Genomic DNA, 57,324 nt, shown 5'->3' on the forward strand with positions numbered 1-57,324 from the left:
GAACTGGATTTCAAGGCGTTTATGAACGACCTGACGAACCTCGCCCCTCCCGAAGCCCTGCCCGAAGGTCCCCGGCAGGAGGCGCAGACGCAGCTGGCCGAGATGGCCCGCGCCAAGTCGGCGGCCGCGAAACGGGCCGCGCTGGTCGGTCAGGGCAACCTCTTCGGCGACCCGGTCGTGGAGATGCCTGCGGCGTCGGACGTTCCCGCCGCCGAATTGCAGGCCGAAGCGATGCAGTTCAAGACGGCGCAGACCACGCCTCACGACTACAGACTCGTGGAGGACGCCGCGCAGCTGCGCGACGTGGTGGACGAAGTCGGGAAATACGAAGAGTTCTGCTTCGACACCGAGACGACGGGATTCGACATCTTCAACGACCGCATCGTCGGCATGTCGCTGGCTGTGAAGCCTTTCGAAGCGTGGTACATTCCTTTCAAGGAGGAGAATACGGCGGAATACGCCGAAATCGTGCGGCCGCTTTTCGAAAACGACCGGATCGCCAAGATCGGCCAGAATATCAAGTTCGACCTGATGGTCCTGCGGCAGCTGGGACTCGAAATCCGGGGCCGCAAGTACGATACGATGATCCTGCACTACCTGCTCGATCCCGAATCGCGCCACAACATGAACGCCCTTGCGGAGAAATACCTCAACTACAAGCCGATCGAGATCGAAACCCTGATCGGCAAAGGCTCCAAGCAGCTGACGATGGATCTGGTGAACGTCGAGCGCGTCAAGGAGTACGCCGCCGAGGACGCCGACGTCACGCTGCGGCTCAAGCATGCGCTCTATCCGCAGATCGAAGAGCTTGGCCTGCAACACCTCTATTTCGAAATCGAGGAGCCGATGATCGCCGTGCTGGCCGACATCGAGATGGCGGGCGTGCGGATCGACTCCGAGGCGCTGGCCGTCTATTCCGTGGAGCTGAGCCGCAGGCTGGCCGAGCTGGAGGCCGCGATTCGCGAGGAGGCCGGCGAATCGCAGCTCAACATCAACTCGGCGCGTCAGCTGGGCGAGGTGCTGTTCGGCAAAATGCGCATCGCCGAGAAGCCCAAGATGACCAAAACCAAGCAGTTCTGCACCGATGAGGATTACCTGCAGTCTTTTGCGCACAAACACCGCATCGTCGATCTGATCCTCGAATACCGGGGTGTCAAGAAACTCCTTTCGACCTATGTCGAGGCGCTGCCCCAGCTGGTCAACCGCCGTACGGGACGCATACACACCTCTTTCAATCAGGCTGTTACCGCTACGGGGCGCCTTTCGTCCACGAATCCCAACCTGCAGAATATCCCCGTGCGCGAAGAGATGGGCCGCCGCATCCGCAGGGCGTTCATCCCCTCCGACGAGGAGCATCTGCTGCTCTCGGCCGACTACAGTCAGGTCGAACTGCGGCTGATGGCGCATCTTTCGGGCGACGAATCGCTGATCGCGGCCTTTGCGCACGGCGAGGACATCCACGCCGCGACGGCCGCCAAACTGTTCAACAAAACCCTCGGCGAAGTGACCTCCGAGGAGCGCCGCCGCGCCAAGACCGCTAATTTCGGCATCATCTACGGCATTTCGGCCTTCGGCCTGAGCCAGCGGCTGGAGATTCCCCGCAAGGAGGCCAAAGAGATTATCGACGGCTACTTCGCATCCTATCCCAAGGTGCAGGAGTATATGGACAACGTGGTTGCCAAGGCCAAGGAAGAGGGCTTCGTCTCGACGATTTTCGGCCGGCGCCGCTACCTCAACGACATCGCTTCGCACAACGCCATCGCCCGCGGCCTTGCCGAGCGAAACGCCGTGAACGCTCCGATTCAAGGCTCTGCGGCCGACATCATGAAGATCGCCATGATCAACGTACACCGCCGTTTCGCCGCTGAAGGCATCCGCTCGAAGGTGATCCTGCAGGTGCATGACGAACTGGTCGTCGATATGCTCCGCTCCGAGCAGGAGCGCGTCGTGGCCATCGTCACCGAAGCCATGGAGTCCGCCGCCGCGCTCAAAGTCCGTCTGGTGGTGGATTACGGCGTGGGCGGCAACTGGCTCGAAGCGCATTGATCGGAATATCTGATTCCAAGCGTTTTGCGCATTTATATCGAATCCCCCTTTCCAAAGGGGGATTTTTATTGTGGCATCTCTTTATGTGTTTCTCTGCAAAACGACAGGCCGGACCCGTCGGGTCCGGCCTGCTCGCGTCGTGTTCCGGAGGCGTCAGAACGATATACCGACGCGTATGCCGAAGTTGTTGAGGTTGTTTACCGAGTAGGTCAGGATATCGCCGCTGTTGGTGGCGTAGCTGTAGTAGAGCGCCACGTGGAAACCGAAGCGGTAGTCCGGACGCGGGAAGATGCTAACGCCGATTTCGGGCGAGAGGTAGAATCCCCACGTGTCGGTGTACTGCTTGATTACGTAGTAATAGGACGAGAATTCTGCATAGTTGGCGCCCAGCTTCAGACCCGCATAGGGCTGGAATACGCTGTCCGGAAGCCATGTGTAGCGTCCCGTGACGCCGAACGGCAGCTGGAACGAGCCGTGTTTCTGATTGACGGTCAGGGCCGAGCCGTCGCCCAGATCGAGCGTCTGGCGCGGAATGCTCGAAAGGTTGGTCTGGTAGGAGATGAAGGGACCTACGGAGACCGACGGCGTGATGAAGTAGCCGCCTTCGAAGTTCATGCCCCATCCCGACGCCTTGTCGGCATAGGCGCTGCCCAGCGGCACGCCTACCTGCCAGTCGACGTTGATGTAGGAGTTGGGGAAAATCTGCGCCTTGCCCGTACGCGCGGCTGCGAGCAGCACGACACAGAGTGCGATGGTTTTGAGAACCTGATATTTCGATGTTTTCATAATCGGACGTGTTTTGCGGTTAAATTATTTTTTCAGATAAGGCGACTGATCGAAAGCCTGTTGCACGGCGTCCACCGTGCGCTGCTGGTTCAGCTCCTCCGACGAGGTCAGCAGCCCGCCGATGAAGCTGTCCCAGATCACGGGCAGCTTCTTGCCGCTCTCTTGATCGGCTTCGAGATTCATCATCTCCACGAGCAGCGAACCGGCCGTATATCCGTAGTAAACGCTGTAGGGATAGTGCCAGCCGGCCCAGTCGCCCCAGTAACCGGGCGTCCAGTAATAGGGATAGTACCACCACCAGTAGGGATAGTCGTAACCCACGAAATAGGTCACTTTCTGCACATAGCTGAGCTGCAGGCCGAGATTGGCCGCATCTTTGTCGTCGGTACGGGTGTAGCCTGCGGCGTTCATGCGTCCTACGACGGTATTGACGATCTCCAGCGCATTGGCGTCTTTCCAGTATTCCGTCTTGTCGGCGGAGCCGATCAGCAGGATGCTGTCGGGAATGTAGTAGGTGTCGAAGGCGGCGAAATCGGCGTCGGTGTCGTGAGCGGTGTAGACCAGATAATCTTTGTGGAGACTCGATGTCGAGGGCTCTTTCTGGCACGCGCAAAACGCAACTGCTGTGAGTGCGAATGCAAGGTAGCGTAATTTTTTCACGGTCATGATTTTGAATTTTTAGTTTGCTGTCAGATACCGTGTTCAAAATTCGTTCCGCAACCTCCGTTTTGCGCCGTGTTGTCCGATCTGGCTATAAAGAAGCGGATTTGCGGTATGAAAATCGGACGTTCCCTGCTTTTGAAGTGCACCCCAAATATTGGACGGATTAGTATTTGTTTAGATGGCATGAGTTCGGTATTGTACCGGGCTCATGTTGTTTAAGTATTTCTTTATCCGCTTGTTATTGTAGTAGTCGATATATTCTTCCAATTCTTTTCGGAAATGGTCTATGGATGAGAATTTTTGCAAATATAATAATTCGGACTTCAATAATCCAAAGAAACTTTCCATAGCAGCGTTATCCAGACAGTTACCCTTGCGCGACATGCTCTGTGTAATACCTTTCTGTCTTAAACGGAGCTGATACTGCTTCATCTGATACTGCCAGCCCTGGTCGGAATGCAAGACAATACCCGGAGAATCCGGTATTCTGGCAAACGCATCGTCCAGCATCTTCATGATCTGCATAAAGTTAGGGCGTTCAGCTATTTTATAGCTAATAATCTCCCGGTTATATAAGTCCATAATCGGCGATAGATATAACTTTACGCCGCAAACCGAAAATTCCGTAAGGTCAGTAACCCACTTCTGATTCGGTTTTTCGGCTGCAAAGTCGCGTTGCAGAAGATTGGGCGCTATCCGTCCGATCTGTCCTTTGTATGAACAGTATTTACGGAGCCTGACCTGACTTTTTATCCCGCAAATATTCATCAGCTTAAGTACGGTTTTGTGATTTATCGCATATCCGATCTTATTCATTTCAACGGTAATGCGCCGATAACCATAACGCCCCTTATGTTCGTGATATAACCTTATAATACTCTCTTTTTCGCGAGCATATTTATCGGGTTGTTTTGATTTTCTGAAGTGATAATAAAATGTGCTTCGCGCCATCCCTGCGGCTTTGAGCAATACTGAAAGCCGGCACTGCGGCCTTAGTCCTTCGATGGCTTGGGCTCTTTCCCGCTCTCGCGGACAATGCGCTCCTCGACTAAGGCCTGCAATTTTTTTAAGTAAGCATTCTCGGCACGAAGATACTCCAGTTCCTTAAGCAACTCTTCGTGCGGAGTCGTTTTGAGTTTGACTTTTTTAGTCTTCGATTTACTCATGGCCGGCCTCCTTCTTTGCGGTTTACGCCGCAGGCCTTCAGCACCTTGGTTTTGATAGAGCCGCTCCCATTGACGAATAACAAAAGGGCCCGGAATGCCGAAATGCACTGCTGTCTCCAGCAAAGATAGATGATTTTGGTGCATATGCTTCAAAACTGACAACTTAAATTCTGCACTGTAGCTACCGTGGCGCAGCTTAAGGCCGGCAAGGCCATGGCGCTCGAATAATGTTACCCACAAGTGAACTTGCGAGCGGCCACAGCCCAAGTGACATCCGGCTTCCCTAACCGAAAGTCCGCCTTCGAGTACCAGTTTTACGGCCTTTAAACGAATCTCATAATTATATTTCATAAAAAACACCCCAAAAGTGTCCAACTTTTGGGGTGCAGTACACTTTCCCGTCCGATTTTCACCCTTGAAGGGACTGGCAGTCAGCGGAACAGCCCCTGCCGCCGCGGATGCCGCCTTACACCCGCAAGTGCGCCTTCGTGCAAAATCCCCGCAGGCGTTTCATAATGCCTTCGGTTGATTTCAACACTGATCGCCGTATCGGCAATGCCTTTGATCTGTCGCTGTTAGCCGGCGAATTTCTCCGCAAATGGCTGTTCCGGCGCTGTTTTGGACTTTGATATTCCCGATAAACGAATGAATTCGAGTCCCGCCTCGGTATTCCATCGCCGAGTGAGGAGCGGATTGTACGGCCGACTGCGGGGATGTGCAATGACAAGCAAATGAATGTCTTATGCAATATGCAGCAAACAGTAGAGGTTACGGTTGGAGAACCGTAACCTCTACTGTCGTTGCTTTTTTCGTTAGTGCCGCCCGATGCCGCGGGGATTTTTATTCCATCCGGTGCTGAATCCTACCGGTATTTGTGCGATATGAGGGTCATGAACTCCTCGCGCGTGCGGTGGTCCGAGAGGAAAATGCCCGTGAACGCCGACGTGGTCGTCGCCGACTGCTGTTTTTCGATGCCGCGCATCTGCATGCACATGTGGCTGGCCTCGATCACCACGGCCACGCCCATCGGGTTGAGCGCCTCCTGTATGCAGTCGCGGATCTGCACCGTCAGCCGCTCCTGCACCTGCAGGCGGCGGGCGTAGCACTCCACGACGCGGGCGATTTTGGAAAGTCCCGTGATGTGTCCGTTGGGGATGTAGGCGACGTGCGCCTTGCCGTAAAACGGCAGCATATGGTGTTCGCAGAGCGAGTACAGCTCGATGTCCTTCACGAGCACCATCTGTTTGTACTCTTCGCGGAACGTCGCGGAGCGGATGATTTCGAGCGGATTCTCTTCGTATCCCTTCGTCAGGAACGCCATCGCCTTGGCGACGCGTTCGGGGGTTTTCAGAAGTCCTTCGCGCGAAGGGTCCTCCCCCAGCAGCCGCAGGATTTCGGCGTAATGGAGCTTCAGCGCCTCGATGGTCCGGGCGTCGAAACGTTCCTCTTTGTTGTAAGTTCTCTCTTCCATTGGAGGGCAAAGATAGATAAAGTAGCGTGCAAAAGCAAGCGTGCATTTTTTCGGACCGCGTCCGTGTGCCGTAAAGAGGCCCTATTTCCCGGCGGAATGCAAATAGGCCGCGAGTTTGCGTACGGCGCGGGCGCGGTGCGAAACCTCGTTTTTCTCTTCGGTGGACATCTGGGCGAAGGTCTTGTCGTATCCGTCGGGTATGAACAGCGGATCGTACCCGAAGCCTTCGTGCCCCTCTTCGCGGTCGATGATGCGCCCTTCGACCACACCTTCGAAAAGGTGTTCTTCGCCGTTGAGGATCAGCGAAATGACCGTTCTGAACTGCGCCCGGCGGTCGGTCGCTCCTTCGAGGTTTTTCAGCAGCAGGCGGTTGTTGGCCGCGAAATCGTGTCCGTCGGTGGCGTAACGGGCCGAATGCACGCCCGGAGCGCCGCCCAGCGCCTTCACTTCGAGTCCGGTATCGTCGGCGAAGCAGTCGAGTCCCGTGCGGTCGTTGAGGTAATGCGCCTTCTGCGAAGCGTTGCCTTCGAGGGTCTGCTGCTCTTCGGGAATCTCCTCCGTGACGCCGCATTCGCGGGGCGTCACCAGCCGGAAGCCGGGACCCAGCACGGCCTGCACCTCCATGAGTTTATGCGCGTTATTCGTAGCGAAGAGGATATTCACTGCGTCTGTTTCGGATTGTGACATATTTGTTGTGTCGGATGGTTGTATCTGCGTTCGCTTCCCGGTCATTTTACGACCTCCAGCTTTTCGAGTTTGTCGTCGAGGTCGATCTTGTCGATGATGGTTTTGACCAGCACGTCCATGTCCGACCCTTCGGAGTAGTCGGCCGGGCAGACGTGGCTCACGCGGTTGTCGTGAATCAGCGAGGCCATCTCGCGCCGCGCCCCCTTCTGGTCGGGGTTGTAGACGGCGATGGAGTGGCCGCCGGAGTTCTTCACCAGCCGCATGCAGGGAATGTCGGTCGTTCCGTCGCCTACGTAAATCATGTGTTTGAACGGTATGGGGCGCTCGTTTTCGGGGATGTAGCGGTTCACCAGCTTGCTGTCGAAAACCGACTCGACGCCTTTGTTTATCTTGAAGATGAACTGCGTCTTGTTGGTGTAGTTGACCGCCACGGCGGGCCAGTAGGCGATGCCGTCCACGTCGTAGAGAAACGAGCAGGCGTATATTTTCCGGAATTCGTGGGCGATCTCCGTGCCTTCGATGATCTCCTTCATGCCCGACGAATTGATGTAGTGCAGAATCCGGATGCCGCGTGCGGCCCCGTAGGCGTTTATCCGCTCGAACCACTCCCTGACGCCTTTGTAAAGCGTCACGCGGCGGCCCGACTCCTGAAAGGCTTCGCGCCGCAGTGACAGTCCTTTCGATTTGGCCTCCTGAAGCATGCGCGCCATGTAGGTCAGGACCATGTCGGCGTCCTGCTCCTCGGCCAGCGTGTTGGCTTCGGTCCAGAACTCCTTGTTGCTTTTGCCTACGGCGGGGATGAAGTCGTACTCCTGCATGTTGCCGGGGGCGAGCGTGCCGTCGAAATCGTAAATCAGGGCGATGTTGAATCGGTAATCCATTCTTCGGGGTGTTTTGAATTTCAAATATACCTATTTTTCACTACTTTTGCAAAAGCGAGACCGAAAAGACAAAACAAATGGAATTCAAAGAGTTGATCGAAAAACGCCGCAGCATCCGAAAATTCTCGGACCGGGCGGTGCCGCGCGAGACGGTGGACCGCATCCTGCGCGAGACCCTTACGGCGCCTTCGGCGCGCAACACCCGGACCACGCGTCTCATGGTGGTGGACGATCCGGCCTTGGTGGCCCGCATGGCCGAAATGCGCGATTACGGGTCGGCGTTCATGAAGGGTGCGCCGCTGGCTTTCGTCGTGCTGGGCGATACTTCGAAAAGCGATCTCTGGCGCGAAAACGCCGCGATTTCGGCCACGCTGCTGCAGCTCGCCTGCGTGGACGAGGGACTCGGCTCCTGCTGGGTGCATATCAACGGCCGGCCGCGCCGCAAGGATGAACCCGACGGGCAGAGCGCGGCCGATTACCTGCGCAGTTTCCTGCCCGTCCCGGCGGACTGCGAACCCCTCTGCGCCATTGCGGCCGGCTACTCCGACTTCACGCCCGCTCCCCTGCCCGACGCGGACGACGCGGCGCGGATCATCCGCCTTTAAACAGTTTTTCCGGCTACAGCAGAACCACGTGTTTGCGCAGCATGTCGACGATCTGCGTCCGCAACTGCAGGGCGTTGATCGGCTTGGCCATGTAGCCGTCGAATCCGCTCTGGAGCACCTTCTGTTCGTCGGAAGCGAATGCGAACGCCGTCACGGCGATGATCGGGACGCTCTCTGACAGTTTGCGTATTTCGGCCGTGGCCTCGTAACCATTCATCACGGGCATGTTGATATCCATCAATACGAGATGCGGACGGCGCTGCCGGTATATTTCGACCGTTTCCAACCCGTTCCATGCGTGCAGAAGCGTGTATTCTTTGCGCAGGATCGATTCGAACAGCCGGTAGTTGCTGTCATTGTCCTCGGCGATCAGAATCACCAGTTTGTCCTTTTCGACCGAGATGACGGGATATTGCTCCTCCGTCCTTTGCGCCGCGGCCTTTCCCGGAACATAGGGCAGGATAAACCAGAATTTTGATCCTTTGCCCTCTTCGGATTCCACGCCGATACGTCCGCCCAGATGTTCGACGATCATCTTGCAGATCGACAGACCGAGTCCCGTGCCCTGCTTGAAGGTGTTGAGTTTGACGAAGCGTTCGAAAACCTGTTCCGTTTTGTCTGCGGGGATTCCGCTACCGGTGTCCGAGACCCAGAAATAGAGTTCTCTGCCGCGCATTTCGTATCCGAACCGGATGCTGCCCGTCTGCGTGAACTTCGCGGCGTTGGTCAGCAGGTTGATGATCACCTGCGAGAGCCGGTTGCGGTCGGTGCAGACGGAGCATTGTTCGTATTTCTGCTCGAAGAGCAGTTCGACGCCCTCCCGGACCTTCATGCGGATGACATTCTCCTTCTCCCGCATCAGTTCGTTCAGGTCGAAGTCCGTGTGGATGAAGTCGAGCGTCCCCGCCTCGATTTTCGAGAGGTCGAGGATGTCGCCGATGAGCTGCAGCAGCAGGGCGTTGTTGTTTTCGATGATCGAGACGTATTCCTGCTTCTCCTGCTCCTCTTCGGTCGAGGCCAGAATGCCCGAAAATCCGACGATGGCGTTGAGCGGCGTGCGTATCTCGTGGCTCATGTTGGCCAGAAACGCCGTTTTCAGGCGGTTCGACTCTTCGGCGCGGTCGCGGGCCGAGAGGAGTTCCTGCTCCATGCGTTTGCGTTCGGTGATGACCTGCGACGTTCCGACGAGCGTCTTGGGCCGTCCCTGCGCGTCGAACGACTCCACGGCGGCCAGCGCTTCGACCCATTCCATGTGCCAGTGTCCGCTTTCGTTGGAGATCACGCGGTACTCTTCGCAGACCTTGTCCGTACGGCCGGCTATCAGGTCGTCGTAGGCCTGCCGTATGCGGTCGCGGTCCTCCTTGTGTATCTTCGAGAAATAGCATTCGTCGCTTACCGAAAGCGAAGCTTCGTTCTGCAGGATCGCCTCTCCGGAGGCGGCTTTGACCGGTTTGTTGATGTCGCAGAGGATGGTGCGGTTGTTCAGGTCGCATTTCCACGGAACGATGTTGGCCACGTCGAGCGCCAGCGAGAGCTTGTGGTTGATCGAGTCCAGTTTCTGCTGCGCCTTGTGCAGCGCGGTGCCGTCCAGACAGAAGATGTCGATGTGGTCGGTCAGGTACGAGCGGCTCAGAATCACTTCGAAAAAGATGTCCAGCGGTTTGTAGTAGAAGGGATAGGTGACGGTCCGGTTTTCCGTCAGGACGATGTTCACGAGCCGCAGGAACTCGGAGAACGAATCGGCGAAAAGTTCGCTCCCCCGTTTGCCGACGACCTGATTCCGGGGCAGGAACGTCCGTTCGAAGTAGGCGTTTATGTCGCTGAATTCCGTATCGGCGGGATAGTGTTTCTCGTCGAATATGACCCGTTCCTGAATGTAGATGATCGGCATCCGGTTGAACAGGTTCGCATATTTTATCTGGCTTTCCGATTCCCGTCGGCGGGCCGCTTCGACCTTTCGCATGACGCGGATGCGCCATTGCTGGAAGAGGATGAACAGCAGGAAGAAACCGCCGCATAGGATGATCGCCGTTCTGTTCCGCTCCGCGAATGTCTCCGGTTTGTCGATGAATACCGAATCCGGGGGACATATTTCGGGTGAAATCTTGTTGCGCAGCATCGCCGGATAGTTGAACGTCGGGTGTGCGTCGGTCGGGGTGTAGAACGGAATGTCGCGCGGCTGGCGTCCCTCCAGAATGGTGTTGAACGTCTTGATGATCTGCCGGTTGTATACGCTCACGTCGTATGTGAATCCGCCTACCACGCCGCTGTTTTTCACCGAAGAGGGCCATAGTGCGAACAGCGGAGCCGTCGAACTTGCGATGATCTTGAAGGGATTGGCCGTTATCTCGGTATTGCCGGCGATATTTCTTGTGTAGTGCCACGAGGAAAAGAGCACGCCGGTATGCCGGGTGTCGGTGACGTTCAGCGAGTCGAGCAGCTGGTCCACGCTCATGTTCGAAGCCTTGTAGGAGGTGAACCGCATTCCCGGATAATCGGTGTCGAGCAGTTTCCTCAGCTCGTCTTCGTATTGCTGGTTGATATAACGGCCGTCGCGGACGAATACGAGGCGGTTCATCTCCGGAATCATGCGGCGCATCAGCTCGATGGTCTGTTCGAGGTAGATCGGGGCGTAGAGCAGTGTCAGATTGTATTCCCCGCTCAGCTCCCGGAGCGGAATGCGCTCGGAGTGCGGGATGGCCCGCTTGCTGACATAGTACTTGTCGGGGCCGATGAAATCCTCCTCGGCGCAGATGATCGACGGGATGCCTTTCCCCCACTCCTTTTCGGCGAAGTCCCGCATGATGAAGGCCGGGGCGCCGATGTATATCAGCATCCGGGGCGGATTCTTGCCGTATTCACGGGAGAGATTCGTCCGGAAATTGTCCAGATCCGACTGCTGGTCCATCAGGAGCGTGTTCATATGCTCGACGTATACTTCGAGGTTTTCGATCTGCTCTATCCGGGCGGTGATGTCGGTGATTATCTCCCATCCCCACGAGGAAGATTCGTTGTAGCTGTTGATTATCAGTACGTAATCACGTTTGTCTCCCGGAGGGCTGCTGGTGGCGTTGGTGAAAGGATGAGCCAGCAGGCATCCGAAAATCATGACCCATAGCAACGCCTGAAGCGTCAGTCCGAACGGTTTTTTCAGTAAGTTCATGGTGTGGGACGGGTTCCGTGTGCCGAGCGCGGGGACCGGATGCGGAGATTAGGGGTGAGACGACGCAGGTTTTTAGTGAAAAGAGACGCAAAAAAAGAGGATCGGAGCCGTAAAGACCCGCCGTGCGGCGGGTCTTTACGGCTCTCCGAATCATCTATTTGTTTAAAACGGGTTTAATGTCCTTGATACGCAACTGGGTGGTTACCGTACCGCGGTAGTGGTTTTCGACGATCTGGTAGCATACGTCGATCGGGCGTCCCGAACGCACCCATTCGTAGTGCGTGGGCTGCTGGAAGGCGATCGACTGGATCTTGGTGTTGGGCTTCTGCCGCTGGATGAGGTCCATGCGCAGGTGCTCGCACTCCACGCCGACCAGTTTGGCGTCGCCGTGGTTGCTGACCCCGTACGTTGCGAAGACCGGCGCCGTATTGCCCGGCCCGAAGGGCTGGAAACGGTTGAGGTCCTTGCGGAATGCGGGCGTGATGTCCGAGAAGAGCAGTTCGCTGTCGATGTCCACTTGTGGCATCAGCATCTGCGGGTCGATATTCTCCTCGACATAGGCGTTGAAGCGCCGGGTGAACTCGTCCACGTTTTCGGGCCGCATCGTCAGTCCTGCGGCGTACATGTGCCCGCCGAAGTTCTCCAGCAGGTCCGAGCACGATTCGACGGCCTGATAGAGGTCGAAGCCCGGCACCGAACGGGCCGATCCGGTCACGAATCCGTTGCTCATCGTCAGCACCACCGTGGGCCGGTAGTAGGTTTCGATCAGACGCGACGCGACGATGCCCACGATGCCCTTCATCCACTTGGGATTGTAGATCACGGTGCTCTTCAGCTGCTTCATTTCGGGGTTGCGCTCGATGAAGTCGTGCGCTTCCTGCGTGACGGAGCGGTCGATCGACTTGCGGTCCTGATTGTAGGCGTCGATGACGTTGCCGAACTCCGCGGCGATGCTTTCGTTACCCTCGATCAGCAGCTCGACGGCGGCGTGGCCGCCCGAAGGCGACGCATTCTCGTCGTTCTCGTCCATGCGCATGCGCCCGGCGGCGTTGATGCGGGGACCGATCTTGAAGACGATGTCGTCGATGGTGATGTTGTGTTTGTCCAGACCGCAGATCTTGATGATCGACAGCAGGCCCTTCGACGGCTCGCGGTTGAGGTCTTTGAGGCCGAAATGCGCCAGAATGCGGTTTTCGTCCACCAGCGGCACGATGTCCGAGGCGATGCTCACTACCAGCAGGTCCAGCAGCGGGCTGATCTGCTCGAAGGGAATCCGGTTTTTCTGGGCGTAGGCCTGCACGAGTTTGAATCCCACGCCGCAGCCCGACAGTTCGTCGAACGGGTAGGAACAATCGACCCGCTTGGGGTCCAGAACGGCTACGGCGCGGGGAATTTCCTCGGCCGGGAGGTGATGGTCGCAGATGATGAAATCCACGCCCTTGCTCTTTGCATAGACAATCTTTTCCGTGGCTTTGATACCGCAGTCCAGAGCGATGATAAGCCCCACGCCCTTGCGGGCCGCGAGGTCGATACCTTTGACCGAAATGCCGTAACCTTCGGTATAACGGTCGGGAATGTAGAACATCAGGTTTTTATGCCCGATCTGGCGCAGGAACTTGTACACCAGCGCAACGGCCGTGCAGCCGTCCACGTCGTAGTCGCCGTAAACCATGATCTTCTCATTGTTACGAACGGCCTGTTCGACCCGCTCGACCGCCTTGTCCATATCCTTCATCAGGAACGGATCGTGGAGGTCGGCGAGGCTCGGTTTAAAGAACTTGTCCGCCTTTTCTACAGTGTCTATGCCTCTCTGTACGAGCAGATTCGCCAGCACGGGGGATATCCTGAGCACGGAGGCGAGCTTCGCCACCGCCTCGGAATCGCCCTGCGGTTTCACTACCCATCGTTTTTCTATAGGCATACGATTTACTATTTATATATTCTAACATTTAATATCTCACTTAAAAATTTCACGACGAGTCTTTTGACATCGTCCATCGGGACTTTGGCGCCCGTTTCCCTTTCGATCGAGGTCGCGCCCCGGTCGGTGAATCCGCAGGGGTTGATGCGCGAAAACCACTCCAGATCGGTCGTTACGTTCAGCGCGAACCCGTGCATGGTAATATAACGCGACGAACGGACTCCTATTGCGCATATCTTGCGCGGAGCGCCCGCCGGCGTGCATTTTCCGCCGCCGTCCGCGGTCCGGTGATCGCCTTCTTGCGCGATTCCCGCTCCCACCCAGACGCCCGAAGCGCCTGCGATGCGTTCCGCCCGGATGCCGTATTCGGCCACGGTGCGAATGACGGACTCTTCCAGCGCGTCGATGTATGCCCTCAGCCCGATGCCTAACCTTTCGAGGTCCAGAATCGGATAGCAGACCAGCTGTCCGGGTCCGTGGAAGGTGATGTCGCCCCCTCGGTCTATGTGAAAGAACTGCGCGCCCATCGCTTCGAGCGCTTCGCGGCCCACGAGCAGGTTCTCGGCGTGGCCGCTTTTGCCGAGCGTGTACACCGGCGGATGCTCCACCAGCAGGATCGTGCCCGCCTCTTCCGAGGACGGCGTTGCGCTCTCCGGCGCTGCCGTCCGGTTCGTTTTTCCGGCTGTCAGGGCGTCGAACAGGGTCTGCTGCAAATCCCAGCAGGCTTTGTAGTCCATCTGTCCGAGGTCCCGGCAGTAAACGTTCATCGCTGCAAACTTTTAACGCTTTTCAGGGCCTCTTCCGCCAAATACGACGAGCGGACCAGCGGCGCGCTCGCGCAGTAGGCGAAGCCCATTTCCAGCGCTTTGAGTCTGTACCATTCGAATTTTTCAGGAGTGATATACGCCGCCACGGGGTAATGCTCCAAAGTTGGACGAAGGTACTGACCGAGCGTTACGATCCCGACGCCCGCTTCGCGCAGGTCGTGCAGGGTTTGTAATACTTCGTCATCGCTCTCGCCAAGTCCGACCATCAGTCCGCTTTTCGTTGCGACGCCCTGCCGGCTCATGTGGCGCAGGGTCTCCAGACTCGTGCGATATTTCGCTCTGGAACGGACCACGGGGGTCAGCCGCTCGACGGTTTCGATGTTGTGCCCGATTATATCGGGCTTCGACGCGATGACCGTGTCCAAGAGGTCGGGCCGTGCGTCGAGATCGGGAATAAGGAGCTCAATTGCGGCGTCGGGATTCTGTTTGCGGATGGCGCGGACGGTTTCGGCCCAATGTGCGGCGCCGCCGTCCGGCAGGTCGTCACGCGTTACAGAAGTTACGACGACATACCTCAGTTTCATCAGCGAGACGCTTTCGGCTACCCGCCGGGGTTCCTCGGCGTCCGGGGCAAGGGGATGTCCTGTTCTGGTGGCACAGAAGCGGCAGCCCCGTGTGCAGATATCGCCCAGAATCATGAAGGTCGCGGTTCTGCGGCTCCAGCATTCGGCCTTGTTGGGACACATGCCGCTGCTGCAAATCGTGTGCAGCGCATGTTTTCGGACTATCTGCTGAACCTCGGCGTATTCCGGGGTTCGGTGGAGCCGGATCTTCAGCCATCCGGGTTTTTTCAGTACGTCTACCTTGTCATAAAACTTCGGCATTTAAGATCATTATTTTCCAATTGATGCAAAAATACGAAAAAATAATTGATATTCCCTAAGAATGGTTCATTTTCTTTGACAGCCCTGCGCCGGACGCTTCTGCGCCGGCATCCGTCCGTTTTCGGGCTTTTCGGGGCGGATCTTCGAAGGGGGAACCGCTTTCCGCCCTCCCGTCGTCGCCGCGGGGAGAAAGCATATTAAAAAATAAAAAAACGCACCTGCCGAAACTGCAATAATTCATTATCGGAGCCTTCTCTCCGCCGCTTCCGGACACGAGAAAGGGGTTCGGTACCTGGCAGTAGCGAACCCCTCTGGTTAGGTTAGTTAGGTTAATGAGAGTGGGAGAATCCCACGTTTTGTTATACAAAGATAAACTGAAATTCACAATTCACCAAATCTTTTATAACATTTTTTCAAACTAACCTGAAGAAATCTGTTAAATTATAATTAAAAAATTTAAAATAATAGCCGATTTATAAGTTTTTGATTAAAGCGCTTCGCGTATTTCCGCGTTCTGCACCGTTTCGGGCTGCTTCTCCGGGGTGAGCGAAGTGATGTGGCGGTTGCGGTAAGCGGCCGGCGTCATCTGGTATTCCTTTTTGAAAAGTTTAATAAAATGCGACGTATTGGGGAACGTGCAGGCGTTGCCGATCTCCGAAATGGATTTCGAGGTCGAGATCAGCAGCAGACGCGAGTGCATCAGCCGCTGGCGGATGTACCACTTGTGGGGCGGCATCTGGAAATGACGGCGGAACTCCTTCTTGAACGAAGTGAGCGAACGGTTCGTCAGTTTCGAAAGCTCCTCGATGGAGATGTCTTTGAAGATATGGTCGTAGACGATCTGTTCGAAATTCTCTTTCGCGGCGTCCACGTTGCTCAGCAGCTTGCTTTTGATGCAGCAGTCCTCGTGCGAGGCGATCAGATAGATCAATTCGGTCATCTTGATGTTCTCGGCCGTCTCGTCGCGGTGGAAATCTTCGTCGCGCAGGTCGTTGTTGGTATTGACGAAAAAGTTGCGGATCGAATTCCATGCGGGCATGGCGACGTGCGTGCGGTTGCGGCAGTTTTCACACGAATGTTCGTTCGAAATGTTCAGGCCGTAGGTGATGTTCAGATGCATCAGGATACGCTGGAGGTCCGCCGGCGTATAATAAAAGAGCACTTGTTCGAAGGGCTGGCCGTTTTCCGGGAAGTTCTCGATATAGTGATGCCCGATGCCGAGGTAGAATACGTCTCCGCGTGTGAGCGTCTGGCGCTTATCGCCTTCGTAGATGTACTTCGTACCACGAAGAATGTAACCGATTGCATAGCGCGAAAGCGCCTGAGACTGGATTCCGTTGTGAAGTGCTTCGACATACTTCACGATCATCGGCTGCTGAGCCGACGAATTCAATGAATTCTTCATACTAAATCGTATTTTAAGTTTCTATGAACAATAAGTTGCGTCACTTTTGTTCAACTCCAAATATACAATTTAATATTTGTTTTATAAAAGAATTAATACGCTAAAAAGGCGCATTAAGGCAAATAGGACTGTTTGTATTACCTTTGTGACTAAATAGATTATTGTAATGTTGCAATGTAGACCGACGCGGCCAGCAGAATCAGGTAAACGGGCAGTGCGATTCTGCGGTCTATCCGCACGAAAAACACCGGGAAAAGCAGGGCGGCGGGAACCGCCGTCAGGGTGAATGCTTCGGGGGTGACCGACGGGGTGCAGAGCAGGGCGAGAGTCATCGCCAGTATACCTGTATTGAAAATAAGGATGAAGCGGGGTTTGGTTCCGGCGGCATAAATGTCCGAGAGAAAGAAAAGGAGCGCCGTCAGGGCAAGCGCCGCGATGACGCACAACATGACGAGCGACGGGAGCGGAAGGCCCTTAAAGATCCACAGCGGAACGCCCGATACGAGCGCATCGGCCAGCGTCATGACCGGAGCCGTAAATTCGTCACCCATGCCCCAGCTGACATAGCAGGCGGTCAGGAGGGGCAGTATCAGCCCTGCGGCGGCGACTACCGCTTCGCGGAAGGTACGCTTGAAAAGCAGTATCGCCAGCGGAAGGATCAGCACCAGCGGCGTCGCGGGAGCATAGACCAGCGGCAGCAATCCCAGATACAGGGACGCGCGGAAAATGGCGTCGAATCCGTAGCCGTTGCAGTACGAACGGCAGTAGTTCTTGGCGGCGAGCGCCAGCAGCATCGAAGCGGCGAATGCCGTCAGGTAGTTCCCGCCGGAGAAGATTCCGCAGGCGACGACGGCGTAGAGCGGAATCGGCAGGCATGTGCTGACGCCATAGAGGTTGTAGCGGATGGCGATCCGCCCCGTGCACATTCCCGTGAAGAGGATCATGAATCCGGCGGCCAGACGTGCCCACACCGGATATGCTGCCTGAAACCGGGTCAGCGCTCCGCCCAGCAGGGGCATTGTCTCCGGCGCATCGGCGGACACGCCGTCTCCCGCCCCGCCCCACATGGCCGTGACTGCGAGTGCGAAGAGAGTGACGAAGGCCGGAACCAGCGGTTGTCGGGCGATATCTATCTTCATGCGGCGATTTCTGCTTTCGGCAAAAATACGGAAAAAAGCTGTACGGGACTAAATAATTGCTAACTTTGTTGTAGCCGGAATCCTGCGGAGGGTGTTTCTTTTCCAGTCTTGCGTATGGTTGCGGCCCGTTCGCAGGAGCAACACGGCATGTTTCGGCTGTCCGGCTGTTCGGTTGTTCGGTTGCTCGGCTGCTCGGCTGTTCAGTTGCTCGGCCGCTGGGCGGAATTGGTGGGGCGGCCGCTGGGCGGATCGACGTCTCCGGAGATGCCGGTTGCATTCCGGCGGTTCTGTCCGGAATTGGGTTCCGACTCGCTTTTCGGACCAGCTTTCCGGGCCTGTTTCGGGATTTGCTTTTCCGGTCGCAGGATTCGTCTGTGCAATTTTTGCCGCAGCAGCTTCCGGCGGCGGGCGTGTAATAGTTTGTTGCCGGTTTTCCTTGATTTGTGTCGGGTGCCGATGATTTAATGTTTTTGGCTATGCTTGAAAATTGCTTTCAATACGATCTTCCCGAAGCGGGATGCGACGAGGCCGGGCGGGGGTGTCTCGCCGGGCCGGTCTTTGCAGCGGCCGTGATGCTGCCGCCCGATTTCCACGACCCCTTGCTCAACGATTCGAAGCAGATGACCGAGCGCAACCGCGAGAAGCTTCGGACGATTATCGAACGCGAAGCCGTGGCATGGGCCGTCGAAGCGGTCTCCGCCGAGCGGATCGACGAGATCAACATTCTGAATGCGTCGTTCGAGGGAATGTCGCTGGCCGCGGCGCGGCTCGATCCCGCTCCCGGCTTTCTGGCCATCGACGGCAACCGCTTCCGGACCCGGCTCGAACTGCCTTACCGCTGCATCGTCAAAGGCGACGGCAAGTATGCCGACATCGCCGCCGCTTCGGTGTTGGCCAAAACGCACCGCGACGAGTACATGCTGCGTCTGGCCGAGGAGTTTCCCCAGTACGGCTGGCGGAAGAACAAAGGTTATCCGACGCGCGAACACCGCCTTGCAATCCGCGAGTACGGTCTCACTCCACACCACCGGCTGACCTTCAACCACGAAATCGGCCAGCTGGAATTGGCGTTCTGATCCGGCGGCGTATCATTCGTATTCGAAACGCCGAAATCCCTCTTCATACGGCAAAACAAAAAGAGCTGAAGTCTTGACTTCAGCTCTTTTTCAAACAATTTTCCTCGGATTTTAGTATCCCAGCGACTTGGAAGCGGCGTAGGAGACTTTCAGTGCGTTGGCACGGCGAAGCTCCTGCTTCACGTCGGTTACGATACCCATTTTCGTGGTCTGGTCTGCCTTGAGACAGATCGTCATCGAAGCACGGTCGGCCTCGCTGAGGTTATCGCGCTCTGCGGCGACGAAATCCAGAATATCCTTGGTCGTTTTGTACGAGTCGTTCAGCTGGATACGGGGTGCAGTGCCGAATTTGGCCTGCATCGCCAGCGAAGGCTGTCCGATGTGGATGTAGCTGACGAGCGATTTCTTCTCCAGCTTCTGCACCTCGGTAGCCTCAGGGAGTTTGTATCTCACGAGCAGTTCCTGATCGCGCATGGTCGTCGATACCATAAAGAAGAAGAGGATCATGAAGATCACGTCAGGAAGCGATGCGGTCGAGATAGGGGGCAAACCTTTGTTGCCCTTCTTTTTCATTACTGCCATAGCTTACTTCTTTATATTACGCGGTTCTGCCTCCGAGATCTTCAGCGGAACGGCTTTTGATACTGCGTTGCGGTTCTCTTCGGGAAGGTCGGCGAATTTCGAGCCGAATTTCCGCATGGCGACCTCGTCGCGTACTTCGTTGAATGCGCGGGTGAGTTCGTTCTGCACCATGATGTACGACTGATAGCCGGTATCACGGGTGGTCTGAAGCGAAACGACGCCCTGACTTTCGGGATATACCCACTTGCTGCCGTCAGCCAATTCGATTTCCTTATCGGCTTTTTCAGGAAGGTTTTCATCATCCATCGGATTGAGGATGAATTCCTTCGTTCTGTCCTTGAGCTGGTGCAGGTCGATGATCTCCTGCTTGCCCGCGGGGCCTGCCATGATGTTGCCGCTGCCCGAAATAAGCACGAGGAAGAGGTTGCGTTCCTTGACCTTGATGTCCTCCTGCTGTTTCTCATCGGGGGGCATAGGCGGGAGCATACGCACCAGACCTGTATCGACATTCATCGTAGTGGCCACAAGGAAGAAAATCAGCAGCAGGAAGGCGATGTCGGCCATCGAGCCGGCATTGATTTCCTGTATTTTCCTTTTATCTGTTGCCATTGTTGTTCACTCCATTATTTGAAAGCGCCCCAGATTTCGGTTACTACGGCCGTCAGGAAAGCGGCGACGAAAGCAACGTACGTCACGAGAATGCTCGTTTCGGTAATTACGGTTTCACCGTGGCCGAAGAAACCATTGGTCTGGAGATCGACGATGTTCACCGTGTGGCCGGCAGCGTAGAAGTACGACACGCCGACGACGATGATTATCAGCGCCAGAGAGAGGATGGTTCCCTTGATGCCTGCCGGGTTCTGAATCATTCCGAAGATGGCGCAGAACAGGGCTGCGGCGACAGCGAACACGAAGAGGAAGTATCCCCATACGAGGTTCAGGCTGATCGCAGCATCCGAGCCGCCCGTAGCGATCGCGTATACCAGAAGTACCACGGTGATCGCCATCAGAATGCCCAGCAATATGTTCAATATCTTTTTCATAATTGCTTTTTAACTCTTTAAATCGTTGGGATTATTTCTTGCTGTATGCCGTCAGGATATCCATCAGCGTGATGGACGAATCCTCCATATCGTTCACGAGCGAATCGATCTTCGAAACGATATAGTTGTAGAACAGCTGAAGAATAACCGCAGCGATAAGACCCATGAGGGTGGTCAGAAGGGCGACCTTGATACCGCCTGCAACGAGGGTCGGGCTGATATCGCCGGCAGCCTGAATGGCGTCGAACGCCGCGATCATGCCGACAACGGTACCCATGAAGCCCAACATCGGCGACAGAGCGATGAACAGACCGATCCACGAAAGACCCGACTCCATCTGGCCGGTCTGAACCGAACCGTAGGAAACGACAGCCTTCTCGACCGAATCCAGACCCTGATCGTAGCGGTCGAGACCCTGATAGTAGATCGAAGCGATAGGACCGCGGGTGTTGCGGCAAACTTCTTTGGCAGCTTCGATGCCGCCGTTCTTCAGTGCGTCCTCAACGGCAGCGATGAGCTTCTTCGAGTTGATCGTTGCCAGCGACAGGTAGAGGATACGCTCGATAGCGACAGCCAGACCGATCACCAAGCAGAGAAGAACCGGGAGCATCCATTCCCAACCGCCTTCGAGGAATTTCTGCATCATGATGTGGTGCATGCTGTCGCCTGCGAGTGCGGTTTCGGCAGCGACTGCAGTCTCTTCGGCAGCGGCAGCGGCTTCCTGCGCGAAAGCGTTAACAGTACCCAGTGCGAACAGGGCCACTGACAGAATCAAAAAAAGTTTTTTCATAGTTGTGTTGGATAAAATTAAATTTGATTAGTTGTTTATTTGTTTGTGTCTTTTTTGGTTTATTCCATATCTCGGTTTCCCGACTTCTTCAATTTCTTATTTTTCCCTAAAAAAATCCTAAAAAAATCTTTTTTTTCACGCTTCCGGAATTTATCCGGCGTTTTTTGGTCGCTGTCCGCATATTTTCCGTACCGGTTTCACGCAGGCAGCCGAATCCCGAATCTTTCATTCTGAACTCATGCAATTTCCTGCCGATCAACTTGTTGCGATGTTCGCATCTTTCCGTCCGCCGTCACCGGGGGCCTTCTAAGGATACATTAGCAGTGCGAAATATAGAAAAAAAAATCGTTCCGTGCAATGGCTTAGGCCGTAAATTCTCCGCGCAGGGGGCGGCGCAGCAGCGCGCGCGTCCGGTCGTCCGGCAGGTCGAGTCCCAGCACGTACATCAGTTTGGTCACGGCGGCTTCGGTGGTCATGTCGTGGCCGCACAGGACGCCGATTTCCTGCAGGCGAAGCCCCGTTTCGTAAAGTTCCATCGAGACTTTGCCGCCGCCGCACTGCGTGATGTTGAGAATGATGATCCCGCGGCCGATCGCCTCCTTCAGTACGCGGATGAACCACTCGTTGGTCGGGGCGTTGCCCGCGCCGAAGGTTTCGAGCACCACGGCTCTCAGTCCGGGCGCCGAGAGCATGGCCCGGAGGATGTTTTCGCCCAGTCCCGGAAAGAGTTTGACCACCTCGATTCCGTCGGCCAGCCGCGTGGCGATGCGCAGCTGGGGCGAAACCTCCGTCGGATGCAGGATGGCCGGGAGGTTGTAGGCGATGTTGACCCCGACCTCCGCCAGCGGCGGATAATTGTAGGAGCGGAAGGCGCTCAGCGCTTCGGCGCTGCGCTTGGTGGTGCGGTTGGCGCGGAACAGCCGGTTCTGGAAATAGAGCGACACTTCGGGCACTTCGGGGCGTCCGCCGATGTGCGCGCCCGCGATTTCGATGGCCGTGATGAGGTTCTCGCGGCCGTCGGTCCGCAGTACGCCGATCGGAATCTGGCTTCCGGTGAAGACGACCGGCTTTGCGAGGTTTTCGAGCATGAAACTCATGGCCGACGCGGTATACGACATGGTGTCGGTGCCGTGCAGCACGACGAATCCGTCGTAGCGCGCGTAGTTGTCGCGGATCAGTTCGGCAAGTGCGGCCCAGTTGGCGGGCGTGACGTTCGACGAGTCGATCACGGGGTCCATCGTCAGTACGTCGATGTCCACGTTGAGCCGCTTGAGCGACGGGAATTCGTCGTATATGGCGCTGAAGTCGAACGGCACCAAGGCTCCGGTTTCGGCGTCGTTCTTCATGCCGATCGTGCCGCCCGTGTAGATAATCAGGATAGAGGATTTCATCGTGTATGCTTGTGTTTTTTTATTTTCCGAAAATGCGTTCGGCGTTGGCCGTCGTCGCTTCGGCCGTCTCGCCGGGCGTCAGTCCTTTCAGCTCCGCGACTTTTTCGCAGACGTACCGCACATAGGCCGATTCGTTGCGTTCGCCGCGGTGGGGTGCGGGCGTCAGGTAGGGACAGTCGGTTTCGAGGACGATGTCGCGCAGCTCCATCTCCCGCACCGCGTCGGCCAGCTTGCTCTTTTTGAACGTCACCACCCCGCCGATGCCGAAGACGAAGTCGCCGTACTCCTTCAGTTCCCGGTAGGTGTCGGCCGTGTCCGAAAAGGCGTGGAAAACGCCCCGGACGCCTCTGCCCTTGTATTCGCGCATCAGCTCCACGGTTTCGGGCCATGCGTCGCGCGTGTGGACCGCGATCGGAAGACCGTACTCCAGCGACAGGTCGATCTGGCGGCGGAAGGCTTCGAGCTGTTCGGCCCTGAAATCACGGCTCCAGTAGAGGTCCAGCCCGATTTCGCCCACGGCGCAGAAGCGGATCCCTGCGGGCGGCGTTTCGAGATAACGCTCTACGAGCGCCAGCTCCTCGCGCCAGCGTGGATTGTCGTTCACCGACGTCGGGTGCAGGCCCATCATCGGGGCGCACCGCTCCGGATGGCTGCGGCACAACCCGAACAGCCGTTCATGGCTTTCGGAGTCGATCGCCGGGAGCAGCGCTCTCTCCACTCCGGCGTCGGCCGCACGTGCGAGGGCCTCCTCGCGGTCCGCGTCGAATTCGGGGGCGTACAGATGCGAATGTGTATCGGTAAGTCTCATATCAGTTTCATGTATCTGTTGCCGGGCAGCTGGCGTACGGCGCCTGCCAGTTCCAGCCCCACGAGCAGCGTCGCCAGCTCGCCGGGATCGAGTCCGCTCAGTTCTGAAAGCGTTTCGTGCGACAGCGGATCGTCCGTGCGGAAACAACCCAGCAGTCCCGTTTCGTCGGGCGTGAGCTGCGGTGTGGCGGGTTTCGGCCGGAGCGTCGCCGGTTCCGCGCCGAGATCCCACATCAATTCGCGGACAATGTCGTCGGCCGTCAGCACCAGCTGCGCTTTACGGTTGCGGATCAGGTGGTTGGTCCCTGCCGACATGCGGTCCGTGGCGCGGCCCGGCACGGCCATCACCGAACGGTCGTAATCGTCGGCGCAGTGCGCCGTGACGAGCGATCCGCCGCTGTCAGGCGATTCGACGACGATACATCCGGCGCTAAGCCCGGCGATGATGCGGTTGCGGGCGATATAAGCCGTGCCGTTCTGCCGGGTCTGCGAATGAAGTTCCGTGACCAGTGCGCCGCCGTGATCGAGGATGTCGCGGGCTACGGCCGTATGCTGCGCCGGCGTCACTTCCGGCAGCGGGTTGGCCAGCACGGCGACGGTCGGCACTCCCGCCGCCAATGCCGCGCGGTGCGCCGCGACGTCGATCCCGAAAGCCAGTCCGCTGACGATGCAGAGTCCCGGCACCTGCGCCGCGAGTCCCTCCACGAGCCGGTTGCACATGGTCTGTCCGTAGGGCGTCGCATTGCGCGTGCCGACCATCGACAGACAGCGTGCCGAAAGGGCTGCCGTATCACCTTTTATGTATAGGACATGGGGATAGTCGGGGATTTCCCGCAGGAGCGGCGGGTATTCCGGATCGGTCGAGGCGATGGCCGCGATTCCGTTGCGGCGGCAATGCTCCAGCTCCTTTTCCGCGGCGGCGAATCCTCTGCGGCGGACGATTTCGCGGGCGATCTCTTCGCGCAGGCCCGCTTCGCCCGCCAGTTCGTCCGGAGCCGCGGCGAAAATGTCCCGTGCGCTGCCGAACACTCCGAGCAGATGCACGGCGCCCTTCACCCCGATACCCGGAGTCATCTGAAGGGCGATATCCTCGATTGTCATAGCCGCAAAAGTCGTTTAACGTGTCGTAAAAGTAAATATTTTTGGGAAATAACGCAAAGTTGAGCCGAAGTTTTGCAGATTTTAGAAATGTTTGTATATTTGCACTCCGATACGCCTGAGCGTAACCCGGAAAACACCTGAGACGGTGGAGCCGGGGGCTGAATGAAATCAGCGGCCGCGGCCCGAACAGCGGTTTGCGCAGGACGGATCGGAAACGAAAAATGGTCTGATGGCCGAGTGGCTAGGCAAAGGTCTGCAAAACCTTGTACAGCGGTTCGAATCCGCTTCAGACCTCACCAAAACACCGTTGTAGATTACTACAACGGTGTTTTATTTTTAGCTTGTCATACATCTTCTGACATTCGCATTATCCGAGTCTTAATTGAAGCCGTCGCGGAGATGCATTCATGTATAAATAACTATCGCAATCTGATTCATTCAATTCTAATTTTGGGCTAGTTCTGATTTTGTATAATTTAATTCATTTATATGCATTTTAACCATTTGGCGCAATAAAGTTGGTTTATCGGCGGAATTCATCCGGGCGTTGGGAAATCATGCACGCGCATTGGTCTTTCGTGTCGCCTGAGTAGTGAACGGGATGCTATGTGAAAATCGGCGTTCGGAATTACCCGGACGCCGATTTTGTCAGCCGTTCTTGCGCATCGACAGTGCAATGCGGTTGCGGACCGTGTCGATGCCCGTCACGCGGACTTCGACGTGCTGTCCCAAATGGACGACATCGGCCGGCGATGCGACGTAGCGGTCGGCCAGCTGCGAGATATGCACCAGCCCGTCCTGCTTGATGCCGATATCGACGAACGCGCCGAAGGCCGTGATGTTGGTGACGATGCCGGGCAGCGTCATGCCTTCGCGCAGGTCGGCGACCGAGTGCACGTCGGGGTCGAACGAGAATGCCTGCAACTGTTCGCGCGGGTCGAGACCCCGCTTGTCGAGCGCTTCGAGAATGTCCGTCACGGTCGGCAGCCCCACCTCGGCGTCCACGTATCTTTCGGGTTTTATGCCTTTGCGCAGCTCCTTGTCCGCCAGCAGTTGCTCGACCGTCACGCCCGCGTCGGCGGCCATCCGCTCCACGATATGATACGACTCCGGGTGCACGGCGCTGTTGTCGAGCGGATTCCTGCCGCCTACCACGCGCAGGAATCCCGCCGCCTGCTCGTAGGCTTTGGCGCCCAGACGCGGCACTTTCAGCAGGCTTTTCCGGTCTTTGAAATCGCCGTTCGCGGCGCGGTATGCGACGATGTTTTCGGCCAGCGCAAGCCCCAGACCGGATATGTAGGTCAGAATATGCTTCGATGCGGTGTTGATGTTCACGCCGACCTTGTTCACGCAGCTCTCGACCACCGTGACCAGTCTGGCCCTGAGCTTGGACTGATCGACGCTGTGCTGGTATTGTCCCACGCCGATCGACTTTGGGTCGATCTTCACCAGCTCCGACAGCGGGTCCATCAGCCTGCGGCCGATGCTGACTGCGCCGCGAACGGTCACGTCGTGATCGGGGAACTCTTCGCGGGCCGCGGCCGACGCCGAGTAGACCGATGCGCCGTCCTCGCTCACCATGAACACCCCGACGCCCTCCAGCCCCAGTCCGCGGACCAGCTGTTCGGTCTCGCGCCCTGCCGTGCCGTCGCCTATGGCGAAGGCTTCGGCCTTGTACCGGGCCGCCAGCGACCGCAGCGTTTCGGCGGCTTCGGCGTAACGGTTCTGCGGCGGATGGGGATAGACGGTGGTGTTGTGCAGCAGGTTGCCCTGCGAATCGAGCGCCACGACTTTGCAGCCCGTGCGGAATCCGGGGTCGACGGCGATGATGCGCTTCTGTCCGAGCGGCGCCGAGAGCAGCAGCTGCCGCAGGTTTTCGGCGAATACCCGGATCGCTTCGTCGTCGGCCTTCTCCTTGGCCGCCGCCAGCAGTTCGGTCTCGATCGAGGGCCGTATCAGACGTTTGAACGAGTCCGCGACGGCAGCTTCCATCCATTCGCGCGTCGCCGAGCCGTGGCGTACGAACTGGCGGCAAAGCCCTTCCGTAATGCGGTCGGCGTCCATCTCCACCGAGATCTTCAGGACTCCTTCGTCCATGCCGCGGCGCATGGCCAGAAAGCGGTGCGATGAAACGGTGCGCAGCGGCGACGTCGCATCGAAGTAGTCCGAATATTTGACCCCTTCCTGCTCCTTGCCTTTCACGAGCCGGGAGTGAACTGCGCCTTCGCGGGCCGCCGTGCGGCGTACGCTGTTGCGGGCGCGCTCGTCCTCCGACACCCGCTCGGCGATGATGTCGCACGCCCCGGCTATCGCCTCCTCCGGAGTCGGTACGTCGGCCGTGACGAAACGCTGCGCCTGCCGTGCGATGTCGTGCGAATTTTGCGCCATGATGCTGTTTGCCAGCGGCTCCAGCCCGCGTTCGCGCGCTACGGTCGCCCGTGTCCGCCGCTTGGGCTTGTAAGGCAGGTAAATATCCTCCAGCTCTACGGCTTCCCAGCACGCTTCGATGCGTTTGCGAAGTTCGTCGGTCAGTTTGCCCTGCTCCCCGATCGTCGAGAGGACGGTCTGTTTGCGTGCTTCGAGTTCGGTGAGTTTGTCCAGCTGCTCCTTGACGGCCCCGACCTGCAGTTCGTCGAGCGAACCGGTCGCCTCCTTGCGGTAGCGGCTGATAAAGGGTATCGTCGCGCCGTCGCGCAGCAGGCGTACCGTGCCCTGCACCTGCCGGAGGGCGATTCCGAGTCTTTGTGCTATGATTTGTTCGGTCATTGTCGGTGTGTGTCGATCGGCAAAGATAGGAAATTGTCGCGATTTCGGAAGCCGGAACCGCCGCCGGATTCGCTTTTTCGCCCGCTCCTCCCCCGGAATGCGGATCAGTACCCGAACTTCGCGGCCGCCAGCTGCATGCGGCCGACGATATCGACTCCGAAGGGACAGTTGCTCTGGCAGCGGCCGCAGGCGATGCACTCCGAAGCGTGGTGCGCCAGCAGGTTGTAATGTTCGCGCACGGTTTCGGGCACTTCGTCCTGCGCCAGCGTCAGATTGTAGTATTTGTTCACGCTTGCGATGTCGATCCCCGCCGTGCAGGGGGCGCAGTGGCCGCAGTACATGCAGTGTCCTTCCCACGAGAACCGGCCGAGTCCTGTCAGCGCCTGCGTGTAGTCGCGCTGGGCGGCTGTCGCCGTACACCATGCGAGCGCCGCCTCGATTTCGGTCCGGCTGCGGCATCCGGCCATCACGGCCGCCACGCCGGGGCGCGTCAGGGCGTATTCGATGCACTGCACCGGTGTCATCGGCTTCCCGAACGGCGAGTTGGTCCCGCTCAGCAGGTCCCCGCCGCCGTACGCCTTCATCACGTCGATCGCCACGCCTTCGCGTTCGCAGAATTCGTAGAGCCGCTGGCGTTCGGGGTCGATGTTGTGCAGCTCCTGCGCATAGCTTTCGTCGGCCCAGAGCGTGTCCACGTCGTCGCTCGGCGGCAGCAGGTCGTAACAGGGGTTGAGCGAGAACATCAGCACGTCGATCAGTCCGGTTCCCGCGGCCTGCCGCGCTACGGCGGGGTTGTGGCTGCTGATGCCGATATGGCGCAGGCGCCCCTCCGACCGGAGCCGCAGTGCCAGTTGCAGGATCGGCCCGTCCAATACCTTCCGCAGGTCGTCCTCGGCATCGACGTAGTGGATCATGCCTATATCGACGTAATCCGTCCCCAGCCGCGCGAGCAGGTCGTCGAATGCGGCCTGCGCCTTCTCCGGATCGCGCGTGCGGAGATACTGCCCCTCTTCCCACACCGAGCAGAGGTGCCCCTGTATGACGAACCCTTCGCGCCGCCCGGCCAGTGCCGCGCCGATGCTGCTGCGCAGTTCGGGGTTCGAAGCGTAGAGGTCGAGGAAGTTGATCCCGTTTTCGATTGCGAAGTCGAAGTCTGCCCGCACCTCTTCCTCCGGCCGGTTCATAAATCCCTCGCAGCCCAGCGCCACGGCGCTGACGCGCAGTCCCGTGCGGCCCAGTGTCCTGTACTCCATGCTATTTCAGTTCCACGAGTCGGTACTGCTGCGAACCCAGCCCTATGGCTTCGGCGTGTTCGAGCGTGTGAATGCCGTGGCGCGACTCCATGCGCTCGATCAGGTGCGATTTCCCCGGATCGGGCGATGCGTATACCATGTCGACGCACGCCTTGTCCAGCGCTACGGGATCGAGCGAGGCGAGGATGCCGATGTCGCCCATCTTCGGCTCTTCGGGATGCGCGTCGCAGTCGCAGTCCACCGAGAGGTTGTTCATCACGCTGATGTAGAGAATCCTGTCGCCGCAGTGGTCGGCGACCGACTTGGCCGACTCGGCCATCGACTCCAGAAAGTCGTCCTGCGCCGGGAGGTCGCTCCACATTTCGGCGGCGTTTTTGGTCTTGCCCGCCGAGTGTATCCACGCTTTCCCGGCCGACGATGCGATGCCGATCGAGATGTTCTTGACCGCACCGCCGAAGCCGCCCATCGCATGCCCCTTGAAGTGCGACAGCACCACCGTGAAGTCGTAGCGGGGGTAGTGCGAGCCGACGAAGTTCTCTTTCAGGTGTCTTCCGCCTTTCACCGGCAGGCTCACCTCTCCGTCGGCGTCCATGATGTCCACCGGGGCGATGGCCGTGAAACCGTGGTCGGCGGCGGCCTTCAGGTGCGCTTCCGTGTGTGCGCGTCCGCCGCCGTAGGCGGTGTTGCACTCGACGATCGTGCCGCCGACTTTGGTCACGATCTCCTTTATCAGCTCCGGTTTGAGGTAATTGTGCCCGTCCGGTTCGCCCGTCGAGAGCTTGACGGCGACCTTTCCCGTCGCGGGACGTTCCTGCGCTTCGTAGATGCGCACCATGTTTCGGGGTGTGATCTCGCGGATGAAGTATACTTCGGGGGCTTCGGTCTTTTCGCCGCCCTGAGCCGATCCGCAAGCCGTCAAAGGCAGGACCGACAGCAGTATGATCACATACATTCTATTGATCATGTCGATTGGATTTATTTGCGTAACAGATAGTTGATAATCAGGTAACCGCCCGCCGCCTGCGCGAGCATGCCGGGAATCCCGATGCGGAAATCCTGCACGGCGGCGGCCGCCGAACCCGTGAAGGCCCATTCTCCCAGCGTACCCGCCGTCTGGTAGAAGAGCACCACGCCCGCCAGCAGCGGCAGCGTCGCGCGGCCGAACCGCCGTGCGGCGAATCCGGCGGCTGCGGCCAGCAGTACGGACTTGAGCAGAATCGCCGGCAATGCCGCCGCGGCGGGCATTCCGAACAGCGCGGAGTTGACCAGCGGCGACAGCACGGCGGTCAGCAGGCCCACGCGCCAGCCGTATTTGTAGGCTCCGACGAGCGTGAAGAAGTAGATCGGCAGCCACCGCAGGCCGCCCTGCGGCACCAAATGACAGATTTGGGGCAGGACGATGTTGCCTGCGACGAAGAGCGCCGCTGCGAGGTAGGTTTTCGCATCGCGGTAATCGAGCGAATAGAGTTTTACAGCCGTTGTTTCCATTTTGTCTTTTGTTTGTTCATATTCAAAAACAGTGCTTTTCGTGCGGTTTTTAAAAATCGAGGTTCACACTCCCGAAGAGCGTCGTCCGGGGCGTCGGGTTCCGGCGTCGATCCCGTCGCTGCGCCAGCGGAAAATCCCTGTGCCGGGCAGTAGCGAACCCTATCTATTCGTTTCGCTCCTGCATTTTGCGGATGAATCCTTCGATCAGCGGCAGACACTCCCCGGCCGTCTGCGCCTCGGCGCAGAGCCGCTCCACGGGACATATCCCGTCGTCCGCACGGTTGATGATATGGGGCACGGCGACCGTGTAGGCGACTGCTTTTCCCGCGGCGGCGAACAGGTCGAGGGCCGCACGGCTCACCACGTCGGCGAAAAGCTCCTCCACGCCGCCCAGAATCATCAGCGCCGCCGCGCCTTTGCCGACCACCTTGTCGGCCACGAAAGCCCCGTCGAGCAGCTGCGGCTCCTCGCGCAGCAGCCTGTAGAGGTCCTTCACGCCCCGTTCGCGGAAAATCCGCACTTCGTCCCCGTTGCGGACGACGCACGAACACTTCTCGGCGAACAGCAGTCCGACCGTCTGCTCCTTCTGTTCCTTCGTCATAGCGTATGCCGTTTTTTCGGGTCCGCACCGCTTTTTGCGGTCCGCCCGTAATTCCACATTGCAAAGATATTCGATTTCGCGTTATTGCCGGCTACCCCGATTACGGTTCGTCATACCATTTTTACGGAATCGTACGCCGGCGGCCGCAGAAGGGGTGTTTTTTCCGCCCGCTTCTGCCGTCCGATCCCGCTTCTGCCGTCCGATCCCGTTTCTGCCGTCCGGTTTCGCTTTCGCCATCCGGTCCCGTCCCCGCCGTTTTTTCCCGCTTGTGCCGTCCGCTTCTCCGGCCCTTTGCCGGGCGACGAAAAAGCCTGCGGCCATAACAGGGCCGCAGGCTTTCCGGAGCAGGCGCTTCTCCCCTTCGGGGAGCGCTATTCGGCTTCGAGCACGAATACGGCGCTGTCGTAAATTTTGTTCAGATTGGGGTTGATGCCCGCATGGTTGAGGTATTCGCCGGTGAAGGTGCCGCCGTCGAACCAGAACCGTTTCTTATCGACGTTCTGCTCCCTGATCTTGTAGCGGGTCTGCGCGTCGAGTCCGTAAAGCCGGTATTTCGGAACCAGCGTGCGGCTCTGGTAGAGGGTGCAGTAGGTGAACAGCACGGCTTTTTTCTTGTCTTTCGATACGTACATCACCCCGTAGTAGCCCGTATCGTCGTAAGGCGTGCCGATGCGGTAGAGGTCGCCCTCCATGACGATGTCGCGGTATCCCTTGTAGCTTTCGATGGCTTTGCGCGCGAAGGCCTTCTCCTCGGCGTTCATCTGCTTGGGCTGCAACTCCATGCCCAGACGGCCCGCGCAGGCCATGTCGAAGCGGAATTTGATCGGCGTGATGTTGCTGGTCTGGTGGTTGGGCGTGGCCGAGACGTGCGAGCCCATGACCGTCGCCGGGTAGAACAGGCTGGTGCCGTACTGGATGCGGGCGCGCGAAAGCGCTTCGGTGTTGTCGCTGGTCCACACCTCGTTGAAGTACTTCATCGCGCCGTACTCCACGCGGCCGCCGCCCGAAGCGCAGGCTTGGATCAGCACGTCGGGATATTTGGCGCGGATGCGCTCCATGACCTTGTAGAATCCCTGCACATAGTCGATCCAGAAGTGCGACTGCCTGTCTTTGGGCAGGAATTCCGATCCGGCGTTCTCCGCATGGCGGTTGGCGTCCCATTTGATGTAGTCGATGTTGGGCGAGAGCTTCATCGTGTTGTCGAATACCGAGAATACGAAGTCCTGCACCTTGGGGTTGGTCAGGTCCAGCAGCCACTGGTTGCGCATCCGGGGCATTTCGCGGTCGCCCGACCTGACGATCCAGTCAGGATGTTTCTCGGCCAGTTCGCTCTTGGGGTTGACCATCTCCGGCTCGATCCAGATGCCGAATTTCAGCCCTTTGCGGTGTGCGTGCGAAGCGATGTAGTCGATGCCTTCGGGGAGTTTTTTTGCGTTGATCTGCCAGTCGCCGAGTCCGGCGTTCGCATCGTTGCGCGGATATTTGTTGCCGAACCATCCGTCGTCCAGCACGAACATTTCCAGTCCCATGTCCGCCGCGTCGTCGATCATGTCCGTCAGGGTCTTGGCGTCGAACGTGAAGTAGGCGCCCTCCCAGCTGTTGAGCAGCGTCGGGGCGTACGTATGGCCGTGCCATACGCCGTAGTTGCGCGCCCAGTCGTGCAGGCTGCGGCTCGCGCCGCCTGCGCCCTCGAAGCTGTAGGTGTAGACCATTTCGGGCGTGGTGAACGATTCGCCCTTGGCGAGCGTGTAATCCGAAGCGTAGGGGTTGACTCCCGCGAGGATGTTGAGCACGTTGAATTCATCGACCTCGAAGTTGAGCCGGAAGTTGCCGCTCCATGCCAGCGCGCCGGCGATCACCTCGCCGTAGTTCTCGTCGAAGGCTTCGCTGTCGAGCGTGACCATGAAGGCCGGGTTCTCGGTGTGCGTCGTGCGCACCAGCTTGCGCGACTCGATGCTCTTCGAGCCGTGGGTGAGCAGCGTGTGGTCGGTCTGGCTCTCGCGCGCCCATGAGCCGTAGAGGTGGGTCAGCAGGTAGCTGCGCGCCTTTACGGGCAGCGACGACGAATAGAAGGCGTGCAGTACGGCGTCGCCCTTTTCGCGGTTGCGGATCACGGTGTGGGTCGTGATGACGTTCTCTTTGGCATAGGCCGTATAGACCAGTTCGACGTCCAGCGCCTGATTGGTGTCGGTGAGTTTGACGACCGTTTCGCTGACGTTCTTGTCGGCCAGCGTGCGCGTGGCGTGCGACACGTAACGCAGTTCGGTGTTCATGTCCCCGTCGGCGTGGGTCACGCGCAGCGCGGGTTCGCGGAAGTTGCGGCCGCCCATCGTCGAGTAGGCGAGGTTGTCGGTGCCGTGGTCCGTGCGGCGGTAGCTTTTGATGCCTGCGGCGGGCGATGCGTCGTCGATGCGTCCTCCGAAGTGGTGGAACAGCACTTCGCCGTTCGGAGCGACGCTCATGACCATCGAAAGGTCGTTGGTCCGGATGTTGATGACCTGCGGTTCGGCGGCCTTGGCGCCGGTGCAGACCATGCCCGCGAACAGGGCCGTGAAGAGCGGTTTCAGCAGTTTTTTCATAGGTTTGAGTCGGTTACGTTTAGGATAATGCGTGCACACGCGTACAGCGCATTTTCGTTGTGTGGGGATAAAGTTACGAAAAAAATTGCGTTGCGGTCAAAAAACCGCCGCATAATCTTTCGTTGTGAAACTTCCGGCCCGACCGGAACTCTTCCGCTGTTTCGTATCGAATTTCAATGGTCCGCCGTGCACGGCCTGCGCGGTTCCGGTTCCGCCGGGCAATGAAAAATCCCTGCACGGAGACGTGCAGGGATCGTTTCAGGACGGGACCTCTCCTACTTGGTCAGGTATTTTCCCTGTTTTTTGAGGGCGTTGTAAACCGAACCTGCCCAGTAGTTGCGCAGGCCGAAGCCGCCGGGCTTGCCGACCATGTCCATCTGGGTGATTATCTCGTGCGTCGCGGGATCGAACAGCACTGCGGTGTAGTAGCCCAGACCGTTGCCCTTGTCGAGCGTCGTGGCGACCAGCACCAGCCCCTTGTTGCCCGAACCGTTGTCGTAGCGGGCGACGATCTGCGGCAGCTGCGTCTGCCAGTCGGTTGCTGCGCTGCGGGGCGTGAACTGCTCTGCGGCCAGTGCGCCGAGCGATTCGTTGGCCTGCTCTACGCCGGTCGAGAGGATGTCGATGCCGGTGAACCCTGCCACGTCGTATTTCTTCGGTTCGCTCAGGAAGAGCCTGTTGATGGCTTCGAACGCCTTGATGAAGGCGCCCGGTTCCTCGTCGGCGCCTTTGACGTTGACGCAGCTGTAATCCACGCCGTAGAAATCGGCTGCGATCTTCTCTTTTCCCTTCTGGGCGTAGCCGCTGACTGCGACGAGGCACAATGCCATGGCCAGTAACTTTTTCATTGTCGGATTTTTTATTTGGTTTGTTCGCGTAAATCTACGAATTTAATTTGTTTCCGGCTAATCTGGGGCATCTGTTTTTTCGCAATGTACTCCACGGGTTCGAAAACCACCTCCGGGGCGACGCGCACTTTCGAGCGGAACGTGTCCTTTATCTCCTTTTCGAAAGCTTCGTCGCGGCGCGCGCTGCCGATGCGCAGCACGATCTGGTCGGTGCCCAGACTGCCCGTGAAGACCTCGATGATGTAGTTGCTCACGCCCGGAATGTTCTCCAGTATGTCGTACAGCGCGGGCGGATAGAGCGTCGTGCCCTTGAACTTGATCATCTGCCCCTTTCGGCCGATGACCGACGAAAGCCGCATCGTGCCGCGTCCGCAGGCGCACCGCTCCGTGTATCCGATGCAGATGTCGCCCGTGCGGAAGCGCAGCAGCGGCATGCCCCGCACGCCGAGCGTCGTAATGACGACCTCTCCCTCCTCGCCTTCGGCGACGGGGTTGTTCTGCTCGTCGAGCAGCTCCACCAGAATCAGGTCGGCCGGCACGTGGCCGCCGCAATGGTGCCCGCACTCGGTGATCGAGGTCTGCATCTCGGTCGAAGCGTAGGTCGAGAAGAGCTCCAGTTCAGGCCACAGCTCGGTAATCTTGGCCCCCAGCGTGTTGTTGCCGAAGGCGGTGTCGCGCAGCGCTTCGCCGATGCAGATCGCACGGCGCAGCGACGAGCGGCGGTAGTCGATGCCGTGCTCCTCGGCATAGGCGACCAGTTTTGTCAGGAACGACGGCACGACGATGCAGCCCGTGGGGCCGATGCGCCGTATGGTGTCCCACTGCAGTTCGGGAATGCCGTTCCCGACGCGGATCACGCCGCACCGGAGCTTCCGCGCGCCCAGAAAATAGGCCAGCCCCGCCATGAAGCGGCGGTCGATGGTGGTCATCAGCTGCAGCACGTCCTCCGGCGTGCATCCCGCCGTGGTGAAGGATTCGGCTTCGTTGTAGGCCAGCCGGTCGAGGTCCTCCTCCGTGAGGGCGAACGTCACCGGGTCGCCGAGCGTTCCCGAAGTGGTCACGTAGTCGATGATGCGGCTGCGGGGTACGCAGATGAAATCCTGCGGGTGGAGCTGCAGGTCGGTCTTGGTGGTCACCGGCAGCCGCCGCAGGTCCTCCTGCGTGCGGATGTCGCCCGGACGCGCGCCGCAGTGGTCGAACATGCGCCGGTAGTAGGGTGAATTTTCGTACAGATAGGCGATCTCTTCGCGCAGGCGTTCCTGCTGGAACGCGGCGATCGCATCCGCCGATGCGAATTGTATTTCCGGATTTCTTATCATGGCTTACATTCCGATTTTAGTCTTTCAACCGCTTCCCGCTCGTCGGTGCGCGGGATTCCGCTCTGCAGCGCCTTGTCGAAGCATTGCGCCGCCCGGAGGTCGTCGCCCTGCGAGCGGTAGTATTCTCCCAGCAGTTTCCATGTGTGGAAATTCTGCGGATTGGTCCGTTCGAAACGGTCGAGCGTCGCGGCGTCGGCGGCGGTCTCTTCCCGCATGGCTTTGCGGATTTCTCCGCCCAGCCGCCTGTATACCACCACGCGCGGATAGTCGTGCGCGAGGTAGGCCGTGTCGGCGGCTATCTCCTGCGCCGCGTCGCAAAGCTCTGCGGCCGGATCGGGATCGCGCATGACGGCTCCCAGATCGTAGCAGATATAGGCGCCGCCCTGCCACGGCGAGGTCGAAACCCACATTTTCAACGCCGAGGGCCGGAATACGACCGAGTGGTGGGCGATCGACTGGTTGACCGAGCAGTCGTTTCCGACGCCGATGTCCGCGCCGCCTTCGCCCCGCTGGTCGCGCAGCATGGCCACGGCCGCCTGAGGTGTGAGCGGCGCGTTTGCCGCCGTCAGCTCCTCCAGCCGTGCGAAGCGGCAGGGGCTGTCCGTCCGGGCGAGGTTTTCGAGGTTGTATTCGTCGCCGGCCAGTTCGGTCGACTGGTAATGGTTCGTGCAGACGAGGTATTCGCCGCCGCTTTCGTACAGGGCGGTCTTGCGGGGCGTCTTCTCGATGATTGCGGCCCTTCCGTCGCGCGCCGATGCGACGAGCAGCGATTCGCTGACGAAGGTGTCGCGGCGGCGGGCGATTTCGAGGGCTTCGCCGATCGTGGCCGCATGCTGCAGGATTTCGCGCGCGAGGATCGAAATCGGGGTCGCCGCCGAGAGCGGAACGGGACCTTTGGCGGCGTTGATCGTCACGGTCAGCCCCTTGTCGTTCATGCCCGACAGTACGCCGATCATCCCGGCCCAGCCGATGCTGACGAAAGGGTGCCCGGCCTGCGGACGGCAGAAGGTGACGATTTTGTGGCGGGCGAAGTCGTCGCCCATGTAGAAGTCGAAATTGCGGCCGACCACCAGCTCCCCGTCGGCGCTCATGCCGCCCCATGCCGCGAACGAACTGCACCCGACGAGCATGTACTGGCTCATGGCGTGCCCGATGTCGTGCGCCGCATGGTAGTTGAGCTGACGCTCGTAAGGGGTGCCTATGGCGTCGAAGTCGTGCGAGCAGTAGAGCGACCGGGCGTATATCTCGCGCCGGTACTCTTCGGGGACGTGCCGTCCCAGATTGCGGTTGAAGATCACGATCAGGCCCCGCAGGAACTTCAGGTAACCGTCCGAAGGGATGAATTCGCGGATCTGGTCCACGAAAACCTGCTCCTGATAGCGCATCAGCCCGGCCGTGAGCGCTCCAGCCGCCGCTCCCGACTCTTCGGGCGACCCGGCCGTGTAAAGCTCCCAGAGACCGTATCTGTTATGGCGCAGGAAACTTCCGCGGCACGAGGTGTAGCCGCCGTGGTCCGCGACGCGGTAGGCCGCCGTGTCTACGGTCATCGCGGGCGGCTCCATGTCGGCCGTGAGGTAGAGTCCCCAGAGGAACGCCGCCGCCAGCAGCGGAAGCGCAAGGAGCGTGATGAGCGTGTATTTGAGAAATCGTTTCATGCGTCGCCTATTTTTTTAGCCAGATATTCCGTGCCCAGCAGCTCGGCGCAGGTCGCCGCCGCCGAGAGCGTTACCCCGATCGCGCCGTGAACCGTCAGGTTCTGCCCCGTGAGCAGCAGGTTTTCGAATTTCGTCCGTACGGGAATGCAGGTCGCCATGACGTTGCGGCAGTCTTTCTGCAGGCCGTAGGCAGCCCCGTGGGGGATTCCGGTGTAATGCCGGTAGGTGAGGGGCGTGGCCGCGTACGTCTGTTCGATCGCCGCCCGCAGGCCGGGCAGCCGCTCGCAGACGAAGTCCGTCAGATGCTCCGCGACGGCCGTTTTCAGGGCCGTATACGCTTCGGGACGGCGGCCCGGCGCCGATCCGCTCCATGCCGACCAGATGTCGGTGGCGATCGGGGCCATCAGCGTCACCACTTCGCTCCATGCCGGATCGGCGCACGGCGGCTGCGCGCTGAACAATACCATTTTCGGACGCATGGCCTCCGTGTCGAAGAGCGTATCCCAGACGTCTCCGCCCTCGGCGTAATAATAGAGGTTGCGGTTGATATAGGGAAAACTTTGCGGCCGGAGCAGCAGATACACCGAGAAAAGGCCGTACGTGCCCGGCATGGCGGCCATCCGGTCGCGGAATGCCGGGCGCAGAACCGGCGTCGGCCCGATCAGGCCGAACGTCGCCGCGGGATGGATGGCCGAAATGACGCTCTTCGCCCGCAGTATCCTGCCGTCGGCGAGTTCCACGCCCGTGATGCGCCTGCCTTCGGTATGGAGCGCGCTTGCCCGGCATCCGGTGAGGATCGTACCGCCGTGCTCGCGGATTCTGGCCGCCAGCGCGTCGGCGATATGCTGCGTCCCGCCGGCGAAACGGCAGGCGCCTTCGATGTTCGAATGGTTTATCATGGCGTGGTGGTAGAGCGGCGAACGCTCCCGAACCCCGCCGTAGAGGGGGTTGGTCCCGGCCAGAACGCTGCGCAGCAGCGGGTCGGCGACGCATTCGCCGATGAACTCCGCCGCCGATGCACCGAGGTATTTCACCCCGCCGGACGACAGCCGTCCCGAACGGTGCACTTCAACGCCTATGCTGTCTCCTATCTCCCTGATTTTGTCGCAGTAGCGGGCGATTCCCGCCGCTTCGCGCGGGAAGAGGGAGGTCAGGTGCCGCCGGAATTCGTCGTAGCCGTGCATGTAGGCGAACTCTCCGGCTCCGCCCGGCGATACGATGTCGAACGCTTCGTCGAGCGGCCGTATTTCGAGCGAATCCCCGATGCCGAAATAGTCGAAATAGCGGCGCATGATGCCGCCCTGCTGCATGCTGCCCACGTAGTGCATCCCCGTGTCGATGGAATGGCCGCGGCGGCGGAACGACTGCAGGCAGCCGCCGGGGACCGCCGCCTGTTCGACTATGCAGACGCCCATCCCTTCGCGGCTCAGCATGACGCCGCATTCCAGTCCGCCCAGCCCGCTGCCGATGACGATTATGTCGAACTCCTCCTGCATCTTATTCCGGTCGGGTCAGTATGTAAACCGTATTCGACGTGTGCGCGTCCGTGTGCGCCGCGTGGATCTCCAGCCCCAGCCTGCGGGCCGTCTGCTGCAGTTCCGGCGTCGAGGTGAAGTGCAGCTCGCCGTCGGTCTTGTTGAATCCGACGATCTTCGTGGACCACACTTCGGTCATGGCCGTCGTCTTGTGCCGTTCGGCCTTCCCCGCGTCGCCGTCGCGGATGATGATCCGCCCGCCCGCCTTGAGCCGCGCCGCACAGCGTTCGATCAGCCCGCGCTGCTCTTCGGGCTGCATGTAGTGCAGTACGTCGAGCAGCAGGAACGCATCGGCTTCGGGCAGCTCCGCCGTGCGCAGGTCGGCGTGGACGAACTCCGTTTCGGGCCGCCGCAGGAAGCTGTGCCGCGCCGTTTCGATCTTCTCCGCGTCGTAATCCACGCCCACGATGCGGCGGCGGTCCGAGAGCATGGCGAGCATGTAGCTCAGCGGTCCGTATCCGCAGCCGAGGTCCACGACGGTCCCTTCGCGCGGCACGATGCGGTCGAAGAGCGTGTAGCACTTCTCCAGCCGTATCTTGACCCGCATGTACCACTCCAGCACGGGGCCTTTGTAGGTGTAGCTTTTGATGAGCATGTCGCGGAAATAGGGGTTGCAGGGCCGGTTGTAGGTCTCGTAGAGTTTGCGGTACTCGCGGCGCATCTGGCGGCATGCGGACTTGGCCTGCGCGGAGTAGTCCGCGGGGTCGCCGCAGGCCGTGCGCGGCAGGATGCGGCTCACGACCAGTCCGTGCTTGATGTAGATGGGCTGGCGTTTGGACGAGATCATGCCGTTGCCGTAGAGACATATCGGCAGGATGTCCAGTCCTAACTCCGCCGCGAGGTAGAAGGCGCCCTTGTGGAAACGCTTGATCCTGCCGTCGGCCGAGCGCGTGCCTTCGGGGAAGACGATGACGCTGTAACCCTCTGCGACCTTCTGCGCGAGCGCGGGAGCGAGGCGTTCGTACCCGTCTGCGGCGTGGTAGAAGCCCAGATAGCGGACGATGCGCCCGAAGACCGGCGAACGCCACACCCAGCCGTTGGTCACCATCACCGCCTTGGGGCAGATGCTCAGCAGTACGAGGATGTCGATGAACGACTGGTGGTTGGCGATCACCACCGCCGGTTCGGCGAACGTTTCGCCCGTGTCGTTCAGGCGTATGGTTTTGGTGGTGACCATCGCCCGCAGGAATCCCCGCGTCATATGGTGGATCGACCACTGCACGATGCGCTGCTTGCGTCGTCGCGCCATCGGCAGCGGCCAGAGCGTGAAGATCAGCGCCTGCAGCAGCTGGCATCCCGTCACGAACAGCCCGAATGCGTAGAGGGTGTTGATGAGGCTGCCCAGCGTGTAGGGCGCGCCGCCTTTTTCGGTCTGCGACGAGACGAGCATCCGGAACAGCACGGGCTGTACGGTGTAGGATACCAGCACCACGGCGACGATGCCGAAGAGCGAGATCAGTGCCAGCGAATGGAGCGCCGGATGCCGCGCGAAGATCAGCGCTCCGAGTCCCACGACGACCGTGAAGGCCGAGAAGAAGATGGCCGTCTTGTGCGTGTCGAGCATCCTGCGCCCGGTTTTGTATTCGCTCAGCAGTCCGTCCATGATGAAGATGCTGAAGTCGTCGCCGATGCCGAATATGAAGGTCGAGAGGATGATCGTCACGATGTTGAACTCGATGCCCAGCATGGCCATCAGTCCGAGGATGATGACCCACCCGACGGCCATCGGCAGCAGCGACATGAGCGTCAGTTCGATCCGGCCGTAGCAGAGGAACAGCGCCGCGGTGACCAGTATCGACGAGATCGAGAGTATCAGGTAGAAGTTGCGGTTCACGCTCCGCGCCATTTTCCCGGCGTAGAACGCCCGGTCGGCGGCTACGATGTCGTCCGTCGCCGAGAACGCCGCGTATACCTCGTGCTTGCAGCTGTCAGCCAGCGTCACATGGCTCAGGAAGATGGGAGACTTCTCCTGTCCGTCGATCCACTCGCGGAATACCTCGCGCGCCGCCGCGGACGCGTAGTCGAGCGGGGCGTACTCCTTTTCGGCCAGCTTCAGTGCGCCGTCGAACGCGCCGTCGGCGAAACCGTAGCGTTTTTCCGCCTCTCGAATCCCCGCGCGCACCGCTTCCCGCCGCTGCGGAGTCCAGAACCGGCGCCACCGCTCCAGCCGCCGCTGCTGTTCGGCGCTGTCCACCACGAACGATGCGATGCCGGCGTGGGAGTCGATTTTCCCGGCCTGTTTGAGCGAGTCGAGCCGCCGGCCCATGCGCAGGTAGCTCGCGACGGCTTCGCCCGGCGTGTCGGCCGTGGTAATGAAGAGCACCTTCGACCGTTCGCCGTCTTCGTCGGTCAGCCTGCTCAGCCGCTGCTGCGCGGCGGCCAGCCGGGGCGGGTCGTAGTTCAGGTGCATCATGTCGCTGTCGAAGCCGATGCGGTTGAAGAAGAAGAGACATATGAACGTGAGCAGCAGGATCGCCGCCACCAGCGGGCGGTTCCGGTCGGGACGCATTCCCGTGAGCCGTTCCACCCGTTCCAGCACGGCGGACCCCCCCCCGCGTTTCTCCTTACGGATCAGGTGGGGAAGCAGCACCAGACTGAAAAGCGTCGTTCCGACCAGCGTCAGCGATGCGAACAGCCCGAAGTCGCGCAGCAGCTGCGAATCGGTGAAGAGCAGTCCCGCGAAGGCGCCGATGGTCGTTATGCTGCCGATGGTCAGCGGATAGGCCAGATCGCGGATGATCTGCCGCGGGTCGTGGCAGTGGTTCGCATGGCAGAGTATGTGGATCGAATAGCTCAGCGCGATGCCCATTACGACGGTCCCCGCACCTACGGCGATCGACGAAATCGTATGGCACGTCAGCGACATGAGCGCCAGCGCGAACAGCGCGCCGCCCGCCACGGGAATCAGGGCCAGCAGGACCGCGAACTTGTTGCGGAACGAGAGGGTGATGAACGCCACGATGATCAGGATGGCGACGTTGAGCGTCAGCATCATGTCGCGCTTGATCTGGCGGGCGTTGTAGGCCGCCACGGCGGGTCCGCCGTAATAGTCCGCCGTGATTCCTGCGGCGGCGTATTCGGCGTTCAGCTCCTCCAGCGCCGACTCGATCCGCTCGATCAGCCGGTCGCCGACGCCCGTGTCGCCGCTCTGGTAGTTCGGTGATATGAAGACCAGCAGCGTGGTCATGTCCTTCGAGAAGAGGTAGTCGTCGCAGAGCGTGTAGTTGCCTCCGATGTTCAGCTCCTGCAGCTTGCCCAGCGCGCCGAACGACAGCCCCAGCGGATCGTCGTAGATATATTCGTCGATAAATCCCCCGACGGGCGACAGCAGGCGGCGGTAGTTGCCCTCCATCGCCTGCGCGATGCCCCGCGGGGTGACGAGCGTGTCCATGCGGGCGTAATCCGCTTCCGAAAGCAGCAGCGGCAGGTTGCCCTGCAGGAACGACCGCATGCCGTCCGCCAGTTCGCTGCCGAAGGTCGCTTCGACTTCGGCATAACGCCTGAAAAGCGTGTCGGCGTTGAGCCGCGCCGCCAGCGAATCGGCGCAGGCCATCATCTCGTCGGTCTTGTCGGCCGCATCCTCGCCGGCATTTATCATCACGGCGATCTTGTCCTTGATCTTCAGGTTCGAGAACGCCGCGGCCGCCTTCCGCTCCCCGTCGGGGAAGAATCCGGTGATGTTCTCGCTGAACCGCAGCCGCAGTGCGGCTGAGGCCATCGCCACGACCAGCACTCCCAGCAGCGCATAGAGCAGCGTGCGGCGGGATTCGAAGAAGTCGTACAGGGCGATGAAGAACTTATTCATGGCGGGGCGTGCGTTTACAGAAGACGAGCAGGGCGTAGCTGACCGCCGCGGCCGCGACCGCGCATACGGCGGCCATGACGAAACTGCCCACGACGTACTGGAACATGTCGGCGGCGGCCCTTTCGAGCGTGATGTCCGACAGCGACAGCGGCATTGCGCGCCGCAGTACCTGCGCGCCGGTCCAGTAGCTGCCGTAGAGGATGAAGGGGATCATCGGCGGGATGCTGATGTTCGAGCTGAGTATCGCCACGGCCTTGTTGAGCCGTGTGAAGTGGGCCGTAACCCCCGCCGCGATCATTTGGTAGCCCCACAGCGGGGCGATGCCGAAGAAGATCCCCAGCCCGATCGAAGCGGCCAGCTGCGGATTCGAATCCCGCGAACGGGTGATGTTGTCCGCCACGAAACGCCGGATATTCTCTTTGGTGAGCGAGCGCAGGAACCGCCACGGATAGTAGAACAGCAGGGCGCCCAGCACGAGGAACGTGTTGAGGATGCTGATGCGCGTGAAATCCTTGCCCGGCCGGAAGTGCGTTACGCGTTCGTCCTTTTCGGGGTAGAAGACGTTGACGGGGATGTTGCGCACGGCGATTCCCCGCCATGCGGCCCGCACCAGCACCTCGACTTCGAATTCGTAGCGGCGCGTCAGGAACCGCATGCCCTCCATCCGCCGTACGGGATAGAGCCGGAATCCCGACTGGGTGTCGTCGAGCCGCATGCCGGTCTCGACGCGGAACCAGAAGTTCGAGAATTTGTTGGCGAAGGTGTTCTTGCCCGGCATGTTGTCCGAGCGGAGGTTCCGGGCGCCTACCAGCAGCGCGTCGGGCGTCTTTTCGATCTCTTCGACGAACTTCGGGATGTCCGACGCGAAGTGCTGTCCGTCCGAGTCGATCGTTATCATGTAGCGGTAGCCGTGTTCTTCGGCATAGCGCAGTGCCCGGCGTATGGCGTACCCTTTGCCGCGGTTCGGGGCGTAGGAGATGGTCCCGACGCCCTCGGCGGCCAGTATCTGCGCCGTCGAATCGGTCGAGCCGTCGTTTACGACCAGCACGTGCGCGCAGTAGCGGCGCACGTCGGCGATCACGCGGGCGACGGTTTTTTCGTTGTTGTAGGTCGGGATCACCGCCAGTATGTCGTTCCGGTCGTTCATGGTTTGGGGGTGGCGGTCGCCTTGAGTTTGAGGACCGTTTTTTCGTTGTTCGTGACGACGCAGGTCACTTTTTTCGCCGCCGTGCCGTCGTCTGCGAGGCGGATGTCTATGTCGAGCAGAGTGTCCGCCTGCGGAACGATCATGCCGAGGAACTTGCATTCGCGGATCGCCGTGAAGCGGTGCCTGCGTCCCGTGCCGCGCTCCAGACACTCCCGGACGATCTGCAGCGTGCAGACGCCCGGCAGCACGGGGTTGCCGGGGAAGTGCCCTGCGTAGACCGGATGCGCCGCATCGAGCCGGACCCGGAACGCGAGCCGGTCCTCTGCCGAGAGGTAGTTGTCTATGTCGCTGAAGAGTTTCTGCATCTGAGTCGGGATCGGAGGTCAGGGGTTGAATTTCGCGGGATCGACCGCGAGGTTGAATCGTTTGTCGCGGAACTCGTAGACCGAATGTCCGCCTTCGGTTTCGTTCAGCTCCATCCGGTCGAGCGTCATGTTCTCCAAGTCGAAGCGGAGCGTGATCGAGTCGATGTATTTGCGGGCGCGGCGCGACAGGGGTACCATCCGTACGGTCCCCGCGCCCTCCGTTTCGTCGTAGCCGATCTGCCACCCCTCGCCGAACTGCGAGAGGTCGCCCGTCATGCTGGCGCGGATCATCAGCGCGACCTGCTGCAGCATGGGATTGGCCGAGGTGGCCGTTTCGGTCACCTGCCCGGCGGTCCTGAGGATGATGCGGTCGTCGCGGATGATGACTTTGTCGCCCGCAGGCACGGTGTATTCGAGCGCCATGGCTTTGGTGTTGTCGTAGTAGAAACGGCCTTTTAGCTCGATTTCGCCCTTCATCCGGCGCACCTGCCGGTGCTGCGTGAAGTCGCACTGAATGGTCTTGTTATCGCGGCTGGCTTGGGCGAGCCGCTCCCGGAACGAGTCGGGCAGCTGTCCTTGGGCCGTCAGCGCCGACAGCAGCGCAAAGGGAATTAGCAGGGAGGCTATTTTCATGGTTTTTCGATTTTAAACAGTTCGCATACGGTCGCCGTGCCGTAGCCGCGCCGCTTCAGGTCGTCGAGAACCAGCCTTAGCAGCCGATCCGCGCCGGGACGGTCGTCGTGCAGCAGGATCACCTTGCCGTCGCCCAGCCGGCGGGCTATGCGCTCCGCCACGGCTTCGCGGCTGCGGCGCAGAAGCGTGTCGAACGAGCGGACGCTCCACCCGATGCAGCGGCTCTGCGTCCGCTTCACGGCCCGCGCCACCATCGGGTTGGTGACCCCGAACGGCGGCCGGAAAAGGTGCGTCTCCACGCCGGCGATCTGCCGGAGCGACTCCCTGCACCGCAGGATGTCGGCCGTCATCGCCCAGCTGCTCCGCATCGGGAACCCGGCTGCGTGCTCCCAAGTGTGTATGCCTGTATCGTGCCCTTCGGCGGCGATGCGGCGCACCAGTTCCGGATGCCGCTCGGCCTTTGCGCCGACGAGGAAGAACGTCGCCCTTACGCCCCTCTCCCGGAGCAGGTCCAGCACGCGGGGCGTCATCTCCGGGTCCGGTCCGTCGTCGAACGTCAGCGCGACGACCCGTCCCGCGGCCCGGTTGCGGCACAGCGTGCGGACGTACGCCCCCAGCCGTATCTGGTAGGAGCAGTAGAACAGGACGAATCCCGCGGCGATTATGACGGCGGCTACATACATGTCAGTTCCATGGCCGATTCGGTGCGGCCCGAAAAGTCGTTGTAAAGCGTGATCTTATGCCCGGCGTTCTCCGCGACCGCCTGCCGGAATACCTCGGCGATCGCTGTAAAGTGCGGCTTGACGCCAGTTTGCGAAGCCCGTATCGCCCGGCCTTCGGACGTTTCCGCGCCGGATTCCCCGACGCAGGCGTTTTCGTTTCCGTATGCCTTTCCGGAGGGGTTTTCGGTATGGTCCTTTTCCCTGCCGCTCTCTCTTTCGTATCTCTTTTCGCAGGTCGCTCTTGCGTATGCTTTTCCGCCGGCTTCGCCTTCGTGTGCTTTTCCGTCGGGGTCTCTTTCGTATGCCTTTCCGGAGGGGGCTTCGGCGCGGGACTTCTCTTCTCCGCCCGTCTCTCCGTTTGTTTCTCCGCCCGCCGGATATCCGCCGTCCGCCGCCGGAGTCCCGGCCGGGATGCGGATTCCCGTGATTTCGGCGACCGAACAGTCGAACCGCTCGGCCGTCAGCACGAAGAATACCGACGATTCGCCCCATCTCCCCTCCTGCGCGACGCGGAGCCGCTGCAGAACCTTTTCGACCGAGGGCGTCGTCTCGTCGAATGCGCCGACCAGCACGGCCTGCGACCAGCCCGCGCCGATGCGCAGTGCGGCGTCCGTAAGCGCGTTCTCGAAACTCGTCCAGCGGTGGACGTAGGTGGTGTTGTAACAGTGCAGTCCGCGCAGCAGGGCGATCTGCGCGCCGACCGTGTTGAAGGTCGACTGGATGAACGGTGTGGGGTTGAGCATCGTCTCATCGCCTGCGATCAGCCCGTCGAGGAATTTCTCGCTGTCAGCGATGCATCCCAGTCCCGTCGCGGTGATTATCGCGTCGATCGGCGCCCGTGCGCCGAATTCCAGCAGCGATTCGATGCCGGCGGCCACGCCCGACTTCACGACGCGGCTCATCCGCCGCCGCAGATTCATTTCGGGAATCAGAACCTTGATGTCGCTGCGCAGCTCCGCGCCCGATGTTATGCAATTGACGTATACCTTCATTTTGCGAATATCAGTGAGGAACAGTTTCCGCCGAACCCGAACGAATTGGACAGCACCGAATTTACGGCTGCGGATTCCGTCTCCGCGACGGGCCGCAGCCCCAGCTCCGGAATCGGCTCCGCGAATCCGGGATTGCCGTAGCGCAGTCCGTGTCCAATGGCCAGCGCCGATAGCACGGCTTCGATGCCGCCGGCCGCGGCCAGCGCGTGCCCGGTGAAGCCCTTCGTCGAACTGAACGGCGGCACCTGCTCGCCGAACAGCCGCCGCAGGGCGATGCCTTCGGTCAGGTCGTTGTTCGGCGTCGCCGTGCCGTGTGCGTTGATGTAGTCCACGCGCTCCAGCCCGCTCCGGGCCAGCGCTTCGGCCATGGCGCGGTACGCCCCCTCGCCCGTCTCGGACGAAGCGGTCTGGTGGTGGGCGTCGTTGGCGTTGGCGTACCCCGCAAGGCGGCAGTAGGAGCGCATGCTCGGTTCTTCGCGCGCAAGGACGACATATCCCGCCCCTTCGCCCAGATTCAGCCCTGCGCGCGTGGCGTCGAACGGGCGGCACCGCTCCGGGTCGAGAATCGAGAGCGAGTTGAATCCGTTGAGCGTGAAGCGGCACAGTGCGTCGGTGCCTCCGGCCACGACATAATCGGCCATGTCGTTTTCGAGCAGCAAGGCTCCGGTGATGACGGCGTTCGCGGCCGACGAACAGGCCGTGCTGACGGTCGCCGTGTAACCCGTGATGCCGCAGTACTCCGCGATCCGGCGGGTGCTGTCGGCGCAGTCGTGCCCCGCCACTGAGCGCAGGCGGCCTCTGCCGTTGTCCGACCTGAAGTCGCGGTAGAAGTTCTCCGTGAGGTCCATGCCGCCGACCGAAGTCCCCGAAACGAGTGCCACGCGCGCCGCGGCGGGAATCGCCGCATCGGCCACGGCCTGCGCCGCGGCGATCATCCCCAGCAGGGCCGTGCGCGAAGGGGTCTCACGCGCCGGGATGCCGAGCAGTTCGCCGAGCGCCCGGTTGTCGCGCAGGACCTCTCCGACGGGCACGTCGACGGCCGAACGGAAAAGCGTCGGCTTCCCGATCCCGCTGCGTCCGGCCCGCAGGGCCGCCAGCGTCTCCCCGGCCCCGTTGCCGAGTGCCGAGATGATCCCTATGCCCCGGACGGCTATGTTCATTTGCGGTTTTTACGGATATAGTCGGCCAGCGTGGCGACCGAGTGGAATATCGGTTTGGCTTCGGCCGGGTTGGCCAGCCGGATGCCATAATGTTTTTCGAGCAGGAGCGTGATTTCGAGGGCGTCGATCGAATCCAGTCCGAGTCCTTCGCCGAACAGCGGCGCGTCGGTGGCGATCTCTTCGGCGTTGATCTCCTCCAGATTCAGCGCTTCGATAATCTGCTGTTTGAGTTGCAGTTCCAGATTTTCCATCGTATCTATTCGAGTTTTTCGGTTAATGTCAGTTCACAGTCGTATTCCCCGCCGCAGAGTTCGCACCAGCCCCACACGACGGCGTCCATGCGTCCTTGGGCGATCAGTCCGGCGGAGTATTCCCGGATAAAGTTACAGCTTTTGTCGGGGAACGCAAAAAAAGTGCTCTCGCCTTTCAGCCCGTGCTTGATCGCGATCTGCCCCAGCATGATGTTCGGGAGCGTGTAGACGAACACCGCCGGAGAGGCCCCGCCCCCGTCGTCGGCGTCGATGACGGCCTGATGGCGCATGTCGCTGTCGAGCGATGCGCTGCGGTTGGCCAGCACCACGCCGATCCGCTCGGCCGGGCAGTCGGGCCGTCGCCCGGCCAGCAGTTCGCACGATGCGACGTAGGCCAGCTTGCAGAGGTCGTCCATCTTCGAAAACTTCATGTTCGGGTCTGCCAGCGCGCGGTATCTCTCGCGGATGAAGACGCCGAACGGCATCTCCGGATGCCGCGTTATGGCGACGTGCGCCGTGTCGCGGGCGGTGCGTATCTCTTCGGTCTCGTCGCCGCCTGCCTGTCCGGCGTTTGTTATGACGTTGTTTCCGTTCGCTGCGGCGCACTCTTTCTGTCCGACGTTCGCTGCGGCGTTACTCTCGTCCGCTCCGGTGAATCCGGGTTGTTCGCCGGCTGTTTCCTGCCTGCGTTTGTTCTGTGCGTCGTCCCGGTCGGTTTCGGCGCCGTTTGTTCCGTCCTGACTGGCGGGATTTTCTCCGTCGCAGTATCGTCCGCCGAAAACGTCGCTTCGCTCCGCCGCGGCATTCTCGTCCGTGCTGCCCGTCTCGTCCGTGCCGTATGCGTTCCGGCCCGTCCCGCGCCGGAATACCGCCGCGGCGTTGCAGCCGCCGAATCCCGATGCTGTTTTCAGCGCGGCGTCCGTCCGGGTCGTGCGGTGTTCCGCACTTATGTTCAGCGGATAGGGCACCCCGCACTCCGCATAGCCTTTGACGCCGAAGACGCTCCCTTCGGCCAGTCCGTGCACCGTGACGATGCTTTCGATGACGCCCGAAGCGCCGAGCGTATGCCCGAAATAGGGTTTGAGCGAGTTGCAGGGCGTGCCGCACAGTCCTGCGAGATGCAGTGCCCGGCTCTCCATCTCGTCGTTGTAGAGCGTCGCCGTGCCGTGGGGATTGACCATGCCGATCGCTGCGGCGCCGAGCGACGCTTCGCGGAGCGCCGCACGGATTGCGAACGCGAGTCCGTCGCCCGTGCGCGACGGAGCCGATATGTGGTTCGCGTCGTTGGAGATGCCGCCTCCCGCCACGGTGACGCCCGTCGCCGAAAGTCCTCTATCGGCCGTGAGCAGCACCGCGCCGCCGGCTTCGCCCAGCGTCAGCCCGTCGCGCGCCGCGTCGTAGGGGCGGCAGAGCACGGGACTTACCGATTTGAAGGCGTTGAATCCGCTGACGATGAAATCGCACAGCAGGTCGAATCCCGCGACGAAGACATGGTCGTACTCGCCGCTGCGGATCAGCCGCGACGCGACGACGATGGCCGACACGCCCGAAATGCAGGCGTTCGAGATCACCAGCGGCCGGTTCGCCGCCCCGAAATGCCTTCCGACGACCTCCGCCGTGTCGTTCAGGTCGCATTTCGCCGGATCACCGTTCAGCAGGCCGATGTTGCCTTTGGTCGTGGAGAGCAGGATGAGCGTCCGTTCGTTCGCGGGCGACACGCCCGATCGGGCGATCACCTCGCCCAGAGTCAGCAGCGCCAGTCGTTCCGCGGGCGTGTATTCCGCCACTGCCCGCTCCGCTGTCAGCTGCGCAAACCGTTCCGGGTCGATCCGGCAGACGGGCGTGCCGTCGTGCCATACCGAGAGATTCGTCCTCCCGGCGCGCACGGCCTCCATGTTCTCCCGCGTGCCGAATCCGAGCGCTGACAGGATGCTGTCGGGTCCCCACCAGACCGCTACTTCACGTCCCATCTCTCCTTCCATTTGCGGTAGAACTCCGGCGCGAGCAGCTGCAGCTCGCCGCGGGCGTCGAGAAACACCTGCGTCGAGCTTCCCTCGGCGACGATTTCTCCGTCGGTGGCGCTGCGGATCGTGTATTCGAAACATATTTTCGCCGCTTCGGTGGCGATATAACGGGTCTCGACCACGGCCGTGTCGTTTACGCGCAGCGGCTTTTTGTATTGCAGCTGCAGTTCGACGATCGGCGCGGTGTATCCGTTGGCATGGATGTCCATGTAGCCTAGCCCCGCGAATTCGCGCCCGAAGGCCTCGCGTCCGTCCTCGAAATAGCGCACGTATTCGCCGTGCCACACGATCTGCATCGAGTCCACCTCGCTGAACCTTACGCGCAGCGACGTCTTGCCGACCAGACTCGCCTCGGCTGTTTTTCTGCGTACCATCACTCTTCCATGTATATTTTCATCCGGCACTCGGCGACGGGCTTTCCGCCGCATTCGGTCCGTGCCGAAAGCAGGGTTACGTTCATTACCGCCTGTTCGACGACGATTGTCGTGACGAGCCGGCTGCCGACCGGGGGCAGTGCGTGGACTTTCAGGTCGTTCACGGCCCCGATATATCCCAGCCGCACCTTTTCGCCGCGGCTGCGGTCCATGTATCCTGCGCGCAGGGCGGCCGACTGGGCGATATGCTCGATCAGGCCGCACTCGCTGAGCGCGCCCTCTTCGACGAAGATGTTGTCTTCGCATACGGTCAGCCCGCTGCGGGCGCATCCGTCTTCGCCGATGCCGTAGAAGGCGTCCGCCATGACGATCGGCGGCCGCTGCGGAATGTATTCCACTATTTCGTCCGCCGCAATCAGGGCTTTCTCAGGTACTCCCATAAAGGTCCTTTTTTATTTCGTTTCAGCCGCAGCGTATCGACCAGCGCGCTCTGCGGGTCGTCGGGGAAAACCCACGCCTTGCCCGTCGCGGCGGCCGCGCTGCGGGCCTCTTCCAAGTCGAAGTCCGGGGCGATGTAATAGGCCGGCGCCAGCAGGTCGTCGTCCGGGGCGACGACGCCTTCGCGTGCGGCCAGCTCCGCCAGCCGGGTGTGCGGATAGATGCGCATGCCCGCATAGGGGAACATGACGGTGTATTCCAGCCGGCGCGAATTTTCGATCGTTTCGCGCACATGCTCCCGCGTGTCGCCGTACCCGCCCAGAATCAGGAAGTGGGCGTAGTAGACCCCGTTGTCCAGCGCCAGCCGGCTGGCCCGCACGACGTCGCCGAAGGTGAAGCGTTTGCCGTAGGCTTCCAGCGTCCGGTCGCAGAACGACTCGGTGCCGAATTCGATGTGGGTCAGGCCCGAAGCCCTGAACAGCCGCATCTGCTCGGCGTCGATGCCCCGCGGCGAGAAGTAGGCGCCCCACGCGACGTTCGTCCCGCGCCGGATGAGCGTTTCGGCCAGCCGGACGTTGTATTCGGGACGGATGTTGAACACCGAGTCGGTGAAGAACAGGTAATTTATGCCGTAATCGCGCTTGGCGCGGAGGATGTTTTCGGCGATGATTTCGGGGTCCATCGTGCGCACGCACCGCCCGTCGATATGAGGATACGAACAGTAGATGCACTCGTAGGGGCACCCCCGCTTGGTCTGGATGTTGAGCATGCCGCTCCGCTTCCAGTAATACCCGGTCAGCTCCGGCTCGAACTCCACTTCGATCGCCGGCAGGTAACTGCGCCGCCCGTTTTCGGTGCGTTCGTTTCCGGTGGGTGTGTTTTCCGTGGGTGTGTTTTCCGAGAGACGGTTTTTCGCAGGGCCGTTTCCCATAGGTCCGTTTCCCGTGCGTCCGTCGCGGGTATAGACCGCCGGAATGTCTGCCCCGGTTTCGCCCCGTTCCAAGGCTCCGATCAGCTCCGCCAGCGGCCCTTCGCCCTCGCCGTGAATGCCGTAATCGGCCCCCAGCTCCCGCATGAACGCCTGCGGATAGATCGAGAATCCCGCCCCGCCGATAATCAGGGGTGCGTCGCTGGCCGCGCGTATGACGTCGATCAGCGCCTTGTACTCCGGCAGGAACCCCCGTCGGTCGAGCGAATTGGCGCCGTCCACGTTGCGCAGCGACACCCCGATATAGCGGGGCGCGAGCGTGCGGATGCGTTCGGCCAGCTCTTCGTCCGTGAGCAGGTTGCAGTCGGCCGTATCGACACGTATCCCGCTTATCGTGCGCTCAAGGTAGGTTTTCAGGTAGGAAATTCCGAGCGGATAAACGGGGTAGGGCGACGTGTGGCGGTTTGCCGAAATGAGTAATATGCTACATGCGCTCACGACCAGAACCGATAGAAATTGAACCATTGCCGCGGATAGCGCTTTACCACGGCTTCGAGCGAGCGGACGTAGCTTTCGAGCACGACGTTCGGGGTTTTGCCGTCCGGCGCCTCCGGAATGTCGAAGATGAAGCGGTAACGCCTGCCGCGTTCGCGCATCGCATAGTAGAATACCGCCGGCGCCCGGAACTTCTCGGCGACGACGAAGGGTCCCGCCGGGAAGAGGGCCTTGCGGCCCATGAAGGTCACCGGCGCCGTGGCGCCGCCTTCGACGAAGCGGTCGCCCTGAAAGCAGACGTACTCCCTGCGGTCGAGCACCTCCTTGATCCGCAGGATCGACTCGATGCCGCCCTCGTTCACGGGGATCACCTTGTAGCCCTCCTGTTTGCAGTGCTTGTCCATGACGTTTTTGATCCGCCGGTATTCGGCGTCGTACATCACGAGGTGCATTTTGCGGGCGTAGTCGCCGAAGAACCCGGCCCCCGTGCCCCAGCAGCCGACGTGCGCGCCGATGATCACCGCGCCGCGCCCGCCGTCGAGCAGACGCAGGAAAGCGTCGTAATTCTCGAACTCGAACTTGTACCGGTCCGCCATGCCGCTGCCGATGGCCACCCGGTCGATGATGGTCTGCCCCAGCGCGTAATAGTGGGCATAGAGTTTGACCGCCGAGCGGAAGACGCCGTAACGGAGTATGCGGCGGTTATAGAACCAGACGGCCCGCGTGGCGCGGGGTGCGAAAGGGATGAAGTAGACGACTACCAGCGAGAGGAAAGCGTACGCGGCGCGTATTCCGAACACGTTCATCAGGAAGATGAAGAAACCGTATCCGAAAGATCCGCCGCGCGAGCGTCCGCTCCACCGTTTGTCGTTATTTGCCATTCGTCCGGCTGATGATCAGGTCGTAGAAGTCCTGAAAAGTCTTCAGCTCCTTGAAGTCGGGACCCGTGAGCGTCACGCCGAAATTCTTGTCGACGAGCACCACGACATCCACCAGATCGAGGCTGTCGAGGTCGAGCGTTTCGAGCAGCGGCGCATCGGGGGTGATGACCTCCTGCTCCACTTCGAATTCGTCGGCCAAAACGGTATTGATTTTTTCGATGAGTTCCTGTTGTGTCATTGTCTGCGTGGGATTTATTTGCATTTCTTGATAATGAGGGTCGAGTTGGTTCCGCCGAATCCGAACGAGTTCGACAGAAAGCGGTCGAAGGCGAGGTCCACCTTGCGGGCGGGGATGTTGAGCTTCGAGGTGGCTTCGTCTCCCTGCGCGAAATTGATGTTCGGGGCGATGAATCCGTGCTCCATCATCAGCATCGAGTAGACGATTTCGCTGGCTCCCGCCATCCACATTTCATGGCCGGTCATCGACTTGGTCGAGGCGACGTAGGGCCTGTTCGCGCCGAACACCTCGTCGATGGCCAGCGCTTCGTTGTAGTCGCCCAGCGGCGTCGAGGTGGCGTGGGCGTTGACGTAGGGAATCTCTCCGGGCTGCATGCCCGCATCCGCCAGACAGCGCAGCAGCGAGCGGCGCGGTCCGTCCACGTTCGGCACGGAGATATGCTCGCCGTTCGACGAGAATCCGTATCCGGCCACTTCGCCCAGTATCGCCGCGCCCCGGCGCACCGCCGAGTCGTAGCTTTCGAGGATCACGGTCGCCGCGCCTCCGCTCGGTACCAGCCCGTCGCGGTCCTTATCGAAGGGGCGCGATGCCGCCGCGGGGTCCGATTCGCGCTTCGAGAAGGCTCCCAGCCCGTCGAAACTGCCGACCGAATAGAGGTTCACCTCCTGCGCTCCGCCGCATACGATGCGCTCCTGCAGTCCCTGCCGGATCATCAGGTATCCCATGCCGATCGCGTGCGAGCCGCTGGCGCAGGCCGCCGAGAGGGTGAGGTTGACGCCCCGCAGGTTGAAGATCACCGAGAGGTTCATCGTGACGGTCGAGTTCATCGACTGGAAGATGTTTCCCGAACCGACCATCGCCGTATTCCGCTTGGCGCGGATGATGTCGATGCCCTCGATCACCGGGGCCGCGCTGCTGTCATTGCCGTAGATGATGCCGACCTCGTTGGCCGCCAGAAACGCTTCGTCCATTCCCGCGTTGCGCATCGCCTCGGCCGTGGCCATGTAGGCGTACTCGCCCTGCTGGGGCAGGCAGAGCCGCTTGCGGCGGTCGAGCGCCCCCTTCAGTTCGGGGCGCTTGACGATACCGGTCAGCGCCGATATGTATCCCAGCTCCCTGCGCTCCGGGTCCAGCCCGATGCCCGAACGCCCTTCGCGCAGCGATTCGGTCACTTCGCCGAGGCTGGTGCCGATCGAGGACCAGATGCCCAGTCCGGTGATGACTACTCTGTTTTCCATGGTGTCAGGTGTATAATCCTCCGTTGATCGATATCACCTCCCCCGTGATGTAGGAGGCCTTGTCCGAGATGAGGAACATCGCCAGATCGGCGACCTCCTCCGCCTCGCAGAAGCGTCCGGCGGGTATCTGTTTTTTGAGTTCCGCTTCGTCGAGGTCGGCGGTCATGTCCGTGCGTACGAATCCCGGCGCGATGGCGTTTACCGTCACGCCCTTCTTGGCCACCTCCTGCGCCAGCGCCTTCGTCGCCGCGATCACGCCGCCTTTGGCCGCCGAATAGTTGGTCTGTCCGGGCAGTCCCTTGATTCCCGACAGCGAGACGATGTTGACGATGCGGCCGAAACGTTTGACCAGCATGTCCTTCAGCAGCGGGCGCGTGACGTTGTAGAATCCTCCGAGGCCGGTATCCACTACCGAGTGCCACTGCTGCGGCTCCATCCACATCATCAGAGTGTCGCTGCGGATGCCCGCGTTGTTCACCACCACCTCGATGACGGCTCCCTTGTGCCGCTCCTGCCACGCCGCGATCGCCGCCGCGGTCTCTTCGCCCGCGGCCACGTCGAACCGCAGGGTCTCCCCGTCGCCGCCCGCGGCGCGGACGCCTTCGAGCGTCCTTTGGGCTTCGTCGGCGTTCGAGCGGTAGTTGATGAGTACGTAGTAGCCGCTCCGGGCCAGCTTGAGACATATCTCGCGGCCTATGCCCCGGCTTCCGCCGGTGACGAGCGCATATTTCGTCGGTTCGGTCATGCTTGCTGTTTGAGGAAGTTTTCGATGGCTGCGATCTCCCGGTATTTGGGCGTGTCGTCGATGAACTTGGGTACGATGCGGCGGATGTCGTCGTACAGCTGCCGGGTCTGGGCCGACAGTTCTGCGGCGCACTCCAGATAATCCGCGGCCTGCACCAGCGCGAGCATCTCGATCGCCAGCACCTGATAGCCGTTTTCGATCACCTGACGGGTCAGCATCGCGGCGTTGGTGCCCATGCTGACGATATCCTGATTGTCGTTGTTGTTGGGTATCGAGTGCACGTACATCGGATTCGAAAGCGTCTGCGATTCGGCCGTGGTCGAGGTCGCCGTGAACTGCGCCGCCTGCAGGCCGTAGTTGAGCCCCAGCTTGCCGAGGTTCACGAACGGCGGCAGCGTTTCGTTGATGCGGTCGTGGAAGAGGTAGTTCAGCTGCCGCTCGGCGAGCATCGTCATCTTCGTGACGGCGATCTTGAGCTTGTCCATCTCCAGCGAAACGTAGTCGCCGTGGAAGTTGCCGCCGTGGTAGATGGTCCCCGTCTTGGAGTCCACCACCGGATTGTCGTCCACCGAATTGAACTCTTCGACGAGTATCTTCTCCGCCTGTTCGAGCGTTTCGAGCACCGGACCCAGTATCTGGGGCGTGCAGCGCAGCGAATAGTAGGGCTGCACCTTGTGCTTGAAGGTCGGAGCCTCTCCCGTGTCGCCGTTGTAAAGTTCCGTTTCGCGCTTGCGCAGGCGGCGGCTCGATGCGCATATTTCGCGCATCCGGCGGGCGATTTCGATCTGCCCGGCGTGGAGCTTGCAGGCGTTGAGCGGCTCGGCCATGAAGTCGTCGTACGATTCGACCACCTCGTTGAGCATCACCGAAGCCTTCACGGCCCAGTCGAGCAGGCGGCGGGCCTGCGCGAGGTTCACCATGCCGATTCCCGTCATCACGGCTGTGCCGTTGGTCAGCGCCAGCCCGTCGCGGATGCGGAGCCTGAGCGGCGTTATGCCGCACGCCTTCATCGCTTCGGCCGCGGAGACGGTTTCGCCGCGGAACGACACTTCCGATTCGCCGATCAGCGCCAGCGCGATATGCGCCAGCTGCACCAAGTCGCCGCTGGCGCCGACGCTGCCGTGGCGCGGCACGAGCGGATATATTTCGTTGTTGAGGAAATCGGCCAGAATCCGCACCACGTCGGGATGTACGCCCGATTTGGCGTTGAGAAAGGTTTGCAAGCGCGCAAGCATGGCCGCACGCACGCAGATGTCGGGCAGCGTCTCGCCCGCACCGCAGCTGTGCGAACGTATGATGTTGTATTGCAGGCTGTTCAGGTCGGCATCGCCGATCCGGTACTGGGCCATGGGGCCGAAACCGGTGTTGATGCCGTATATTACTTTTCCCTGCTCGAAATCTTCGAGAAAACGGTAACATGCCTCGACTTCCCGGAGTTCCGCTTCGCCGAGCGAAACTTCTGTCCGGTTGAAAATCCGGCCGTTAATGGAGTCCAAGTCCGAATAGTGCATTTTTTGAACGGATTTATGGCTCCAAAAATACAAAAACTATCTCAATAAATCCTTTATATGGTCACTTTTTTGTTTCCATTGTCCACTCCGGCCGTGCTCTGCGGGCAGGGTGCCGGACCCGCCGCGCCCTTACGCATTCCGGACGCCGGCCATTCGCGGTGTCGCGGCGGCTTTCCGGATTTGCCGTTTCGGAGACTCTTTTGAACATTCATGGCGGATATTGCCGGGATTTTATTATTTTTGTCCGGACTTTCCTGCTTACCTATGAAATCGAAAGACATCTTCACTTTCCGCGACGCCGAGAAACAGGCCGGCCCCGTTGCCTTCTCGACGATGCTCAAGCCGGCCGGCTCGGCCTGCAACCTCGATTGCCACTACTGCTATTACCTCGACAAGGCGGTGCAGTACGGCGGCCGGCAGGCCGTGATGAGCGACGAACTGCTGGAACTTTACGTCAAACAATATATCTGCGCCAACGAAGTCGATACGGTCCAGTTCTGCTGGCACGGGGGCGAACCGCTGCTGCTGGGCGTCGATTTCTACCGCCGGGCCATGGAGTTCCAGCGGAAATACGCCGACGGCAAACGCATCGAGAACACCCTTCAGACCAACGGCACGCTGGTCGACGAGGCGTGGTGCGATCTGTTCGCGTCGAACAATTTTCTGGTGGGCGTCTCGCTCGACGGTCCCGAAGACATTCACGACGCTTTCCGCCTTACCAAAGGCGGCAAGCCGACCTTCGCGCGCGTCATGGAGACCGTGCGGATGTTCGAACGCAGCGGCGTGGAATTCAATACGCTGAGCGTCGTGAACCGCCGCTGCGAAGGCCGCGGCGCGGAGATCTACCGCTTTTTCCGCGACACGGTCCACAGCAAATACATGCAGTTCCTGCCCGCCGTGGAGCATGTCGTCGACAAGCCGGGCTTCCACCGTCCGCTGATCGTCTCCCCCGACCGCGA

Annotated in this window: 51 protein-coding genes and 1 tRNA gene (2 of these 52 only partly in view); 5 read left to right on the forward strand and 47 right to left on the reverse strand. The window is 60.3% G+C overall.

The annotated features are described in order from the left end of the window. On the forward strand, positions 1-2,046 hold the 3' portion of the coding sequence (gene polA, locus ALFI_RS07335; RefSeq protein WP_014775356.1) for a DNA polymerase I. The gene continues 825 nt to the left of window position 1, outside the view; only the last 2,046 of its 2,871 coding nucleotides appear in the window; its start codon lies off the left edge, out of view; its stop codon occupies positions 2,044-2,046. 153 nt (positions 2,047-2,199) lie between these two features. Here the strand turns inward: polA and ALFI_RS07340 are convergent, their stop codons facing one another. The 7 genes from ALFI_RS07340 to ALFI_RS07370 all read right to left on the reverse strand — a co-directional run bounded on the left by ALFI_RS07340 (position 2,200) and on the right by ALFI_RS07370 (position 7,700). Next, entirely contained in the window at positions 2,200-2,832 is a 633-nt protein-coding gene (locus ALFI_RS07340; RefSeq protein ID WP_009598337.1) for an outer membrane beta-barrel protein, read from the reverse strand. 24 nt (positions 2,833-2,856) lie between these two features. Further along, a complete protein-coding gene (locus tag ALFI_RS07345; protein ID WP_009598340.1) occupies positions 2,857-3,498 on the reverse strand; it encodes a DUF4136 domain-containing protein in 642 nt (213 codons plus the stop codon). A gap of 171 nt (positions 3,499-3,669) precedes the next feature. Beyond that, positions 3,670-4,557, reverse strand: coding sequence for an IS3 family transposase (locus tag ALFI_RS07350; RefSeq protein WP_117615371.1), 888 nt, complete (start codon positions 4,555-4,557; stop codon positions 3,670-3,672). Beyond that, entirely contained in the window at positions 4,488-5,012 is a 525-nt protein-coding gene (locus tag ALFI_RS07355; protein ID WP_032558195.1) for a helix-turn-helix domain-containing protein, read from the reverse strand. The genes ALFI_RS07350 and ALFI_RS07355 overlap by 70 nt, the downstream gene beginning before the upstream one ends. A gap of 511 nt (positions 5,013-5,523) precedes the next feature. Next, positions 5,524-6,132 carry a GTP cyclohydrolase I FolE gene (gene folE, locus ALFI_RS07360; RefSeq protein ID WP_009596183.1) on the reverse strand — a complete coding sequence of 203 codons (609 nt, stop codon included), beginning with the start codon at positions 6,130-6,132 and terminating at the stop codon, positions 5,524-5,526. Positions 6,133-6,213: 81 nt separating this feature from the next. Next, positions 6,214-6,795, reverse strand: a complete 582-nt coding sequence (rdgB, locus tag ALFI_RS07365; protein WP_014775358.1) for an RdgB/HAM1 family non-canonical purine NTP pyrophosphatase — start codon at positions 6,793-6,795, stop codon at positions 6,214-6,216. A gap of 65 nt (positions 6,796-6,860) precedes the next feature. Further along, complete coding sequence (locus tag ALFI_RS07370; RefSeq protein WP_022044220.1) at positions 6,861-7,700, reverse strand: HAD family hydrolase; 840 nt, start codon at positions 7,698-7,700, stop codon at positions 6,861-6,863. A 77-nt stretch (positions 7,701-7,777) separates the two neighbouring features. Here ALFI_RS07370 and ALFI_RS07375 point away from each other — a divergent pair, with 77 nt between their 5' ends. After that, positions 7,778-8,305, forward strand: a complete 528-nt coding sequence (locus ALFI_RS07375; RefSeq protein WP_009596196.1) for a nitroreductase family protein — start codon at positions 7,778-7,780, stop codon at positions 8,303-8,305. Between the two features lie 13 nt (positions 8,306-8,318). Here the strand turns inward: ALFI_RS07375 and ALFI_RS07380 are convergent, their stop codons facing one another. The 6 genes from ALFI_RS07380 to ALFI_RS07405 all read right to left on the reverse strand — a co-directional run bounded on the left by ALFI_RS07380 (position 8,319) and on the right by ALFI_RS07405 (position 17,584). Further along, positions 8,319-11,468 (reverse strand): ATP-binding protein, encoded by a 3,150-nt coding sequence (locus ALFI_RS07380; protein WP_014775360.1) that lies wholly within the window; start codon positions 11,466-11,468, stop codon positions 8,319-8,321. Between the two features lie 154 nt (positions 11,469-11,622). After that, complete coding sequence (gene recJ / locus ALFI_RS07385; protein WP_009596137.1) at positions 11,623-13,389, reverse strand: single-stranded-DNA-specific exonuclease RecJ; 1,767 nt, start codon at positions 13,387-13,389, stop codon at positions 11,623-11,625. Between the two features lie 8 nt (positions 13,390-13,397). Beyond that, a complete protein-coding gene (gene lipB / locus ALFI_RS07390) occupies positions 13,398-14,156 on the reverse strand; it encodes a lipoyl(octanoyl) transferase LipB (protein ID WP_009596134.1) in 759 nt (252 codons plus the stop codon). Further along, positions 14,153-15,040 carry a lipoyl synthase gene (lipA, locus tag ALFI_RS07395; RefSeq protein WP_009596228.1) on the reverse strand — a complete coding sequence of 296 codons (888 nt, stop codon included), beginning with the start codon at positions 15,038-15,040 and terminating at the stop codon, positions 14,153-14,155. Before lipA ends, lipB begins: the two co-directional genes overlap by 4 nt. 487 nt (positions 15,041-15,527) lie before the next feature. Continuing rightward, on the reverse strand, positions 15,528-16,445 hold the full coding sequence (locus ALFI_RS07400) for a helix-turn-helix domain-containing protein (RefSeq protein ID WP_014775361.1): 918 nt from the start codon (positions 16,443-16,445) through the stop codon (positions 15,528-15,530). Positions 16,446-16,603: 158 nt separating this feature from the next. Beyond that, the gene (locus ALFI_RS07405; protein WP_014775362.1) at positions 16,604-17,584 is read right to left on the reverse strand and encodes a hypothetical protein; all 981 of its coding nucleotides are present in this window, start codon (positions 17,582-17,584) and stop codon (positions 16,604-16,606) included. Positions 17,585-18,060: 476 nt separating this feature from the next. Between ALFI_RS07405 and ALFI_RS07410 the strand changes: the two genes are divergently transcribed. Further along, positions 18,061-18,660, forward strand: a complete 600-nt coding sequence (locus ALFI_RS07410) for a ribonuclease HII (protein WP_014775363.1) — start codon at positions 18,061-18,063, stop codon at positions 18,658-18,660. Positions 18,661-18,771: 111 nt separating this feature from the next. Here the strand turns inward: ALFI_RS07410 and ALFI_RS07415 are convergent, their stop codons facing one another. The 7 genes from ALFI_RS07415 to dprA all read right to left on the reverse strand — a co-directional run bounded on the left by ALFI_RS07415 (position 18,772) and on the right by dprA (position 24,374). Beyond that, entirely contained in the window at positions 18,772-19,242 is a 471-nt protein-coding gene (locus ALFI_RS07415; RefSeq protein WP_014775364.1) for an ExbD/TolR family protein, read from the reverse strand. Between the two features lie 3 nt (positions 19,243-19,245). Beyond that, positions 19,246-19,851 carry an ExbD/TolR family protein gene (locus ALFI_RS07420; protein WP_014775365.1) on the reverse strand — a complete coding sequence of 202 codons (606 nt, stop codon included), beginning with the start codon at positions 19,849-19,851 and terminating at the stop codon, positions 19,246-19,248. 14 nt (positions 19,852-19,865) lie between these two features. Beyond that, complete coding sequence (locus ALFI_RS07425) at positions 19,866-20,285, reverse strand: hypothetical protein (RefSeq protein WP_009596184.1); 420 nt, start codon at positions 20,283-20,285, stop codon at positions 19,866-19,868. A 31-nt stretch (positions 20,286-20,316) separates the two neighbouring features. Further along, the gene (locus tag ALFI_RS07430; RefSeq protein WP_009596195.1) at positions 20,317-21,075 is read right to left on the reverse strand and encodes a MotA/TolQ/ExbB proton channel family protein; all 759 of its coding nucleotides are present in this window, start codon (positions 21,073-21,075) and stop codon (positions 20,317-20,319) included. 362 nt (positions 21,076-21,437) lie between these two features. Continuing rightward, the gene (locus ALFI_RS07435) at positions 21,438-22,466 is read right to left on the reverse strand and encodes an asparaginase (RefSeq protein ID WP_009596157.1); all 1,029 of its coding nucleotides are present in this window, start codon (positions 22,464-22,466) and stop codon (positions 21,438-21,440) included. Between the two features lie 19 nt (positions 22,467-22,485). Continuing rightward, a complete protein-coding gene (locus ALFI_RS07440; protein WP_009596154.1) occupies positions 22,486-23,274 on the reverse strand; it encodes a TatD family hydrolase in 789 nt (262 codons plus the stop codon). Further along, on the reverse strand, positions 23,271-24,374 hold the full coding sequence (dprA, locus tag ALFI_RS07445; RefSeq protein ID WP_009596127.1) for a DNA-processing protein DprA: 1,104 nt from the start codon (positions 24,372-24,374) through the stop codon (positions 23,271-23,273). Before dprA ends, ALFI_RS07440 begins: the two co-directional genes overlap by 4 nt. 223 nt (positions 24,375-24,597) lie before the next feature. Between dprA and ALFI_RS07450 the strand changes: the two genes are divergently transcribed. Then, a tRNA-Cys gene (locus ALFI_RS07450) sits at positions 24,598-24,668 on the forward strand. Between the two features lie 354 nt (positions 24,669-25,022). On the opposite strand, the gene ALFI_RS07455 is transcribed toward ALFI_RS07450, so the two are convergent. The 27 genes from ALFI_RS07455 to flxA form a co-directional block, all read right to left on the reverse strand. Next, positions 25,023-27,140, reverse strand: coding sequence for a Tex family protein (locus ALFI_RS07455; RefSeq protein ID WP_014775368.1), 2,118 nt, complete (start codon positions 27,138-27,140; stop codon positions 25,023-25,025). A gap of 104 nt (positions 27,141-27,244) precedes the next feature. Further along, the gene (locus ALFI_RS07460) at positions 27,245-28,393 is read right to left on the reverse strand and encodes an aldo/keto reductase (RefSeq protein ID WP_014775369.1); all 1,149 of its coding nucleotides are present in this window, start codon (positions 28,391-28,393) and stop codon (positions 27,245-27,247) included. A gap of 1 nt (position 28,394) precedes the next feature. Continuing rightward, positions 28,395-29,357 carry a DUF362 domain-containing protein gene (locus tag ALFI_RS07465; RefSeq protein WP_014775370.1) on the reverse strand — a complete coding sequence of 321 codons (963 nt, stop codon included), beginning with the start codon at positions 29,355-29,357 and terminating at the stop codon, positions 28,395-28,397. Between the two features lie 11 nt (positions 29,358-29,368). Beyond that, positions 29,369-29,881 carry a hypothetical protein gene (locus ALFI_RS07470; RefSeq protein ID WP_014775371.1) on the reverse strand — a complete coding sequence of 171 codons (513 nt, stop codon included), beginning with the start codon at positions 29,879-29,881 and terminating at the stop codon, positions 29,369-29,371. Between the two features lie 163 nt (positions 29,882-30,044). After that, positions 30,045-30,482, reverse strand: coding sequence for a DUF1893 domain-containing protein (locus ALFI_RS07475; RefSeq protein WP_014775372.1), 438 nt, complete (start codon positions 30,480-30,482; stop codon positions 30,045-30,047). A 371-nt stretch (positions 30,483-30,853) separates the two neighbouring features. Beyond that, the gene (locus ALFI_RS07485; RefSeq protein WP_014775373.1) at positions 30,854-33,061 is read right to left on the reverse strand and encodes an alpha-galactosidase; all 2,208 of its coding nucleotides are present in this window, start codon (positions 33,059-33,061) and stop codon (positions 30,854-30,856) included. Positions 33,062-33,336: 275 nt separating this feature from the next. Further along, positions 33,337-33,909 carry a hypothetical protein gene (locus tag ALFI_RS07490; protein ID WP_014775374.1) on the reverse strand — a complete coding sequence of 191 codons (573 nt, stop codon included), beginning with the start codon at positions 33,907-33,909 and terminating at the stop codon, positions 33,337-33,339. 11 nt (positions 33,910-33,920) lie between these two features. Continuing rightward, positions 33,921-35,228 (reverse strand): flexirubin biosynthesis putative acyl-CoA ligase FlxY, encoded by a 1,308-nt coding sequence (gene flxY, locus ALFI_RS07495; protein ID WP_014775375.1) that lies wholly within the window; start codon positions 35,226-35,228, stop codon positions 33,921-33,923. Beyond that, a complete protein-coding gene (locus ALFI_RS07500; RefSeq protein ID WP_014775376.1) occupies positions 35,225-36,883 on the reverse strand; it encodes a C45 family peptidase in 1,659 nt (552 codons plus the stop codon). The genes flxY and ALFI_RS07500 overlap by 4 nt, the downstream gene beginning before the upstream one ends. After that, on the reverse strand, positions 36,880-38,379 hold the full coding sequence (locus tag ALFI_RS07505) for a phytoene desaturase family protein (RefSeq protein WP_014775377.1): 1,500 nt from the start codon (positions 38,377-38,379) through the stop codon (positions 36,880-36,882). Before ALFI_RS07505 ends, ALFI_RS07500 begins: the two co-directional genes overlap by 4 nt. A 1-nt stretch (position 38,380) precedes the next feature. Continuing rightward, positions 38,381-42,223 carry a trifunctional MMPL family transporter/lysophospholipid acyltransferase/class I SAM-dependent methyltransferase gene (locus tag ALFI_RS07510; RefSeq protein WP_014775378.1) on the reverse strand — a complete coding sequence of 1,281 codons (3,843 nt, stop codon included), beginning with the start codon at positions 42,221-42,223 and terminating at the stop codon, positions 38,381-38,383. Further along, positions 42,216-43,370, reverse strand: a complete 1,155-nt coding sequence (locus tag ALFI_RS07515) for a DUF2062 domain-containing protein (protein WP_014775379.1) — start codon at positions 43,368-43,370, stop codon at positions 42,216-42,218. The genes ALFI_RS07510 and ALFI_RS07515 overlap by 8 nt, the downstream gene beginning before the upstream one ends. Next, a complete protein-coding gene (locus tag ALFI_RS07520; RefSeq protein ID WP_014775380.1) occupies positions 43,367-43,735 on the reverse strand; it encodes an ApeI family dehydratase in 369 nt (122 codons plus the stop codon). The genes ALFI_RS07515 and ALFI_RS07520 overlap by 4 nt, the downstream gene beginning before the upstream one ends. Before the next feature lie 18 nt (positions 43,736-43,753). Further along, complete coding sequence (gene lolA2, locus ALFI_RS07525) at positions 43,754-44,368, reverse strand: flexirubin biosynthesis/transport protein LolA2 (RefSeq protein ID WP_014775381.1); 615 nt, start codon at positions 44,366-44,368, stop codon at positions 43,754-43,756. After that, complete coding sequence (locus tag ALFI_RS07530) at positions 44,365-45,051, reverse strand: polysaccharide deacetylase family protein (RefSeq protein ID WP_014775382.1); 687 nt, start codon at positions 45,049-45,051, stop codon at positions 44,365-44,367. The genes lolA2 and ALFI_RS07530 overlap by 4 nt, the downstream gene beginning before the upstream one ends. After that, entirely contained in the window at positions 45,042-46,082 is a 1,041-nt protein-coding gene (locus ALFI_RS07535; RefSeq protein ID WP_014775383.1) for a beta-ketoacyl synthase chain length factor, read from the reverse strand. Before ALFI_RS07535 ends, ALFI_RS07530 begins: the two co-directional genes overlap by 10 nt. Next, complete coding sequence (locus ALFI_RS07540) at positions 46,079-47,242, reverse strand: beta-ketoacyl-[acyl-carrier-protein] synthase family protein (protein WP_014775384.1); 1,164 nt, start codon at positions 47,240-47,242, stop codon at positions 46,079-46,081. The genes ALFI_RS07535 and ALFI_RS07540 overlap by 4 nt, the downstream gene beginning before the upstream one ends. Beyond that, positions 47,239-47,493, reverse strand: a complete 255-nt coding sequence (locus tag ALFI_RS07545) for a phosphopantetheine-binding protein (protein ID WP_014775385.1) — start codon at positions 47,491-47,493, stop codon at positions 47,239-47,241. Before ALFI_RS07545 ends, ALFI_RS07540 begins: the two co-directional genes overlap by 4 nt. Positions 47,494-47,498: 5 nt before the next feature. Further along, positions 47,499-49,463 carry a beta-ketoacyl synthase N-terminal-like domain-containing protein gene (locus tag ALFI_RS16190; RefSeq protein WP_014775386.1) on the reverse strand — a complete coding sequence of 655 codons (1,965 nt, stop codon included), beginning with the start codon at positions 49,461-49,463 and terminating at the stop codon, positions 47,499-47,501. Further along, positions 49,448-49,891, reverse strand: coding sequence for an acyl-CoA thioesterase (locus ALFI_RS07555; protein WP_014775387.1), 444 nt, complete (start codon positions 49,889-49,891; stop codon positions 49,448-49,450). Before ALFI_RS07555 ends, ALFI_RS16190 begins: the two co-directional genes overlap by 16 nt. Next, a complete protein-coding gene (locus ALFI_RS07560) occupies positions 49,891-50,331 on the reverse strand; it encodes a hotdog family protein (protein WP_014775388.1) in 441 nt (146 codons plus the stop codon). The genes ALFI_RS07555 and ALFI_RS07560 overlap by 1 nt, the downstream gene beginning before the upstream one ends. Next, a complete protein-coding gene (locus tag ALFI_RS07565) occupies positions 50,307-51,782 on the reverse strand; it encodes a B12-binding domain-containing radical SAM protein (RefSeq protein WP_014775389.1) in 1,476 nt (491 codons plus the stop codon). Before ALFI_RS07565 ends, ALFI_RS07560 begins: the two co-directional genes overlap by 25 nt. Further along, the gene (locus ALFI_RS07570) at positions 51,752-52,633 is read right to left on the reverse strand and encodes an LpxL/LpxP family acyltransferase (RefSeq protein WP_014775390.1); all 882 of its coding nucleotides are present in this window, start codon (positions 52,631-52,633) and stop codon (positions 51,752-51,754) included. Before ALFI_RS07570 ends, ALFI_RS07565 begins: the two co-directional genes overlap by 31 nt. Then, the gene (locus ALFI_RS07575) at positions 52,623-52,871 is read right to left on the reverse strand and encodes a phosphopantetheine-binding protein (RefSeq protein WP_009596180.1); all 249 of its coding nucleotides are present in this window, start codon (positions 52,869-52,871) and stop codon (positions 52,623-52,625) included. Before ALFI_RS07575 ends, ALFI_RS07570 begins: the two co-directional genes overlap by 11 nt. Positions 52,872-52,885: 14 nt before the next feature. Further along, the gene (locus ALFI_RS07580; RefSeq protein ID WP_009596159.1) at positions 52,886-54,109 is read right to left on the reverse strand and encodes a beta-ketoacyl-[acyl-carrier-protein] synthase family protein; all 1,224 of its coding nucleotides are present in this window, start codon (positions 54,107-54,109) and stop codon (positions 52,886-52,888) included. A 4-nt stretch (positions 54,110-54,113) separates the two neighbouring features. Next, a complete protein-coding gene (gene flxB / locus ALFI_RS07585; protein ID WP_009596187.1) occupies positions 54,114-54,854 on the reverse strand; it encodes a flexirubin biosynthesis SDR family reductase FlxB in 741 nt (246 codons plus the stop codon). Continuing rightward, positions 54,851-56,365, reverse strand: a complete 1,515-nt coding sequence (gene flxA, locus ALFI_RS07590) for a flexirubin biosynthesis tyrosine ammonia-lyase FlxA (protein ID WP_014775391.1) — start codon at positions 56,363-56,365, stop codon at positions 54,851-54,853. The genes flxB and flxA overlap by 4 nt, the downstream gene beginning before the upstream one ends. A gap of 264 nt (positions 56,366-56,629) precedes the next feature. Between flxA and ALFI_RS07595 the strand changes: the two genes are divergently transcribed. Next, positions 56,630-57,324, forward strand: partial view of an anaerobic sulfatase-maturation protein gene (locus ALFI_RS07595; protein WP_014775392.1) — the 5' portion only. The gene runs 568 nt beyond the window's last position; 695 of the gene's 1,263 nt are visible here — the first part of the coding sequence; the start codon lies at positions 56,630-56,632; its stop codon lies beyond the right edge, outside the window.

Source organism: Alistipes finegoldii DSM 17242 (assembly GCF_000265365.1).
GTDB lineage: Bacteria > Bacteroidota > Bacteroidia > Bacteroidales > Rikenellaceae > Alistipes > Alistipes finegoldii.

Coding starts and splice junctions, on each gene's coding strand:
- ALFI_RS07440 (WP_009596154.1), bottom strand. CDS start 23,274: ATGAGACTTACCGATACACATTCGCATCTGTACGCCCCCGAATTCGAC.
- ALFI_RS07370 (WP_022044220.1), bottom strand. CDS start 7,700: ATGGATTACCGATTCAACATCGCCCTGATTTACGATTTCGACGGCACG.
- ALFI_RS07435 (WP_009596157.1), bottom strand. CDS start 22,466: ATGAAATCCTCTATCCTGATTATCTACACGGGCGGCACGATCGGCATG.
- lipA (WP_009596228.1), bottom strand. CDS start 15,040: ATGCCGAAGTTTTATGACAAGGTAGACGTACTGAAAAAACCCGGATGG.
- ALFI_RS07500 (WP_014775376.1), bottom strand. CDS start 36,883: ATGAAACGATTTCTCAAATACACGCTCATCACGCTCCTTGCGCTTCCG.
- recJ (WP_009596137.1), bottom strand. CDS start 13,389: ATGCCTATAGAAAAACGATGGGTAGTGAAACCGCAGGGCGATTCCGAG.
- ALFI_RS07565 (WP_014775389.1), bottom strand. CDS start 51,782: ATGGTTCAATTTCTATCGGTTCTGGTCGTGAGCGCATGTAGCATATTA.
- ALFI_RS07570 (WP_014775390.1), bottom strand. CDS start 52,633: ATGGCAAATAACGACAAACGGTGGAGCGGACGCTCGCGCGGCGGATCT.
- ALFI_RS07415 (WP_014775364.1), bottom strand. CDS start 19,242: ATGGCAGTAATGAAAAAGAAGGGCAACAAAGGTTTGCCCCCTATCTCG.
- ALFI_RS07355 (WP_032558195.1), bottom strand. CDS start 5,012: ATGAAATATAATTATGAGATTCGTTTAAAGGCCGTAAAACTGGTACTC.
- ALFI_RS07580 (WP_009596159.1), bottom strand. CDS start 54,109: ATGGAAAACAGAGTAGTCATCACCGGACTGGGCATCTGGTCCTCGATC.
- ALFI_RS07555 (WP_014775387.1), bottom strand. CDS start 49,891: ATGGTACGCAGAAAAACAGCCGAGGCGAGTCTGGTCGGCAAGACGTCG.
- ALFI_RS07345 (WP_009598340.1), bottom strand. CDS start 3,498: ATGACCGTGAAAAAATTACGCTACCTTGCATTCGCACTCACAGCAGTT.
- flxB (WP_009596187.1), bottom strand. CDS start 54,854: ATGACCGAACCGACGAAATATGCGCTCGTCACCGGCGGAAGCCGGGGC.
- ALFI_RS07420 (WP_014775365.1), bottom strand. CDS start 19,851: ATGGCAACAGATAAAAGGAAAATACAGGAAATCAATGCCGGCTCGATG.
- ALFI_RS07405 (WP_014775362.1), bottom strand. CDS start 17,584: ATGAAGATAGATATCGCCCGACAACCGCTGGTTCCGGCCTTCGTCACT.
- ALFI_RS07400 (WP_014775361.1), bottom strand. CDS start 16,445: ATGAAGAATTCATTGAATTCGTCGGCTCAGCAGCCGATGATCGTGAAG.
- dprA (WP_009596127.1), bottom strand. CDS start 24,374: ATGACAATCGAGGATATCGCCCTTCAGATGACTCCGGGTATCGGGGTG.
- ALFI_RS07425 (WP_009596184.1), bottom strand. CDS start 20,285: ATGAAAAAGATATTGAACATATTGCTGGGCATTCTGATGGCGATCACC.
- lolA2 (WP_014775381.1), bottom strand. CDS start 44,368: ATGAAAATAGCCTCCCTGCTAATTCCCTTTGCGCTGCTGTCGGCGCTG.
- ALFI_RS07490 (WP_014775374.1), bottom strand. CDS start 33,909: ATGAAAAAGTTACTGGCCATGGCATTGTGCCTCGTCGCAGTCAGCGGC.
- ALFI_RS07530 (WP_014775382.1), bottom strand. CDS start 45,051: ATGTATGTAGCCGCCGTCATAATCGCCGCGGGATTCGTCCTGTTCTAC.
- ALFI_RS07465 (WP_014775370.1), bottom strand. CDS start 29,357: ATGATCAATAGAATGTATGTGATCATACTGCTGTCGGTCCTGCCTTTG.
- flxA (WP_014775391.1), bottom strand. CDS start 56,365: ATGCACTATTCGGACTTGGACTCCATTAACGGCCGGATTTTCAACCGG.
- ALFI_RS07455 (WP_014775368.1), bottom strand. CDS start 27,140: ATGACCGAACAAATCATAGCACAAAGACTCGGAATCGCCCTCCGGCAG.
- ALFI_RS07510 (WP_014775378.1), bottom strand. CDS start 42,223: ATGAATAAGTTCTTCATCGCCCTGTACGACTTCTTCGAATCCCGCCGC.
- ALFI_RS16190 (WP_014775386.1), bottom strand. CDS start 49,463: ATGGGACGTGAAGTAGCGGTCTGGTGGGGACCCGACAGCATCCTGTCA.
- ALFI_RS07470 (WP_014775371.1), bottom strand. CDS start 29,881: ATGGAAACAACGGCTGTAAAACTCTATTCGCTCGATTACCGCGATGCG.
- ALFI_RS07515 (WP_014775379.1), bottom strand. CDS start 43,370: ATGAACGACCGGAACGACATACTGGCGGTGATCCCGACCTACAACAAC.
- ALFI_RS07430 (WP_009596195.1), bottom strand. CDS start 21,075: ATGAAAAAACTTTTTTTGATTCTGTCAGTGGCCCTGTTCGCACTGGGT.
- lipB (WP_009596134.1), bottom strand. CDS start 14,156: ATGAACGTTTACTGCCGGGACCTCGGACAGATGGACTACAAAGCCTGC.
- ALFI_RS07375 (WP_009596196.1), top strand. CDS start 7,778: ATGGAATTCAAAGAGTTGATCGAAAAACGCCGCAGCATCCGAAAATTC.
- ALFI_RS07475 (WP_014775372.1), bottom strand. CDS start 30,482: ATGACGAAGGAACAGAAGGAGCAGACGGTCGGACTGCTGTTCGCCGAG.
- ALFI_RS07535 (WP_014775383.1), bottom strand. CDS start 46,082: ATGAAGGTATACGTCAATTGCATAACATCGGGCGCGGAGCTGCGCAGC.
- folE (WP_009596183.1), bottom strand. CDS start 6,132: ATGGAAGAGAGAACTTACAACAAAGAGGAACGTTTCGACGCCCGGACC.
- ALFI_RS07540 (WP_014775384.1), bottom strand. CDS start 47,242: ATGAACATAGCCGTCCGGGGCATAGGGATCATCTCGGCACTCGGCAAC.
- ALFI_RS07460 (WP_014775369.1), bottom strand. CDS start 28,393: ATGGAGTACAGGACACTGGGCCGCACGGGACTGCGCGTCAGCGCCGTG.
- ALFI_RS07340 (WP_009598337.1), bottom strand. CDS start 2,832: ATGAAAACATCGAAATATCAGGTTCTCAAAACCATCGCACTCTGTGTC.
- ALFI_RS07485 (WP_014775373.1), bottom strand. CDS start 33,061: ATGAAAAAACTGCTGAAACCGCTCTTCACGGCCCTGTTCGCGGGCATG.
- ALFI_RS07520 (WP_014775380.1), bottom strand. CDS start 43,735: ATGCAGAAACTCTTCAGCGACATAGACAACTACCTCTCGGCAGAGGAC.
- ALFI_RS07410 (WP_014775363.1), top strand. CDS start 18,061: ATGCTTGAAAATTGCTTTCAATACGATCTTCCCGAAGCGGGATGCGAC.
- ALFI_RS07560 (WP_014775388.1), bottom strand. CDS start 50,331: ATGGGAGTACCTGAGAAAGCCCTGATTGCGGCGGACGAAATAGTGGAA.
- flxY (WP_014775375.1), bottom strand. CDS start 35,228: ATGATAAGAAATCCGGAAATACAATTCGCATCGGCGGATGCGATCGCC.
- ALFI_RS07575 (WP_009596180.1), bottom strand. CDS start 52,871: ATGACACAACAGGAACTCATCGAAAAAATCAATACCGTTTTGGCCGAC.
- ALFI_RS07545 (WP_014775385.1), bottom strand. CDS start 47,493: ATGGAAAATCTGGAACTGCAACTCAAACAGCAGATTATCGAAGCGCTG.
- ALFI_RS07505 (WP_014775377.1), bottom strand. CDS start 38,379: ATGCAGGAGGAGTTCGACATAATCGTCATCGGCAGCGGGCTGGGCGGA.
- ALFI_RS07380 (WP_014775360.1), bottom strand. CDS start 11,468: ATGAACTTACTGAAAAAACCGTTCGGACTGACGCTTCAGGCGTTGCTA.